This is a genomic window from Bradyrhizobium sp. KZN70725, from assembly GCF_055264925.1.
Genome location: NZ_JBUYWT010000011.1, coordinates 56,865 through 114,535, shown reverse-complemented (window position 1 = coordinate 114,535; position 57,671 = coordinate 56,865). Strand labels below are relative to the sequence as shown.

Genomic DNA, 57,671 nt, shown 5'->3' with positions numbered 1-57,671 from the left:
TGCCTCAGCGCGGCTTCCCGGACGTTTGCGTTCTGAACCGCTCGCAGTCGCGCCGGGTCTGCGTCCAACGCTTCGAGGATCTGGCAAATGTCGGGCGAATCGAAGGGTACATGAATGACGGCGTCGGGCCAGTCGAACTGCCGTGCAAACTCTTCGGTGCGCGGCGCTTCTCCAACCATCACCGCCCCGGCTGCAGCGCCTTCATAGTAGCGAGCGGAAATCTCATCACGGCCGGCCGTGAATTCCGGGTTGTTGACGTGACTGCGATTGGCAATGAAATAGCGGCTGCGCTGCAGGATATTCGCAATCATGATGCGGTGTTCTTCCGGATTGTCGACCCGGAACGTCCTTTCTTTTCGGTTCGAACCGCTCGCCGCCACAGTGTCGTAGTAGTAGAAGAAGCGCTCTCTCTCGGCGCCGGCCAGCAACGCGGCGTGGGTCGTCGCCGAACGACGCCCGATGTTGCACACGGCGATCGATCGCTGCTGCTCGGGCCTCGGCGCGAACCGCTCCACGTCGACCGCCAGCGGCAGATAGCTGCACGGTCGACCTGCTATTCGCGCAATCTGCGGTGCGCAGTGATGCAGGCCGACGAATATATGATCAAATCCGGATAGGAGCTCGACCAGATACTCCGGGATGTCGTCTGCCCAGACTTCAGTGATGAAGCATGCGGCCTTGCGACACCGTTTGCGCCAGTCGGGAATCGCGGCGAGTGAGTGAAGTTGATACGCATTGCTGAAGATCGGGAAGAACAGTTCGTAATCACGTTGCAGCCGCAGTTGCGGCGGGGAGGGTGCCAGCACACCTGCCAGTTTGGTCGATCCTGATGCAAGGCGCGTCCACTTGTAGACCCGTCGCGAGAACTCCAGCGCAGCGCGATTTTGAACATCGAACCGATCGGCGCGCGTCATCGCCGCCAAATTGTCCTCGAACTCATAGCTGAGGCAAAATGCAACAAGATCGGAAATCCGACGCTGCGAGAGGAGTAAAACCTTGCCTTCCACGAGGCGCTGCCTCCGACCTATCAAATGCCGGAAAGTGCCGGCCACACGACTTCCGGAATCTCTCGACCAGGAGCGAGTTGCGCGTTGATCGTCGTCACGATGCGCGCAATGGCGCCAATCAACGCTAGTCCAGATACGCTATTTAATCTTGTTTTGTACAAGTTTTACCGAAATTGGATAATGCGAGCCTGTGGGGTTCATTGCACGCGCATTGGCATTCCCGCCGTGCCGTTCCGAATGCAAGCACGAGGATGCATCGGCGAAGATTTGCGAACGGTACAGCGAATCCGCGTTAACCTGGAGAAGTTAAATCTGGAACTCGCTGGCAGTAGCGAAGAACGTCAGCGGACAATGACTGAGTGCGCGTTAACCCGAAAAGGTTAAATCTGGAACCGCCTGACAACAGCCGGCTTCGATGATGCGCAACGCGCTCTGCGGCAACTCCGAGAATTAGCTATAAATTTCATTTAACATGTGCCGAGCCAACGTTGGCGATGAACGCGTCGGGAAAATCCGGTAGCGTGCCGCATCATTTCGAAACGACAAAAATATTCAACACGGCAAATCATTGAACACAGGCGGCGTCGGGGTTCATGCGTATTCTTAGCGTATTTGGTACTCGTCCAGAGGCGATCAAAATGGCACCGCTTGTGCTTGCGCTGGGCGAAGCAGAAGGAATTGATACGCGCGTCTGCGTGACGGGCCAGCATCGTCAGATGCTCGATGATGTGATGTCGGCCTTCTCGTTGAAGGCTGACTACGACCTGAACATCATGCGACCGAACCAGTCGTTGAGCGAAGTGTTCAGCGCGGTCATGACCGGAATCGATCCGATCATCGCCGACTACAATCCGGACTACGTTCTTGTACAGGGCGACACCGCAACCAGTACGGCGGCTGCACTTGCCGCGTTCTTCCGGTCGGTCAGTGTCGGGCATGTCGAAGCGGGATTGCGAACCGGCAATCTCATGAGTCCGTGGCCGGAGGAGGCCAATCGGCGGGTCACTGCCGTCGTTACGACGAGGCATTATGCACCGACGTCGCGGGCGCGTTCTGCCCTGCTGAAGGAGGGGTATCCGCCAGACGCCGTCATTGTCACCGGCAATACCGTGATCGACGGACTGCTTCGTATGGCTTCAAATATCTCTCAACCGGGCGAGCTTCGTCGGTCGCTTGAAGCGAAATACTCATGGCTCGATACCTCGAAGCGGCTCATCCTCGTGACTGGACATCGGCGCGAGAGCTTTGGATCCGGGTTCCGGCAAATCTGCGAGGCATTGAAGACGATCAGTCGGCGGGACGATATTCAGATCGTCTATCCCGTCCATTTGAATCCGAACGTGCGCGGGCCGGTGTTCGACCATCTGCGCGATGCGTCGAATATCTTCCTGATCGAACCCCTTAACTATCCCGAGTTCGTCTACCTCATGACGCGTTCGTATCTCATCCTCACGGATTCCGGTGGAATTCAGGAGGAGGCGCCGGCGCTTCGGAAGCCCGTGCTTGTCATGCGAGATACCAGCGAGCGCATGGAGGCCGTTGACGCCGGCGTCGCTCGCCTGGTCACCACCGATCCGGTTCGCATTGTTGCAGGCGTCGAGCGCCTGCTCGATGTGCCAGCGGAGCACGAAGCCATGTCTCTCGGTGCCAATCCGTTCGGTGAGGGGCGCGCCAGCAAACTGATCGTGCATGATCTTCTGAATGTCCGTCGGCCGAAACATCCAGCTGATGGCATAGCGAGCGTCAATCTTTTGTCGAATGCCGAGATGCATACGAAACCGCCGTCGCCGGTTCCCCAACCGGCCCACTGATCAAACGAAGCCATGGACACCAGAACCAATCAATTGGTTATTCAGGAATACGGCCAGCCACTTGCGGAAGACTATGGTCCGCCTGCGGCGGGCCGTCCCGCTTTCGGCTTATGGGACATTGTCGACGTTCTGCGCCGCGAATGGCGGTTGCCCGTTATCGGGCTGTTGATTGGGCTGGCGGTTGCCGTGGCTTCCGTTGTGGTCATGAAGGCGCCCTACAAGAGCAGTGCACGCATCCTCATCGATCGAAGTCTCAATCGTTATCTGCAGACGAACAAGATCGTAGATCAGCCGACGATGGATGAAGTGGAGGTCGGCAGTCAGCTCTACGTACTGTCATCAGACAGGGTCCTGCTTCCGGTTATTCGCTCGCTGGGTCTGGCCAGTGATGGCGAGTTTGCCGGGCGATCTGCACTTGGCAGCGCCACAGACGGGAACTCCAGCACGGCGGAAGCCACTGCAGCCGCTGAACGAGCGGCGCTCGAATCTCTGCTGAAGCGGGTGACTGTTGCACGTGAGGATGTCGCGAACGTTATCAACGTAACGGTCGAGTCGCAGAGCGCGGAGAAGGCCGCGAAGATCGCCAACGGAATCGTGGATAGCTATCTCGAGTCCCTGCAGGACGCAAAGCTGAAATCAACGCAGAAGGTGAGTAAGTGGCTGCAGGAGCGGCTGATCGAACTGAAGAAGCAGGTGGCCGATGCTGACAAGGCGCTGCAGGACTTCAAGACGGCTAACAATCTCAGCAGCACTGGCGCTCAGGATACCGAGCTCCTGGCAAGTCTGAATACCCAGCTGATGAATGCCAAGTTCGCGGCAGTTGAAGCAAAGGAGCGTCTCGACCGGATCAAGCGGACAGAGGCAAACGGGATTCCGTCGGCCGTGTCGACGGACGCGCTATTCAACGACAAGCGAGCGGCGGTCATCAACTTCGCACTCAACAACAGCGAACTTGCACGTCTCCGCACGCAAAAGCGCGATCTTGCGTCTCGGCTTGCGGAGATGGAAGCTCGCGTCGGTCGCAAGCACGCGGCTGTCGTCAAGCTTCGTGCGCAGCTCAACGGCGTTGACGCCGCCATTCGGTCCGACGAGGGGCGCATTACCGATTCCTACGCCAGCGAATACGAAGTCGCTAGGGCACGACAGACTGAACTCGAAGACACCGCCGCGAAGCTTTCCGCGGAAACCGGAAGCCAGCTGCGCGAACTCGAGAGCGCTGCCGAGGCGCTGCGCAATCTCTATAGCGGATTCCTGCAAAAGCATAAGGAGATCGAGGCGGCGCAGGCGGAGACGCTTCCGGCCCAAAGTGCGCAGATCATCACGAGAGCGGTTCCGCCGCTGACAAAGAGTTCCAAGAAAACCCTCGTCGTGGCGGCAGGCAGCATTGTTCTCGGTCTGTTTCTCGGCATAGGCTCTGCCTTCGGACGTGAATGGATGGCGGATGTGTTCCGTACGCCCAAGGCCGTCGAACAGGTGACCGAGATGCGGTGCATCGGACTGCCCTTCGTCTATGCTGGTCAATTGCCAATCGAGGAGCATGTCCTTGCTGCCCCCTTCTCGCGCTTCGCGGAAGGTTTTCGCAATGTGAAGGCGATGCTCGACCTTTCGTCCGCCTTGACCGGGGGCAAAGTCATCGGCGTCGTGTCGGCGGTTTCGAAAGAGGGAAAGACTGTCGTTGCCGCCAATCTTGCCGCGCTCATATTGTCGTCCTCTGGATCGCGCACGCTGTTGATCGATGCCGACCTTCATCTCCGGAATCTCACGACTGCACTGTCCCCGGATGCGAAGGTCGGGCTTTTCGAAGCGCTGGAAGATCCCTCCCGTCTTGGCGAGTTTGTTTGCAAGCGACCGCATTCGGGGCTGGATGTCCTGCCGAATGCCTGCGCGCTTCGGATTCCCAACGCTGCTGAACTCCTGGGCTCGCGGGAAATGGAAAACCTGCTCGCCGTCGCACGGAAGTCCTATGACTACATTGTGGTGGAGGTGGCGCCGATCATGTCGGTCGTCGATGCAAGGCTGATCGAGCGCTTCATCGATGAGTTCGTCTTCGTTGTGGAATGCGGTCAGACCAAGCGCACGAGCGTGCTCGAAGCGTTGTCGGTAACGCAGCTCATCCGTGAGCGCGTGTCGACCATTGTGCTCAACCAGATCGATCCCGTCGAGCTTAGAACCATCGAGGCAAGAAATGGCGTCAGGTCCGAAGGATATTACCGGGAGTAGACCTGTGGACGAGCTTGACAGGCGCGCTTCAGGTGTTCCGCACAGCGCCACGCCGCGCAGGTATGTGCTGATTTCGCCCTGCCGCGATGAGGGAGCCTATCTCTGCCGTACGCTGGACAGCGTGGCTGAACAGTCGGTGCCGCCTGCGCTGTGGATCGTCGTTGACGACGGATCCACCGACGAGACGCCACGGATTCTGGAAGAGTATGCGGCGCGGTTGCCTTATCTGCGCGTCGTGCGCCGCCATGACCGAGGCCATCGGCGGGTAGGGCCCGGCGTGATTGAGGCGTTTTATGATGGTCTCGATCAAGTGTCGCTCGGCGACTTCGGCTATTTGTGCAAGCTTGATATGGATCTCGACCTGCCGCCTCGCTACTTCGAGCTGCTGATGCAGCGAATGGAGGATAATCCACGTATCGGGACGACCTCAGGCAAACCTTGGTTCGTTCATCCCCAAACCAGTGATCTCGTGCCCGAGGTCTGCGGCGACGAAATGTCGGTTGGGATGACGAAATTCTATCGGGTTGAGTGCTTCGAGCAGATCGGAGGATTCGTGCGACAAGTCATGTGGGATGGCATCGATTGCCACCGCGCCAGAATGCTGGGCTGGATCGCGGAGAGCGTCGATTCAGAGCCAATCCGGTTCGTCCACCTTCGTCCGCAAGGGGCCAGCCAGAAGAGCATCTGGGCAGGCAGAATTCGTGCTGGCTTCGGTCAGTATTTCATGGGCACTTCGCCGTTTTACTATCTGGCGGTGGCGGCTTCCCGTCTTCGCGCGCACCCAATGTTCATCGGAAGCATCGCGATGCTTTGGGGTTACTTCAGCAGCTGGGCAAAGGGGTTGCCGCGCTATAATGACCTCGAGTTCAGACGTTTTCTTCGTACGTATCAGCACGCGTGCCTGAGACTGGGTAAACGAGCTGCCACGGCTCGCCTGGACGCCGAGCAAGTGGCTCGGTGGCAAGCCAGCCGGCAATCGCCGCAGGGGAGTTGAGCAGATGAAGCAACACGCGAGCCTATTGGGCGTCGAATTTGATGCGGTTACGCTCGATCAGGCGGCGCAGCGCTGTGTCGATATCTGTCTCCGCTCGAACAGTTCTCACGTCGTGATGACGATCAATGCGTCGCATCTCTGCATGATGCGGCGAGACGTGGAGTTGGCGCACGCATGTTCCGCGGCCGATATGACGGTGGCGGACGGTATGCCGGTGGTTTGGGCAATACGAGCGTCAGGTCAACACATGCCGGAACGCGTGGCCGGCATCGATCTGATGGAAGGACTTTTAAGGGGGGCCGCGTCCAACGGACTTTGTGTCTATTTTCTAGGGGCGCACCAGCAAGTCGTCGAAAAGCTCGTGCGGGTCTGCGAGGCGCGCTTTCCGCAGCTGAAGATCGCTGGTTTTCGGAACGGCTACTTCGGTCCGGACGAGCACGAAATTATCGTCGATGAGATACGAGCCAGCGGCGCCCACATTCTCTTTATCGGCTTGCCGTCCCCGTTCAAGGAGGTATGGAGTGAACGCTATCGGGATCGGCTGCAAGTTCCCGTCATTCTGGGGGTCGGCGGCAGCTTCGACGTCTTGGCCGGCTTTATCAGGCGCGCTCCTCGGCTATTCCAATCGCTCGGTCTCGAGTGGTTCTGGCGCCTGATGATGGAGCCGCGCAAGTTATGGCGGCGATATCTTTCCACCAACAGCGAGTTCATCTGGCTGGCGCTCCGCGAAGTGGTGGCGCGCAGGGCTTACGCCGTCCGTCCGGGAAGAGCGATCGCCGGATCGGCAAGCGTGGTGCGGAGAGACGACCGAAAAGTGGGTACGGAACGCAGGGTAGCTGATCGGCGAATTCTTGTCCGGCGAAGGAGCAACGTGCGGGATTCGCAGGTTCCGATACCCGATCGCCGGCGCGGCATAGAGCGACGTATCTCAGAGCGTCGGGCACGGACGGCTAATGCTCTCAAGGGTATCGAGGTGAGCGCCTGATGTATCGGCTGACCGACCAGGATCACTGATCCAAGCAGGCGGCTAAGCGATTCGCTTCATGGCGCAAGCGCGGGAAGCATCAAAGTGATTAAACCGCCAAGCAGTACCGATTCCTTCGGGTACGATAACGCAGACCAACCCATAGTCGTTAAGCTAAAGCCTGATGTGTACGTATTTGGGTATGAGTTCTGCCACGTTCTGCAAACGCTGATCAAACACGGCTGCGTGCCCGCCGAGCTCATCTATGAGGACGGAGGGGCGCTCATCCTTATTTTTGATCCCAATGAGAAGAAAGCGGAACTATGGTCAGGATGGTGGAGGTGCGACAAACCCGACATTTACTCCATCATTGAACCAGAGCATCGCGGGCTCGTGAATCAAATATTCGAAACCTCAGACGCCTTCATGGAGTTTTCCAATGCTCGATCTCCTCAGATTGAGCTGATCCCAGGCCAGATCCAAAAGATTCAAAGATCGGGGGCTGCGGTTTTCCGCGGAGACGCTCCCCTTCGTCCTCGACCTCTATGAAGAGCTGCTTCCGCACAGCGCGCATTGGAGGCGTTTTTCTGAGTGTTGGGAATGGCGGCAACGCTCCCCCGCTACCACGGGCTATGAATCTCGCCACGCCAAGCGTCGATCCTCCACCATTGCACAATCCAGACCGCCTCGGCGCTCAGGAATTTGAGGTTGAAGCAAGCCGAGGCGGAGCACCGCTGTCGGTCATTTCGAACAGCCTGTTGTGACCCTCGTTACGGCTCAGCCGGATAAGCCGGCTTTGCGCAAGCCGTCGAGGAAGTGCTCGCGTTCGGCAGAAATTCTGTACCTTTCTGCCCGTGCTCGAACGAGATCGAGGGTGTTCGCTGGCGGCGTTGCGCCGTTCGCGCTCATTTCTCGACAACGTTCCGTGACGAACGCTTCGGCTTCGGATCGCGCTTCGCTGAGCCGACCCATCTGCGCATAACAGGCGGCAAGCAGACTGTGCGACCAGCGGTCGGGGGATCGCGCCTCCATCAGCGTCTTGACTGCTTCATCGTACTGGCGCCCGGAATAGAGCGCGAGCGCGTGGTACCAGTGGTACAGATTGGGCGGGAAGGGATTCAGTCGTTTGGCCGCACCGATCCATGTGAGGGCCTCTCGCCACCGTCCCCAGTAGACCAGAATGTTCGCGAAAACGGCGGCGACGTCGGCGTCGTTTGGATTGAGCGCGAGAGCCCGGCTGAAATGGATTTCGGCCTTGGCGTCCTCGCGACGCAGGAACAGCAATTGCGCGAAGACGCCATGGGCCCAGGCGTCGCCGCCGTCGATGTCGAGCGCGGTCTCGATCTCGCTCAGCGCGTCGTCGAGCTTCGCCATGCCGGGCGATTCGAGAAACACGTCGCAGACGATAGTCCAGGCAATGTTGACGTGAGCGCGGGCATATTGCGGATCGAGCGCGACGGCGTCCCGGAAAAACTGCCTGGCTTCCGCCATGCCCTTCACCGTCAATTGACGCCACCGCTCGTTGCCCAGCAGAACCAGGTCATAGGCGGTGATGCTCGGGGTCGGCTTGCGTCTGGCGATCTCGCGGCCGGCGTCCTCGAGCCGGCCCGGAAGGGCTGCGACGATTGCGCGGACGATCTCGTCCTGCAGGGCGAAGATGTCCTCGAGTTCGCGGTCGTAGCGCTCGGTCCAGAGATTGTAACCGCTGGCGCCATCGAGAAGCTGGACGGTCACCCGCATCCGGCTGCCGATCTTGCGCACGCTTCCTTCGGCCACGTACCTGACGCCGAGTTCGCGGCCGACTCGCTTGATCTCGGGCGTCTTGCCCTTGTAGGCGAAGCTGGAGTGGCGGGCGACAACGAACAGCGAGCGGAAGCGCGACAGTTCGGCGATGATGTCTGCCGTGATTCCGTCGGAAAAATATTCCTGCGCGGCATCGCCGCTGAGATTCGAGAACGGTAGCACCGCAAGCGACGGCCCATCCGGCACCGTCGGTGCCGGCGAGGTGGGCAGGCCGGCGCCGGATTCGGCAGCGACCAGTGGCCCGACGTAACGGTAGCCGCGGCGCGGCAGGGTCTCGATCCAGGTCGCGCCGCCCTCTACGTCGGCAAATACCCGCCGCAGAGCGGCGATCTGCACAGTCAGGTTGCTCTCCTCGATCGCAAGCCCCGGCCACGCCGCCTGCATCAATGCGTCCTTGGAAACCGGCGTTCCGGCCTGCTCGACAAGCAGGCGAAGCAGCGTCACCGCGCGCCGCCCGAGCGCGACCGGTTCGGACTCTCGAAACAACATCACGGCTTCCGCGTCGAGGCGGTAGGGGCCGAATTCGTGGATCGTCGCCATGGTTCGGGAGACTACATTTTTTGCATCTTTTTCGGAACAGATTCAGGGCCTCCGGGAATTCGGCGCCCCGCTGCCGCTGACGCGCAGCTTTGCGCGGCCGATTTCCGCTTCGCCTTGATCCACCTCGCGCGGCACCTCCGCCAGCCGTTCGCGCCGCCGCGGCGAGGCGACGGCTGCTTGACAATGTAAGTAAGAATATTATTACAATCTGCTGCTTTCGGAGAACGCTTTGATGCTGCAGACCAAGCGAAGCTATAGCGGAATGGTGACCGCGCCGCATCACCTTGCGGCGCAGGCCGGGCTCGCCGTCCTCTCCGAAGGCGGCAATGCGGTCGAGGCGATGATTGCGTCCGCCGCCACGATCGCGGTGGTCTATCCCCATATGAACGGCCTCGGCGGCGACAGCTTCTGGCTGGTCGGCCGGGCGGGCTCCGCACCGGTCGGAATCCAGGCGTGCGGACGGTCGGCGAAGGGCGCCAGCCGCGCCTGGTATCGCGAGCATGGCTGCAGCACCATCCCAAGCCGCGGACCGCTCGCGGCACTCACCGCCGCCGGGACCGTCGATGGCTGGCAGAAGGCCTATGAGCTCAGCCGCGATCGCCATGGGGGGCGCATGCCGCTGTCGCGGCTGCTCGAACCCGCGATCGGCTACGCCGCCGATGGCGTCGCCGTGACCCAGACCCTGCACGACAACACCTCGAAGAAGCGCGCTGAGCTGCAGGATGTGCCGGGCTTTGCCGATGTCTATCTGCCGCAGGGCGTTCCGCTTGCAGTCGGCGCGCGGTTGCGGCAGCCGCGCGTGGCAGACACGTTGCGGCAGCTGGCGCAAGCCGGCCTTTCCGATTTCTATCGCGGCGACCTGGCGCGTTCGATGGCCGCTGATCTCGAACGGCTCGGCAGCCCGCTCCGCCTATTCGATCTGGAGCAGCATCAAGCCGCGCTGGTGACACCGCTGTCGGTCGATGTGGCCGGGCACAAGGTGTTCAACATGCCGCCGCCGACGCAGGGCCTGGCCTCGCTGTTGATTCTTGCGCTCTATGCCCGGCGCATGGCGAAGGAGGCGGACGGGGTCGATCATCTGCACCGGCTGGTCGAGAGCACGAAGGCGTCGTTCCGCATCCGCAATCGCTACGTGACCGATCCCGACTACATGGCGCGGTCGGTGGCCGAGTTTCTCACCGACGAGTCCATTGCGGCGCTCGAAAAGACGGTCGCCGTCGATCATGCAGCGCGCTGGCCTGACCCGCCGGCCCAGGGCGATACGGTCTGGCTCGCTGCGACCGACCGGAACGGCCTTAGCGTCAGCTTCATTCAGAGCATCTATTGGGAGTTCGGCTCGGGCGTCATCCTGCCCCAAAGCGGGGTCACCTGGCAGAACCGTGGGACGAGCTTCGGTCTCGCCGAGACCGATATCAACCGCCTGGAACCTGGGCGGCTGCCGTTCCACACCATTCAGCCCGCAATGGCTGAACTCAGCGACGGCCGGCTGTTGTCCTACGGCACGATGGGCGGCGAAGGGCAGCCGCAAACCCAGGCGGCGATCTTCACCCGCTACGCGTTGCACGGTCAGGACCTTCAGTCGACAGTGACCGCGCCGCGCTGGCTGCTCGGTCGCACATGGGGCGAGGAGAACAACAATCTCAAGATCGAATCGCGTTTCGATCCTGCCGTCGTCGACGCGCTGCGGGCGCTCGGCCACGACATCCAGGTGGTCGGTGCGTTCGAGGAATTCATGGGCCACGCCGGCGCAATCGTCTGGCACCCGGATGGACTGCTCGAGGGCGCCAGCGATCCTCGCAGCGACGGCGTCGTCGCTGCCCGGTGAAGCGAGCACCCTTAGCGCTCACCCGCAGACTGTTCGGAATTTGCCGCGCGCGAGCTAGCGTGCGGCGCCGGCCGGTGTTCTGGCTGCGGACGGTTTCCGTTTTCCCTCGCTTGCGGCCGCCGTCGCCGTCAACCAGGTCATGATCACGTCCAGCGCGTGGTGGCGACGTTTCTCCAGCCAGTCCGGCTCTCCCAGATCCTTGTCGAACATCGCCGACAGCGTGTAGCGGTTGGAGACATGAAAATAGCTCATGGCCGTGATCGTGACGTAGAGCTGAACCGGATCGACGTCGCTGCGGAACGGCCCGACCGCAAGGCCCCGGCGAAGGATATTTTCGATGCTCGCGACCAAGGGTAGCGTGAGGTCGGCGATCTTGCGCGATTTGCGCAGGTTACGCCCACGCTGCAGGTTCTCATTGTTGATCAGGGCGATATAGTTCTGGTGCGCTCCGAAAAAGGTGAACGTGAAGTTGATCAGCTCGCGCATGGCCGCGACCGGATCGAGGTCGTCGAGCTTGAGTTGCTGTTCGGCCGCGCGGATCTCGGTGTAGACGTGCTCGAGCACGGCGAGATAAAGGCCGTTCTTGTCGCCGAAATAGGCGTACAGCAACCGCATGTTGGCTTTGGCGCGTTTCGCGATGGCTTCAACCCGAGCTCCGCCAATGCCGTTGCGGCAGAATTCGAACGTCGCCGCGTGCAGGATCGCTTCCTTGGTCAACGCGGAATCGCGTGCCCGTCTGCCGCGTGTGGCGCTGCGGGCCGGGCTGGTCGATGCTGTCGTTTCAGTCACGGGACAAGCTTTTCTCAGGTTGTACGAGCCCAGCGCGGACAATATGCCCCCGCCCATCATGTTCAACGGGATGCGGGGCCCTGCCGTGCAGGCTCGCGGGATTGAGATCGCTATTGCGGTGGCTCGTCAAGGGGTAACCTTCCCGATGTTCCGGTCTCCACATCCACATCAACGCGCCGACGTCACGACCGTGCCGCCATGCGCGACGAGGCGCCCATTCTTGTAGACGTCGCGCGGCCTGGGCCGGGCCACCACGGCCTCTTGCACGTGCTGCGCGTCGATCACGACGAAGTCCGCCGCCGCGCCCTCGGCCACCCCATAGTCCGGGAGGCCGAGTGCCTGCGCGGCGTTGGTGGTCACCATGTCGAAGGCCGCCGCCAGGTCGGCATCGGTGCTGAAGCCGGAGCGGTAGCCGACGATCATGGCGCGCTCCAGGAGGTCGCCGTCGCCGTAGGGCCACCAGGAATCGCGGATGTTGTCATTGCCGGCGAATATATTGACGCCGGCATCGCGCAGCAGCAACACCGGCGGAAACGCATGCGCTCCGGGCGCGTTGGTCAAAATCGCGACCCCGGCCTCGGCGAGCAGCTGCGCGGTGCGCTGAACCACGTCTCGCGGCACCTCGCCGAGAGCATAGGCATGGCTGATCGTGACCTTGCCGCCGAGCCCGAGGGCCTTGGTCCGACGTGCAATGTTCTCGATCTCGAAAATACCGAGCAAGCCGCCGTCATGCAGGTGAATGTCGATGCCGACCCCGCGCCGATCGGCAATGCCGAAGATGACGTCGAGATGCCCGTCGATGTCGCCATCGTAACCCGCCGGATCGAGGCCGCCGACCAGGTCCGCGCCGGCGCGAACCGCCTCGTCGAGCAATCCGGCCACGCCCGGCGACGTCACGATGCCGCTTTGCGGAAAGGCGACGATCTGGACCGACACCTTGTCGCGGTGCGCGTCACGCGCCGCCATGACCTGCTCGAGATTGCGCAACCCGACCTGAAGGTCGATATCGACGTGGCTGCGCATCCAGGTCGTGCCGTGCGCGACGCAGAGGTCGATCAGCGCGGCCGCCCGCACCGCAATCGGCCTCGCGCCGGCAAGCGCCTCCTTCTCGAACTTGACGCGCTCGCGCACGCTGAAACCGGCGGTGCAGGGGCGGTGGGACTTCCAATCGTCGCCGACGAAGCCCTTGTCGAGGTGGATATGACCATCGACCAGCCCCGGCAACACCAGGCGTCCGGCTAGATCAAGGGTTTCGCCGGCCGCGACCGGCGATTGCGACGCGATCGAGGTGATGCGGCCATCGCGCACGGCGATATCGACGGTGCGCCCATCGACCAATCGGGCGTTTCGAAACAGCGTGTCGGCAGTGCTCACTGGTCGTCTCCGGTTCGTCGCAATGGCGAGGCGATCGGGGCCCGATTCGTTTTCATCATGTTGGGACGATGCCATCGGGCAGCGCGCGCGAGAATGCGGCTATACCTCCGGCGGTGGTGATCCAGATCTCGTCACGCCGCGCCAGGATTGTCTGCAGGGCGCGCCGCAGCGGACGTAGGCGGTGCGGCTGGCCGACCAGATAGGGGTGCAACGCAATTCCCATGACGAGCGATTGCCTTTTCGACTGTGCCAGCATCTCCTCGAACGTCTCGGTGATCATGGCGGCGAACTGCTCGCCGGAGTCCTTGCGACCGACGATCGAAGGGATATCGTTCAACTCCTGCGGATAAGGCACTGAAAGGATGCGGCCGCCGTTCCGCGTCGAGAACCACACCGGCTGATCGTCCATGCACCAGTCGAGCAGGTACTCGTAGCCTGCTTCGGCCAGCAGATCGGGCGTGACCTGTGATTGCGAAATCCAGGGCCCCAGCCAGCCGCGCGGCGGCCGCCCTTCGGCTCGCGCGATGACATCGGTCGCTTCCGCGATCAATTGCCGCTCCTCGTCGGGCGCAAGCACACCCTGGCGCTCGGAATTGGTGCGGCCGTGACCGACAATTTCGTCGCCGCGGGCGCGAAATGCCTCCATGACTTCAGGGCAGTAGTGATAGATGCTGCTGTTTGCGAGCACCGACAGCGGCAGCTTCAGCTCGTCGAACAGCTCGATCAGGCGCCACACGCCGACACGGTTGCCATAGTCGCGCCAGGCATAGTTGAGGACGTCCGGATGCGGACCGCCGGGGCAGAGCTCGGCACCGAGCCCGTCGCCGAATGCGAAATGCTCGAGGTTGAGACCGACGTAGACGGCAAGCCGCCGCCCTTGCGGCCAATTGAAATCCGGGCGTTGCCCGATCGCGCTGTAGCGATAGCGTCCGTGAGCGGCGAGGACCGGTCCGACAGAATCCGAGCGCAGCACGGCTTCCCTGCGCGACAGGCGGTCGCCATCTTCCGCGATCGAGATCAACACGTCGCCGGCCTCGACATTCCTTGGGTCCATCGGAATTTTCCCCGCGCGGTTGATCGCTCGCTTGACATCGGAATATTTTTGAAGAAAGTTTTTACTTCCGTCAAGTCCGCGCATAAGCGGCAGCGGAGGAACTGGCGGCTTCGATGCCGAGGCCGCCATCAGCGGAGGAACACCGAACATGAACTTCAGGAGCATAGTTTCGTCCGGACCTGCGCGTCGTTGGCCGGCTTGGCACGCCGCTGCGACGATCCTGCTGGCCGCGTTGCCGTTCGCGTTCGGCGCGCGCGCGGCCGAACCGATCAAGATCGGCCTGGTGACCGCCCTGTCGGGACAGTCGGCGCGCGCCGGCGAGGCGCTCACCCGCGGAGCGACGATCGCCATCGAGGAAATCAATGCGAAGGGCGGCGTGCTCGGACGTCCGCTCGAGCTCGTCCGCCGCGACGACGAGAGCAATCCGGCCAAAGGGCTGATCGCGGCGCGCGAGTTGATTCAGCGCGAGAAGGTCGCGGTCCTGGTCGGCGGCCTCGACACGCCGGTCGAGCTCGCCATCGTGCCGTTCGTCAACAACGTCAAGGTGCCGTTCGTGGTGCCATGGGCCGCCGGGACCAACATCACGCGGAACGGCGCCCCGTCCAACTACGTGTTCCGCGTCTCGGCCATGGACGATGAGGTCGATAAGGCGATCGTCCAGTTCTCGCGCAAGACGTACAATGCGAAGAAGCCCGGGCTCATCCTGGTCAACAATCCCTGGGGCGAGTCGAACGAGCATGGCCTGAAGGCGGCATTGAAGGCCGCAGGAATCGAGCCTGCCGGCGTCGAGAAGTTTGAAGGCAACGACGTCGATGTCGTTTCCCAGCTGTCGCGGCTGAAGCAGGCGGGCGCCGATACGCTCTACCTGGTCGGCAACGTCGGACCGTCCTCCCAGGTGGTGAAATCGCTCGACCGTATGGGCTGGGCGCCGCCGATCGTCTCGCATTGGGGGCCGGCCGGCGGCCGCTTCACCGAGCTCGCCGGGCCGAGCGCGGAGAACGTGATCTTCGTCCAGACCTACAGCTTCTTCGGGAACTTGTCGCCGGTCGGCAAGCGGGTGATGTCGGCCCTTCAGGCGAAGTATTCGGACATCAAGGGGCCTGCGGACGTGACGCCGGCGGTTGGCGTGGCCAACGCCTACGACTCCATCCTGGTCATTGCGCGAGCGATCGAAAAGGCCGGTGGCACCGAACCGACCGCCGTCCGTGACGGCTTCTACGCCATCGATCGCGTGGATGGCTTGATCAAGACCTACGAGAAGCCGTTCGCGCAGGACAAGCACGATGCGCTGACGGCGGGCGACTACATCTGGGCGCGGTTCGAGGACAACCACATCATGCCGTTCGCACGGAACTGACCGCGCGAGATCGTCCGACAAACAAGCAGGGTGGTCATCGATGTCATTTCTTCCCGCGGTGATAACAGGACTGGCGCTTGGGAGCATGTACGGGCTGCTTGCGCTTGGCTTCCACGTTACCTACGCCGTCTCCGGCACGGTCAATTTCTCCCAGGGCAGCTCGATGACCCTGGGAGCCGTTGCCGGCTACTTCTTCCTCGTGCTGTGGGGCTGGCCGGCGGCGGCCGGCATTCCCTCCGTTCTGCTCGTCTGCGCGGTCTATGGCCTGCTGATTGAGCGCTTTGCGGTTCGGCCATTCGTGCAGCGCGGCTCCGACAACTGGCTGATGGCGACTGTTGCGGTCGGCATCATCGTCGACAATGTGATGATGTTCGTCTTCGGCAAGGAGCCGCGCAGCTTTCCGTCCGTCCTGGCGGCCAAGCCGATCCAGATCGTCGAGGGCGCGGGGGTCTATCCGTTGCAACTCCTGATTCCCGTGGTCGGATTGCTGCTGGCGCTGGCACTTCATCTGCTCAGTCGCAGGACGCGTCACGGCGTCGCCATGCTCGCGGTGGTCCAGAACCCGAACGCCGCGCGGCTGATGGGCATCAACGTCAGCGGCGCCATCGCGGCAAGCTACGCGGTCTCGGCGATGCTGGCCGGGGTTGCGGCGCTGCTGATCGCGCCCCTGTTCAACGTGTCCTCGGAAATGGGCACGCTGTTCGGCATCAAGGCCTTCGCGGCGGCGATCATCGGCGGTCTCGGCAGCGCCTGGGGCGTGATGCTGGCCGGGCTCTGCCTCGGCCTGATCGAGGTGTTCGCGACCAACTATCTGGGGTCGGTCTACACCCAGATCATCACATTCGCCTCGGTGATCGCGATTCTTGTCGTCCTCCCCCACGGGCTGCTCGGCCGAGCCGGAGTGAAAAAGGTATGACCTCTCGCGTCTCCGTTCTCGCCGCCGTCGCGGCACTCGCGGCCGCCATCCTCTATGCCGCCGTTGCCGACAGCTACGGCGTATTCCTGGTCGCGACCATCGCGCTGACGGCGATCGCTTGTATCGGCCTCAACGTGCTGCTCGGTCTCGCCGGGCAGATCTCGCTCGGCCACATCGGCTTCATGGCGATCGGGGCCTATACGACCGTGCTCCTGATGGAGAAGGCAGGGTGGCCCTATCTTGCGGCGACGGCTGCAGCGATTGCTCTTGTCAGCGTCGTCGGTGGTCTGCTCGCGATGCCGGCCTTGCGTGTGCGAGGTCCATATCTCGCGATGGTGACAATCGCCTTCGGCTTCATCGTCGAGCACGGCACGATCGAGTGGCGCGACCTCACGGGCGGCGGCAACGGCCTGATCCTGACCGCGCCGCCGGAGGTGTTCGGCTTTCCGCTGTCGGAGCGGCATTTGGCGATCGTGGGCGTCGTGCTGGTGTTCGCCGGCCTCATCCTGTTCGAGCGCCTGAAGCGGAGCGGCTGGGGCTACGCCATGCGTGCCGCCCGCGACACCGAGGTTGCGACGCGCTCGATCGGCATTGATCTCGTGCGGGTCCGCACCGTGGCGTTCATCATCTCGGCGGCAGCGATGGCGTTGGCGGGGGCGCTATTTGCGCCCCTCCAGGGCTATATCAGTCCAAGTTCGTTCCCCTTTCTGCAATCGATCCTGCTGCTGTTCGGCGTCATGGTCGGCGGCGCCGGCTCGGCGCTGGGGCCGGTGATCGGGGCGGCGCTCGTCGTGCTGCTGCCGGAAATGCTGTCCGATCTCGCGGAGTATCGTCTGCTTGCCTTTGGCGTGTTGCTCTTCGCCGTGCTGCGGGTCGTGCCCTCGGGCATCATGGGGCTGATCGAGCAATTCGCTGCAAGGTTCCTGCCGGCGGGATCGAAGGCCGATACGGGCGCGGGGGCCGTCGAGCCGGTCGCCGACCTCAGCATCGGAACCAGCAGCGCGTCGCGTCTTGACGTCGCAAACCTCTCGATCTCGTTCGGCGGTGTCCGCGCCGTGCAGGACGTCTCGTTTACCGCCGAACCCGGCACGGTAATCAGCGTCATCGGCCCAAATGGTGCGGGGAAAACCAGCGCGCTGAATCTGCTTTGCGGCTTCTACCGCCCGAAATCCGGCACTGTGAAGCTTGGCGACCGCGACGTCACCGGCTTGCCGTCGCACCAGCTTGCGCGTGTCGGAGTGGCGCGAACGTTCCAGACGACGCAGCTCTTCGGCTCGCTCTCGATCATCGAGAATGTCCTGCTGGCGGCGACGGCCGGCAAGCTCGGTAACATCGTGTCGGCGCTGCACAATGACGCGCAGGAGCGCCTTGCACGGTCGCTGTTGCGCTTTGCGGGTGTCGACGGCGATTTGAGCAGACGCGCGGACGCGCTGCCCCATGGTGAGAAGCGACTGGTCGAGATCGCGAGGGCGCTCGCCTTGCGTCCGAAGGTCCTGTTGCTCGACGAGCCGGCCGCGGGTCTTTCGAAGGGCGACAAGCAGCGGCTGACGGTTCTGCTCCGTCGCATCGCGGAGACCGGGATCGCGGTCATCATCGTCGAGCACGACATGCCGATGATCATGTCGCTAAGCGACCTCATCGTCGTTCTCGATGGCGGCAAGCGCATCGCGATCGGCGATGCGGCGGCGATCCGCAACGATCCGCTGGTCCGCAAGGCCTATCTCGGCGATGCGCCGTCGGGTGAGCGGCGCCGCGCGACGCGCCCGGCAAAACAAGGCACGGCGCTCGAAGTCCGCACGCTCGATGCCTTCTATGGCCTGTCGCGGGCGCTCGGTGGGATCGACCTTGCCGTCGCGCCCGGCGAGGCCATCGCCGTACTCGGCGCCAATGGAGCGGGCAAAACCACCCTGATGCGCTCGATTGCCGGTCTCGAACCACCGCGGTCGGTCGGCGAGATCCGGCTGTCCGGCGCCCGCGTCGACAAGATGCCGGCGCATATCCGCGCCAGGGCCGGCATCGTGCTGGTACCCGAAGGACGGCAGGTGTTTCCCGAGCTGACGGTGCGGCAGAACTTGCAGCTCGGCGCTTTCGCACGCAAGGGTCTCGAACTCGACGCGGAGATCGACGCGATGTTTGCCCGCTTTCCGCGCCTGAAGGAGCGTATCAACCATCGCGCGGGCCTTTTGTCGGGCGGCGAGCAGCAGATGCTCGCAGTCGCGCGTGGGCTCCTGACCGCGCCCAAGGTCTTCATGCTTGACGAGCCGTCGCTTGGACTGGCGCCGCTTGTCGTCGACGAGTTGTTCGCCTCGTTCGAGCAGCTTCGCGTCGAGGGGATGACCCTGATCGTGGTCGACCAGATGGCCGGGCAAGCCCTTGCGCTTGCCGACAGGGCCTATCTGCTTGAGACCGGCACCATCCTGAAGAGCGGTGCGGCCGAAATCATCGCGGAGGATCCCTCGCTTGAAGCCGCCTATCTCGGCGGAGAGGCCCACGGGAGTAGCGTGCCGCGAACCGCCGTGCTCACGTCCTGACGCCATGGTTGCGCAGCGGGAGATCGGTGTGATGCGGCTAGGCAATACGTTTCGCGACCTGCCCGGCGCGCCCGTGTCTGAACGATTCGACGGCGGTGCCGTAATCGAGGTCGGCGTGCTTGCGCGCCGCGCGCTGCGCAGCGGACGGCGCGGCCGTATTGCGGCGGTGTTCGAGCGCAGCCTTTATGCGGTGCTCGACGATTGCTGGATCTGCATCGGTGTCAAAGACCTCGGCTCCGGCCCGCTGCATCTTCGGTGCACCGGGATCGAGCCGCGGCTGCTCGTTCCAGGACAAGAGGTTGCGATCGTCGACACGATGCTGCTCGTCGACGGTATGCGGTTTGCCGGTTTCGAGACGGCCTCCGTATGGGCGCCGCCGCCGTCGCCGGAATGGACGCTCGACAGTTTGCGGGTAGGGCTTGCGATGGTCGATCAGGTCTGGCGTCGCTTGCCGGTCGAGCAGGGGCTGGCCGCCTCGGGTGGCGCGGAGCCGCCCACAAGGCCGTCGCGGGTGCTCGCTGCCGCGGCGCCGGCGCTCGCCGCGCTCAAGCAATTGATCGAGGCCGGGCTTCGCGGAGAGCGATGCGTACCGCGTGACTACCCGGAGATCGTCGAATTGATCGGACTTGGTCCCGGGCTCACGCCATCCGGCGACGACTTGATCGGCGGCGCGCTGGTCGCGCTCGCCAGCCTCGGCCGTCTCGCGACGCGCGACGCGCTGTGGAAGACCTGTCGCGCGCATCTCGGCCGGACCAATCAGATCAGTGCCGCCCACCTGCACAGTGCCGTGCTTGGCTTCGCGGCGGCGGCGCTCCATGAAGCCATCGACGCGACGATTGGCGGACGGGTCGATCGTATCAAGTCCGCGGTCGCGGCGCTGTCGCGGATCGGGCAAAGCTCTGGACTGGATGCGTTTGCAGGTGCGCTGATGGTGTTGCGCGCGATCGAGTGCCGGCTGCTCAACGACAGCGCGCTGCATCATGCCGGCCTCACCGGCAACGGCCCGCCGACGCGATCAATCGCACGGGCCTAAACGATCATGCGACACAACGGGAATTCGGACGACAGGTTGCATGTTTGACAAAGTAAAAACCTTCTTACTAAGATCGATGATCGGATCTCGGGAGGCCGCAAGTGGTGACCAAGCAGGAAGGGACGCCGAGCGGGCGTTTGTTGATGAGCAAGCCGAGCGTGGTGAACGTCGGGCTGGCAGGCTTTGTGAAGGACTTGCGGGACTGCGATGTCGAGGTCGTACAGGTCGACTGGACGCCTCCTGCCGACGGCGATCCCAAAATGGCGGCACTGCTCGCCAAGCTCGGTACGTGAGAGCGCGGCCATGAAGCTGATCGAAGACGCCAACAAGCAGGCGCTGGCCCGCATCCTCGAGGGTGAGCCCAGGCTGATCGATATCGTTCCGGCACGCGACGTGCTGGAAGGGTTGAAGGAACGCATGATCCTTCATGCCGGGCCGCCGATCACCTGGGACCGAATGTGCGGTCCGATGCGTGGCGCGGTGGCAGGCGCCATCGTGTTCGAAGGCTGGGCTCCGGATCTTGAAGCCGCCTTCGAACTCGCGGCCGGCGGCGGCGTCGCCTTCCACCCCAATCATCATTTCGGCGCGGTTGGTCCGATGACCGGCATGACCACGGTCTCCATGCCGGTGTTCGTCGTCGAGAACGTCAAATACGGCAACCGCGCCTACTGCGCCATCAACGAGGGCCTTGGCAAGGTCATGCGCTTCGGCGGCAATGACGATAGCGTGCTGGCCCGCCTCGGCTGGCTGCGTGATGTATTCGGCCCGGTGCTGGCCAGGGCGATCCGCGCGCATGGCGGGATCGACCTGAAGGCGATCATCGCGCGCGGGCTCTCGATGGGCGACGAAATGCACCAGCGCAACCTGGCTTGCTCCAGCGTGTTCCTGCGCGAGATCGGGTCGGCGTTGGCGCGCACTTCGAGCGACAACGAGGTTCTCGCAAGCTGCATTGGCTTCATCGCGCAGAACGATCAGTTCTTTCTCAACATCGCGATGGCGATGGGCAAGGCGCTGACCGATCCCGCCAGCGGGATTCGCGGTTCGACGGTGGTGACCGCGATGTGCCGCAACGGAACCGACTTCGGGGTCCGCGTCAGCGGATTGGGCGATCGCTGGTTCACGGCGCCGGTGGAAATGCCGGAAGGGCTCTATTTCCCGGGCTATTCGCGCAAGGATGCCAATCCCGACATGGGCGACTCTGCGATCGTCGAGACGGTCGGGCTTGGTGGCTTCGCGATGGCAGCAGCTCCGGCAGTTGCCGGCTTCATCGGCGCTGGCGCACCGTCGTCGGCGGGCAATTTCACGCGGGCAATGAGTGAAATCACCGTCGGGCAGAATCCGGAATGGACGATCCCCGCGCTCGACTTTGCCGGCGTGCCGACCGGCATCGACGTTCGCCTGGTGGTGGATACCGGCCTTGCACCGGTCATCAACACCGGCATCGCGCATCGCGAGCCCGGCATCGGCCAGGTCGGCGCCGGCGTGGTGCGGGCGCCGATGGCCTGCTTCCGGCAGGCCGTCCTCGCCATTGCGGAAGATCTGGGGGTGTCATGAGCGCGTTTGTCCTGAACGAAATTCGCAAGGGCTTCTATCTCGACTCGGTGGCGTTGATGCGGTTGTCGCGGGAGGTCGCGTCGGCGGCGGGCGTCGTCGAAGCCGCGCTGATGATGGGCACGCCGTCCAACCAGGCGATCCTGCGCAACGCCGGATTGCTCGACGGCGAGGTGATCGCGCAGGGCAATGATCTGATCCTAGCAATCAAAGCCGAAAGCGAAGCGGCGGCACGTGCCGCGCTTGCCGAAGCGCAAAAGGCGCTCGACCGTCCCAAGACGAGCAGCACCGGCGAAGCAGCGTGGCGGCCGCGCAGCATTGCCGCGGCCGTCAAGGCCGCACCCGCCGCCAACCTCGCCCTGATCTCCGTTCCCGGCGAGTTCGCCGCGGCGGAAGCGCGCAAGGCGCTGAACCGCGGACTTCATGTCCTGATGTTCAGCGACAATGTCTCGATTGCGGATGAATTGTCGCTGAAACAGCAGGCACGCGAAGCGGGCCTCTTGATGATGGGGCCGGACTGCGGCACGGCGGTCATCGGCGGCGCGCCGCTCGCCTTCGCCAACCGACTGAAGCGCGGCAGGATTGGGATCATCGGCGCATCCGGGACCGGGACGCAGGAGGTGTCGTGCCTGCTGTCCGAGGCGGGCGAAGGCATTTCCCACGCTATCGGCGTCGGCGGACGGGATTTGAAGAAGGAGATTGGCGGCATCACGACATTGATGGCGATCGACGCCCTCGATGCCGATCCCGAGACCGATCGCGTCGTGCTCATCTCCAAGCCGCCCCATCCGGACGTCGCCAGGGCCGTGCTTGGCCGGATCGGCCGGAGCTCGAAGCCCTACACAGTGTGCTTCATCGGCGCCGCCGCGGCGGACCTGCCGCCAAATGCACGCTTTGCGACTACATTGACGGAAGCGGCCGAAAAAGTCCTGGGCAACGGCCGGAGCATTGGCGGCAAGTTCGACGCTGCCGCCGTGGCTGCGCGTTTGCCGCCGCGACGCAAGGCGGCGCAGCGGATCGAAGGGCTGTTCGCCGGCGGCACGCTCTGCGCCGAGGCGCAGGTGATCCTTGCCGCGGGCGGTCGCAAGGTGGCATCGAATGCCGCCATTCCCGGCGTCCCGCATTTCAGCGACCCGGAAGCGCAGGGGAGGGACCGCATCGTCGACCTCGGGGCCGACGAATATACCCAGGGCCGGCCGCATCCGATGATCGATCCCTCGGTGCGCGACGATGCGTTGCGGGCGGCGCTGGCCGATCCCGCGGTCGCCGTCATCCTGCTCGATCTCGTGATCGGATACGGCGCACATGACAATCCGGCAGCGCATCTTGCGGCTGTCGCGGCGGGCCGCGCGGATGACGCGCCGGTCCTGGTTGCGTCAGTGACGGGGACCGAGCTCGATCGCCAAGTGCGTTCGGCGCAGATCAGGCTGCTCGAGGACGCCGGCATCGTGGTGGCGCCGTCGAATGCCCAGGCCTGCGACCTTGCTCTCGCTTTTTCCGTCAACGACGTCAGGATGCCGCGCTATGCGAACACTCAATGAGGTCCCGCGCCGTCTCGTGATCGCGATCGGCGGCAATGCCGTCCACCCCGAAGACATCAGCGGCACCTCGGACGAGCAGAAGGCGGTCGCCCAGCATACGGCCGAGGCGCTGCTGCCGCTCGCCGAACTCGACAACGAACTGGTGATCACCCACGGCAACGGGCCGGTGGTGGGCAAGATCATGATGCGCCAGATGCTGACGATGAGCCGGATCCCGCCGATGTCGATGGACATCTGCGTCGCGCACAGCCAAGGTGGCATCGGCTATCTTCTGATGCAGGCGATTGAGAACGTCTTGCGCGCGCATGGCAACGGCCGGCACGTCGCCAGCCTGCTGACCCAGGTCGAGGTCGACGCCAACGATCCCGCCTTCGCCAATCCGACCAAGTTCGTCGGACCGTTTTTCACCGAGCAGGAAGCCCAGCTCATCAGCGCCGAGTTGAACTGGAAAATGCGCGAGGACTCCGGGCGTGGCTGGCGCCATGTCGTGCCGTCTCCGAAACCCAAACATGTCTGCGACATTTCGCTGGTCGACGCGCTGGTCAAGCGCGGCACGATCGTCATCGCAGGCGGCGGCGGCGGTATGCCCGTGATCCGCGACGAACGGGGCGTGCGCACCGGCGTGCCGGCAGTGATCGACAAGGATCTGACCTCGGCCCATATCGCCAACGTGCTTGGCATCGAGGAACTGCTGATCCTGACCGCGGTGCCCCGCGTCGCGATCAATTTTGGCAAGCCCGACAAGAGGGAGCTGGATCAGGTCAGCCTGGCGCAGATCAAGGCCTATCATCGCGAGGGCCATTTTCCGCCGGGAAGCATGGGGCCCAAGGTCGATGCCGCCATCCGCTTTCTCGAAGGTGGTGGAAAGCGCGCGATCATCAGCCATCTTAATTGCGCAATGGGCGCGCTGACCGGCGAGACCGGGACCCACATCGTTCCCTAGCGCTCGTCAGATGCGATGGCGGCGCCATTGATGATGGCCGCCGGGATCTGCCCGGCGGCGATGTCGGTCGGCCGCGAGCACAGGTCCGGATCTATGCCGCTCCGCTCGGGCTGCTGCGCGCCTATTTCAGCATCGCCGCGACGTTGTCCTTCGTCACAACGTGGAGACCGGTGTGGATCGGCGGCACCTTCTGGCCCTTCTTGATGGCAAGCAGCGTGTCCATCGCTTTCTCGCCCATTTCGAACGGGCGCTGGCCGATCAGCGCATTGGCGTAACCCTCTTTCAAAAGCTCAAGCTGCATCTTGAGGGTGTCGGCCACGACGAGCGTGAACTTGCCGGCGTCCATGTCCTTCTTGCTCTTGCTGGCGAACGCCTTGAAGCCTTCGGGCGCGAACATCGGCCAGCCACCGACCGGGATGATGGCTGCAAGGTCGGGAACAGCGGTGCGCAGATCGGTCATCTGCTGAACGCTGAGCGCGGGATTGTCGTTGCAGAAGGTCGGCGAGCCCCCGACCTCGGTCCACTTCGAGCCCTTGAGTGCCTCACGCACGCCGTCGACCCGCTCGGCCAGGTTCTCCGCACCCGGCCCGCCGGAGATCATCGCGTATCTGCCGCCATCAGGCCGCAGCTTCAGCAATTGCTTGCCGAGCGCGAGGCCGAACTCCTTGTTGTCGGTGCCGATATAGGCAATCCGCTTCGAGCTCGGCGCGTCCGAGTCGAAGGTGATGACGGGAATGCCGGCTGCACTTGCCGCCTCGATCGACTTGGTCATCGCGGCAACGTCGGCAACCGAGATGGCCAGGCCATCCACCTTTTGAGTGACGAAATCCTGGATGATCTGCGCTTGCGTCGCCGGCTCGTGCTCGACAGGACCCTTGTAGATGCATTCGATGTTGCCGAGCTCCTTGGCGCGTTTCTGGCAGCCGTCGCGCGCGAAATCGAAGAACGGGTTGTTCATGGCCTTGGGCACGATCACGAATCTGTAGCTCTGGGCCAGGCCAGACGTTGCCATCATGGCGAGGACCGCAGCGGCAAGAAGTGCCTTTCTCATTGTTTCCTTCCACATTTCTTATCGTGCCTATCCGTTCAAATCTGCGGCTCCGGGAGGCGGATAGGCGGACATCCATGATCCTCCAGGACGAACTCTTCAGGCCATGTTTGCCGGCGCCGATCCCAGCCAGCCCGAGACGATGATGCCCTGCAGACCCGCCGCGAGCGCACAGATCACGTAGATCTCGATCTTCACCCGGACGACCGAGATGCCGGTCAGCGCGGCCGCCTTCTCGTTGCCGCCGACGGCAAAGACGTGGCGGCCGAAACCAGTGTGATGCAGCACGACCGCCATCGCCAGCGCGAGAACCACAAGATAGATGAACGGCGCCGGCATGCCGAACACAACGCCGGATGTCAGCGTGTAGAAATATTCGGCGTCGGGGCCGCCGGGAAAACTGCCGCGGCCGTTGGAGACGACGTAGCCGAGGCCGCGCACGATCGAGAGCATGCCGAGCGTCGTGACGAACGGCGACAGTCCAAGCACCGCGATGCAGAAGCCATTGACGAGGCCGACAATCAGCGCGACGCCGAGCCCCGCCAGAACCGAGACGAGCAGAATCAAGCCGGGCATATTGGCAATCACGGTCTTGCCGTCAGGGGCTAAATGCACGAACCACTCCGCGCCGGGCATGCCCGGTGTCGAGACGTGCGTCATCACCATTGAGGTGGTCATCGCTGAAAAGCACATCACGGAGCCGACCGAGAGATCGATGCCGCCCGTGATGATGACGAAGGTCATGCCGAGCGTGGCGATGGCGATGAAGGAAAAGTTCTTCGCCACATTCTGTATGTTGCCTGCGGTCAGGAAATAGGGGCTGGCGAAGTTCATCAGCACGAACAGCGCCGCCAGCGCCAGCAGGACGTTGCCGGTCTGCGAGCCAAACAGGCCGCTGCGCCACCATCTGGCCTTGCCGACATTGGTGAAGGTGAGGGGAGATTCCAGGGGCGTGGCCATCACGCAGCCTCTTTCGCTCCCGTGATGAGGGAGGTGACTTCCTCGGGGCTGGTGTCGCCGATCGCCTTGTCGGCGCGCTTCTCGCCGCGCCGTATGACGACGACGCGGTCGCAGACAGCGAACACATCGGGCATGCGGTGCGAGATCAGCATGACCGCGACGCCCTGTTCCTTCAGGCGATGGATCAGGCCGAGCACCTGCTCGACCTGGCGAACCGAAATCGCGGCAGTCGGCTCGTCCATCATCACCAGCCTGGCGTTGGAGAGCCGCGTCCGCGCGATCGCGACCGCCTGGCGCTGGCCGCCGGACATCTGCTTGACGAGATCGTGCGGGCGGGTCTCCGAGCGCAGCTCGCCGAACAGCTCCAGCGCGCGCGCTGCCATCGTCTTGTGGTCGAGCAAGGCGAATGGGACCAAGCTTGCGCTTGAGCTCGCGGCCGAGGAAGACATTGGCCGCCGCAGTGAGATTGTCGGCGAGTGCGAGGCCCTGGTAGACCACTTCTATGCCGACCGCACGGGCATCGATCGGACGGGCGAAATGAACCGCCTTGCCGTCAAAGCGGATCTCGCCGTGACTTGGCGGAAAGTTGCCGGCAATGATCTTGACGAGCGTCGACTTGCCGGCGCCGTTGTCGCCCATCAGGCCGACCACCTCGCCGGGCGACACGCGGAGGTCGACGCCATGCAACGCGCGAATGGCGCCGAACTCCTTGCCGATGCCCTTCAACTCCAGGACCGCTAGCCCGGCGTCGTGAGGGGTTACCATGGCTGGCTTTGCTCAAGCATGCTGGCCACCTCCGCTCAGAAGTGCACCAGCGTGCGCAGACCGAGAATCCAGGCGTTGTCGGTCTTCACGCCGGCGGCATTGTACCCGCGCCCGCCAGGATGCATCACATACTGGGCGTCGAACTTCAGGTTCATCCAGCCCGTCGCCTGCCACCCGTACCAGGCTTCGATCGGAACTTCGTTTCCTCCGGCGTTGGGCGTGAGCGCAGCGGTATTCACATGGGTCGTACCGACCGCAAAGCCGACTTCGTCCTCCGAGCGCGAGGCGAACGTTCCGGTGTGCCTGAAGCCGAATGCAATCTGGTAATCCTGGTACGACGTGCGGTGGTCGGCGACGGTCGTATTGAGGAAGGTGTACCAGCCCTGTGCCTTGGGACCTTCAACCGTCAGCCGCTGCAGGATCGATTCATAGACGCCATAACGACCGCGCGAATCTCCGAGATTCTGGTCCGAGACGCCGCCGGTGCCCGGAGAGATCGCAATGATCCCCGGCAGGCCGCCATCAATTGTCGATGCGCTGTCATACCAGCCGCCAAATCTCCAGGTCCCGTTCAACGGACCGCTCGGCGCCCAGACCACCTCGACCGGCACCAGAACGCCCGAGGCGGGGCTAGAGCCGGGGACACCCGGCAGGAAGTAAGTCACGGAGTCCGACGTCGTCAGGTAGTTCGGGTTGGCGTCGTAGACGCCGACCGAGAGCTGCCATTCCTTGGCGAAGTTGTAGTGCACCACACCGGCCCATTGGCTCACCGGCCAATTGTAGATGTAGCCACCCTGGATGTTGCCGGGCTGGCCGCCGCAGAAGGTCAGGTTGATGAACTCGCAGAGACCAAAGAAGAAGTCGGAGCCGACCGGAAGACGGCCGCCCTTGAGCTCAAGGCGATCATCGAACAGCTTCTGCGAGTAGTAGAGTTCGGTCAGGCGAAGAATGCTGCCGCGGCCGAACACTTCGTTGGTCAGCTGCAGCGCCGGAATTCCCGCCTCGTCATTCAGGTTGCGGCCGAAGCGGTCGACCAGCGTGAGGCCAACCGTGCCGCCATGGATGCCGGCAAGTTTTGCCATGTCGAACTTGGCCTGAAAGAAAAGCTGTCCGGCTTGGGTCGCGGTGTTCCTGTTGCCGCCCGACAAATTGCCGACGGCTTCGTCGCCCAGTGTCAGGGCCAGCGAGATCCCTCGCTCCTTTAGTTGCGTCCTGCCGAGATCGCCGAACAGATATGGTCTTGTCCAGAAGTCATCGGTCTCGGTGTAAGGCACCGGCGGAGCCTTCGACATGAGATCGGCCGCATGCGCGCCGCCGCCGCTGAACAGAGATAACAACGCCAACGCCATCCCCACGCCGCACGCCCGCGCGGTGTTTACAGACCTAAGTGACATTTTCTGCACTCCCAGCGTCCCCGGCTTTGTCTATTTTTGTGCCACGTTCCCGCCCAAAGCCCTTCAGCGGGGAACGCGATAGTTTCAATTCATCGCTCTATCAATCAGAGATAGAATATGCGCACGCAAAGCCCTCCGAGACGGTCGCGAGGGTCTGCCTGCGGCTCACTGGGCCAGGCTTGCTGCGCCAAATTGGATACGAGCGCCGCGAGCTTGATCGATCTTGCGCCTCGAACTCCTTCCCCTCGTTCCTCTACTCAAGCCGCCGCGACCATATTCCCGGTCCGGGTTCTTCCTTTTCGAGTTGTCATGCCTGATCGCCCGTCGTCGTCGGCAACGCAGCCGCGCTATGCGAAGCTGCGCCTTGCAGAATTGTGCTTTCCTTCGATCTTGGTGCAGTGCGGGCGAGGCCTGCGAGCGCGGCCTTGCGCCGTCGACGGGCCTGCAATTGCTGATCCGCCAGCACACCGATCAGGATCACGGTCCCCATCACCGCGAAGTTCAGCGAATTGGGAATGCCGAGGATGTTCACGAGGTTCTGCAGCACCTGCAGCAACGCCGTCCCGAGCACGATGCCCAGAATGGAGCCCTCGCCGCCGCGCAGGCTGCAGCCGCCGAGGACGGCCGCCGCGATCGCATAGAGTTCGTAGAAGTTGCCGAAGGAACTCGGAGAAACCGAGTTGGTGTAGAACACAAACATCACGGTCGAGACGCCGGCGAGCCCGCCGCTGATGACATAGGCGGTGGCGATCACGAGATTGGTGTTGATGCCGGAGAAGCGCGCCGCTTCCTCGTTCTTGCCCACGGCATAAAGCAGGCGCCCGTAGACCGAGCGGTGCAGCAGCACGCCGAGGATCAGCGCAAGGATGATCAGGAAGATGAAGGTGTTCGGGATGCCCGCAATATTACCGGAGGCGATGTTGCTCAGCGTGCTCGCCTCGTCACCGTAGCCGAAGCCGCGTGTCGAATCGCTGGTGTAATAGCGCGCGGCGCCGCGATAGATCAGCAGGCCGCACAGCGTTACGATGAAGGGCTGCATTTTCAGCCGCGTGATCAGGAAGCCCTGGATGCCGCCCAGCGCAAGCCCGCCCATCAGGACCAGCAGCAGCGCAAACGGCCAGGGCACCTGATAGGTCGTCAGCAGGTCGATGAAGATGACGCCGAGCAGCGCGAACATCGAGCCGAGCGAAAGATCGATTCCGCCGGTGATGATGACGAGGCCTTCACCGAGCGCGAACACGCCGAACAGGCCGATCAGATTGGCCATGTTCAGCAGATTCACGAACGACAGGAAGGCCGGATTGATCGCGCCGGTGATGGCGGAGATCACCGCCAGCAGCAAGAACAGGCCGAGTTCCTTCTTCATCATGGCGCAGCGGCCTCCATGGTTTCGAGCGGTTGGCCGACCGCCAGCCTCAACACGTTGTATTCGCTGAACTGGTCGCGCTCGATCACGCCGCTGACACTGCCTTCATGCATCACCGCCACCCGGTCGGAGACGCCGATCACTTCCTCCATGTCCGAGGAGATCATCACGATCGCGACGCCCTGGTCGGCGAGGCTGCGCATCAGCGCGTAGATCTCGCTCTTGGCGCCGACATCGATGCCGCGGGTCGGCTCGTCGAAGAACATCACGCGCGGCTGCATGGAGAGCCACTTGCCCAGCACCACCTTCTGCTGGTTGCCGCCGGAGAGCGTCACGGCTTCGATGTCGATGCTCGGCGCCTTGATGGACAGCCGCCTGGCCTGGTCTTTGGCGATTCTGCACTCGGCCGCGCCGTTGACCAGCCACATCCGCGCATGATCCAGCAGGCTCGCGAGCGTCACGTTCTCCCGGATCGGCAGTTCCAGCACCAGGCCGGATTTCTTGCGATCCTCCGGCACCAGGTAGATCCCTTGCCTGATCGCGTCACGCGGCGAGGCGACGCCGACCGGGGCGTTGTCGATCCGGATCTCGCCGCCCAGCAGCGGATCGACGCCGAACACCGCGCGGGCAAGCGAGGTGCGGCCGGCGCCGACGAGCCCGGCGAGGCCGAGGATCTCGCCGCGCCGCACCGACAGATTGATCTGTCGGTCGGGAAAGGCAGTGGTCACGACGCCGGCGATATCGCAGCCGCCCGGCTGCGGCGTGCAGGACGGCGGTGTATATAGCGCCTTCAGGTCGCGGCCGATCATCAGCCTAATCATGGCGGCGTGGCTGAGTTCGTCGCGCGCCAATTCCCCCACCGTGCGCCCGTCGCGCAGCACCACGACGCGATCGGCGCAGCTCATGATCTCGCCGAGCCGGTGAGAGATGTAGATCACCGAGATGCCGTGCGTCTTCAGGTCGGCAATTACCTCAAGCAGCCGCTCCGTCTCCGAAATCGTCAGGCTGGAGGTCGGTTCGTCCATGATGATGACGCGGGCGTCGATCGAGAGCGCCTTGGCGATCTCCACCATCTGGCGCTCCGCGATCGACAAATTCTCGACCAGCGTGCCCGGCGTGAAATCGGCGCCCAGCCGTTCCAGCAGCGGCATCACGCGGGCGTGCATCTGCACATTGTCCACCAGCTTCAGCGGGCCGCCGGCCAGCTTCTCGCGTCCGATGAAGACATTGGCCGCGACGTCGAGATTCTCGAACAGGTTCAGTTCCTGGTGCACGAAGGCGATGCCACATCGCGTCGCCTCGGTCACCGTCATCCGGGCGTGCTCGGTGCCGCCGATGCGGATCACGCCGGTGCTCGGCGCGATCACGCCGGCCAGCACGCGCATCAGCGTCGATTTGCCGGCGCCGTTCTCGCCGATCAGGCCCAGCACCTCGCCGCGATTGACGCGCAAATTGACGTCGTCGAGCGCCCTGACGCCGGGATAGGTCTTGCTGATTCCGCTGAGTTCCAGCAGCGTTTCCGCCATTCGCATGTCCTCCTGCACAACGCCCGGCGGCCTGTGGCGGCCGGGCGTTGAAGCCGACTGAAGTTACTTCTTGAGCAGTTCCTTCAGATGTGCGGCGAACTCCGCGACGTTGGTCTTGCTGATCACCTTGGTCGGCACGATCAGCTTGCTGTCCTTCGGAATCCAGGACTTGTCGCCGTTCAGCGTCTTGATGATGTTGGTGGCGGAGAGATAGCCGAACTCGTAGGGCTGCTGCACGACCGTGGATTCGATCGTGCCGTCGGAAATGCCGCGCAGCGTCCGCTGGTCCTCGTCGAAGCCGACGATCTTGACCTTGCCGGCCTTGCCTGCGGCCTTCACCGCGTCATAGATCAGCGGCGTCTCGTAGCTCCATAGGCCGGACAGCAGCGCGATGTCGGGATATTTGACGAGCACGTTCTCCATGTTCGCCTTGGCCTTGGCGAAGTCCACCTGGTCGGTGAACACGTCGACCAGTTCGACCTTGGTGCCGGCGATCGCTTCCTTGATGCCCTGCACCCGCTCGCGGGCTTGTCGGCGTCCATCGTTCCGACGAACAGCGCGATCTTGCCGCCGTTCGGCAGCGCCTTCTTGATCTCCTCGCCGGCCTGCCGCCCTGCCGCGACGTTGTCGGTGCCGATATAGGCGAGGCGATTGCTCTGCGGCGCGTCGCTGTCCGTGGTGATCAGCACCGTCTTGGCCGCAACCTTGTTGAGTTCTTCGGTTGCATGCGGTGCATCGTCGACCGAGATCGAGATACCGGCGACGCCGCGCACCAGCAGATCGTCCAGTTCGCGCCGCTGGCCGGCCGCCGTCCCTTCATTGGTGACGATCAATTCGATATTGTAGTCCGGGTGCTCCTTCTGCGCCTTCTCAAGCCCACGGCCCGCGATGGTCCAGAAGTCGGCCGCGACATTGGTCACCAGCGCGATGGTCTTTTTCTGCTGTGCCTGTGCTACCCCCGTCGCCATGGCGCGCGCGGCAGCGCCCGCCATGAGCGGCACGATCAATTTTCTGGTTGAGACATTCATATGCACCTCCCTGTCGACAACCCCGGTGAGGGGATTTCACGCCCGGCGCTTTTCACGCCTTATTTTATTCACGCAACTAATAAATTAGCGCGACAAAATGTCCAGTCAAGGATGTTCATGATCACGCCTTCACCCAATAATAGTATAGGGGTGATGTTTTCCAGTCGCTATCCGCGTTTTTTGACCCGCAAAACGAGTAGCCTGCGTTGAATAATTTCATCAAGAGAATTAAAAAGCGCAATATGAACGAACAGCCCGAGCCGTTGAGACGTGCTTCGAGCCTGGCCCGCGGATCGAACCCCGGCCGTCTCGTCGAGGTCCTGCGACGCCAGGGGCCGTTGCCGCGGGTCGAGCTCGCACGCAGCACGGGCCTGAGCTTCCCCGCCATTTCGGCCATCACGTCGAAGCTGATGGCGGAGGACCTGCTGTGCGAAGCCGAGACAGATGCGGCGACGCTGTGGCCCGACGACGCCGACGAAGAGGACGCGGATGGTGGCCGTCGCCGCGGCCGGCCGGCAGTCCTGCTGACCCTGAATCCCGAATTTGGCCGCATCATCGCGGTCTCGCTGCGCATGAATCTGGTCGAGACACTGATCGCCGATTTCAGCGGCTCCGCCCTGGCGCAATCGCGACTTGAACTCGCGACGCGCGCGCTCGATGCAAGCGCACTATGCGAGCTCGTGATCGCACAGATCGACGCCATGCTTGAGGCGACCGCCACGCCGCGACATCGCTTGCTCGGAATCGGAATAGCGCTGCAGGGCATCGTCGACGGCGATACCGGCCGGCATCTGTGGAGCCCGGCGCTGTCGATCACCGACGTCGATCTTGCCAAGCCGATCCACCAGGCGTTCGCTGTCGAAGTCGTGATGGCGAACGACGCGGTCGCGGTCGCGCTGTCCCTCGCTGCCGCCGAACCGGCACTGGCGCAGGGCCTCACGGCCACGATCATGGTGGGCCACGGCGTCGGCATGGGCATCATTGTCGACGGTGAAGCGCGCTGGGGTGCCGGCGCGGGCAGTGAGATCGGTCATGTCAAATTGGCGCTGAACGGCCCGCAATGCCGCTGCGGTCAGCGCGGCTGCATCGAGGCCCATCTTGCCGACTATGCGCTTTACCGCGATGCCCGCACCTTTCTCGACCTGCCGCCGGCGGCGTCGCAGCAACCGTCCGAGGCGCAGATGGCTCTGTTGCGCGATCGGGCGCGGAGCGGCGATTCCCGTCTCGAGCACTTGTTCCAGCAGGCGGGTCACGCGCTTGCCGAAGCGGTCGCCACGACGATATCGGTGCTGCGCCCGCATCATGTCATCCTCGCAGGTCCCGGCCTGCAGGCATTCGACATGATGCGCAGTGCCTATGAGGAGAGGCTCGACCAGGCGGTGCTGCCGTGGCTGCTCAAGTCCACGGCAATATATGTGCGTCCAAGCGAGTCGGCGACCATCGTCGACGGCATGGTGCGGCGGACGCTGCGGGTCGTGGACCGCAGCCTCATGGAGACAACCGAGTGAACCTCGGAATCTGTGGCCCTTTTGCCTGAGCCGCAGCAACGCAACCGACGCCCTTCAGGCGCCAATATCGAGAGGATGCCAATGCAGGGCGCCATCTATCCAAGTCTCAAGGACCGGACCGTACTGGTCACCGGCGGCGGTTCCGGCATCGGCGAGGCGATCGTCCGCCGGTTCATCGGCCAGGGCGCGCGGGTCGGATTCATCGATATCGATCTGACGTCGTCGGAGCAGCTACTGTCCGATCTCGGGGCACAAGCCCGCGTGCACTTCGAACATGCCGATCTGCGCGACATCGGCGCGCTGCGGCGCGCGGTCGCCGGCATCCGCGAGGCGCTCGGGCCGGTCACCATCCTGGTCAACAATGCGGCCCGCGATGATCGTCACGCGATCGAGGACGTCACACCGGAATTCTGGGACGAGCGGATCGCCGTCAACCTGAAGCACCAGTTCTTCAGCGCTCAGGCGGTCGCGCCGGACATGAAGCAGGCAGGGGGCGGTTCGATCGTCAACATCGGCTCGGTGAGCTGGGTGATCGGCCAGGGCAACATGCCCTGCTACACAACGGCCAAATCAGCCGTTCAGGGCCTCACCCGGGCGCTAGCCCGCGATCTCGGGCCGCACAACATACGGGTCAATTCCATCCTGCCCGGATGGATCATGACCCAGCGGCAGCAGGATCTGTGGTTGACGTCTGAAGGCGTGGCCGAACTGATGCAGCGCCAATGCCTCAAGCGCAAGCTCGTGCCTGATGATATCGCCCGCGTCGTGCTGTTCTTCGCCGCCGATGACAGCGGTGCCTGCACCAACCAGAGCCACATCGTTGATGGTGGCTGGGTCTAGCGCTTCAGGTAATCCGGCAAGGTAAACCCGTCATAGAAGCGGTCGGACAGGATCGTGGTCTTGAACGTCTGTGATTTGTAGCCGGCGACGATGTCCTGCGCCCACGGCGAGCCCGCATTGGCCTGCTTCACCGCGACCACATTGATATAGGGCGTTGTCATCTTCTCCAGGGCGAATGCATTGGTCAGCTTCAAGCCGCTGTAGATCGCGAAGTTGCCCTGGATGGCGGCGAAATCAACGTCATCGAGCGCGCGCGGCGCCTGTGCCGCTTCCAGCGGCACGATCTTGATGCCGCCGGGGTTCTTGATCACGTCGAGTTCGCTGACATCGACCGGCTTGGAGTCGCGAATCTCGACGAGGCCGAGATCGCGCAGGATCCAGAGCGCACGCTGCAGATTGACGGGATCGTTGGGCACGGCCACGGTCGAACCGGGCTTGATCGGCGAGCCGACCGGGTGCTTCTTCGAGTAAAGCCCCATCGGGGGCGTCGGGACGTGGACGATGCCGACGAGGTCGGTTTGCTGCCGCTCGTTGTACGAGTTCAGGAAGATCGTGTGCTGCATGACGTTGGCGTCGATCTCGCCCTTGAACACTGCATTATTGGCTTCCAGCCCGGTCGAAAACTCGACATAGCGGATACGGTAGCCCTTCTTCTCGAGTTCCGGCGCGACGCCAACCTTGAATTCGTCGATGTAGGGGCCCGGCACGAAGCCGACTTTCAGATCGGATTTGGCTGATGTCTCCGCGTGCAGGGCGGCGCCGGTCAGAGCACCGAGAATGAGCAGGGTCGAAACGAGCAGGACGCGCGCAGTGGTCATTGAACTCTCAAATCCTCAGGCTGTGGGCAAATAGCGATCCGGCCGACGCGGGGTCGGCGGTTTCGATCACGTCAGGCGATCGCCTTGATCGATCCGGAAAACACGCTTTGCGGCCGGCTCAGTCCGTAATGGTCACGCAGCGTCGTGCCGCTGTACTCGTCGCGGAACAGGCCGCGCTTGCGCAGGATCGGCACGACCTGCTCGGCGAAGATATCGAACCCGCCGGGTAGCCAGGGCGGCATCACGTTGAAGCCGTCGGCCGCGCCATTGTCGAACCAAGTCTGGATGTTGTCGGCGATCTTCTCCGGCGGGCCCGCGATCACCCAGTGGCCGCGCGCCCCGGCGAGACGCTGCACGAGCTGGCGGATGGTCGGCTGCTCGCGATCGACGATGTCGACCACGAGCTTGAAACGGCTGGCGACCCCGCGGGCGCTGCCGGTGTCGATCAGGTGGCGCGGAAAGGGACCGTCGAGGTCGAAGCCGGAGAGGTCGAGCCCGATCATCTGGCGAAGTTGGGTCAACGAGTATTCCGGCTGGATCAGCTCGTTAAACTCGTCCTGCAACAGGTCGGCTTCGGCCTGCGTGCTAGCGATGAACGGACTGATGCCCGGCAGGATCCTGACCTGATCGGGGCTGCGGTCGAACGCGCGTGCCTGCCGCTTGATGTCCGCATAAAACTCCTGGGCGCTCGCCAGCGTCTGATGCGCGGTGAAGATCGCTTCGGCATAGCGCGCGGCAAAGGCGCGTCCGTCATCAGACGAACCCGCCTGGACATAGACCGGCCGTCCCTGCGGCGTCCGCGAGATGTTGAGCGGGCCGCGTACCCGGAAGTGCTTTCCGACGTGATCGATCGGATGGATCTTTCCCGTATCGGCGAAAATGCCGGATGCGGGGTCGTTCACCACGGCGTCGTCTTCCCAGCTGTCCCACAGCCGCGTGATGACATCGATATATTCCCGCGCCCGCTCGTAGCGTTCGTGGTGAGGTGGATGCTCGGGCAAGCCAAAGTTCTGCGCCGCCTGTGCCGTGCTGGTCGTGACGATGTTCCAGCCGGCCCGGCCGCCGCTGAGGTGATCGAGTGACGCGAACAGGCGGGCCAGATTATAAGGCTCGGTATAGGTCGTCGACGCGGTCGCGATCAGGCCGATCCGTTTCGTGGCGACGGCGATCGCGGCCAGCCAGGTGATCGGCTCGAACCGGAAGCGTTGTGCGTAGCGAACATTGTCGGCGAGCGCGGGGCCGTCGGCGAAGAAGATCGCGTCGAATTTCTGCGCCTCGGCACGCTGCGCCAGCTCCTGGTAATAGCTGACGTCAAGGATGCGATCCGCCGCAGACCCCTGGTAGCGCCACGCCGCCTCGTGATGGCCGCCGGGATAAATAAAGAGGTTAAGGGAAAGCTGTCGTTTGCTCATCTCGGATCTCGTGAGTTTTGCTGATTATTATTGGTGGGACGGCGCCTTGTGCGCAAACGCGAAGCGCAGGTAGCGCTCCAGCTTCAAACCTTCGGGCGTGCGCTGTTCTTCGACAAGGCGCGCGAAGGTGCGGCGCACCAGTTCGCGCTCGTGAGGGGTGAACGCTTCGAGGAAATTTCCGAATGCGCTCGCTTCCGACCACTGCAGCAGCGATGCCGCATCGTCGTGGATATCGATCAGCGCGCGCAGCTCGCTGCGGTAGCCGGCGAAGCCGTGTGCCGCGAACAGCGATTTGAGCTCCTCGTCGGTCGATCCGAGCACCGGGTTCGAGTCCTGGCGATCGCCGGCAAGACCCGCCTCGATGATGGCGCGACGAAGCAGCAGGCGCGACTGGTGCGGCCTGGACGGATCCTGCACATTCAATCCGAGGCGGCCGCCGGGCTTGAGCACGCGCCGGACCTCCCGCAGCGCGCGATCCTTGTCGGAGATCCAATGGAAGACGCTATTGAGATAGACCGCGTCGAACTGCGCGTCGTCGAAGCGCGACAGTTCTTCGGCGCGCCCGGTGGCGAACTGGAGGTTATCCCCCTGCCGAAGGCGCGCAATTTCGATGCGGCCGGCAAGTGGATCGATACCGATCACGCGGCCGTCCGGACCGACCAGTCCGGCGACGAATTCCGCAAGCCGGCCGGTTCCCGTCCCGATGTCGAGCACGTGCTCGCCGGTCTTGATGGCGAGCGGCCCGATCAGGAACTTGCCGTGGCGAAATTGAACGAGTCCCGCTTCATCATAGGAGCGGGCGAGCTCCGGGGTATCGTGTTCAAGGCTGATGTTGCCGGCAGTTCGCGGCATTTCGAGAGATCCATCGTTGCTCGCCGCGCGTCGACGTCAGGTGCGTGCGCTGCGTCAGACTCTATGTCGGCGGCGGTGAAATGAATTTGCGTTGTTGCACGGCAAGCGAGCATGAACGTGACGAGTTCGTCGTTCACCGGAGATGACTGCGATCGCGCCGATCCCGGCGACGTATGATTTGGGAAGTTCTCCCGATCGATCGCGCCGATCCCGCACGTCGCAATGCACATGAGACGATCGGTCAGGCGGCGATCATCGCAAATATTTCAATGCCCGCGTTGTCCACGACGCGAACATTGCCTGCTATCAAAAACAAAGCTGGTTTCGTTTCATTGACTGAATGTCGATCGCTTTTACGATTTGTAACGTCAAAGCGAGGTGGTCATTCATGCCGCAATCCGATCCCGACAGCGTCGCCCGCGAGGCCCTCCGGCTGATCGGGGTCGACCCACAGAACTGGGTGCCTGATCGCGACGGAATCGATCACAACGTCGTCGTGGTCGGCGGTGGCCAGTCCGGCGCGGCCTTCGCGTTTGCGTTTCGGCGCGCCGGGATCGGCAAGGTCTCGGTGATCGACGCCGCCGCCGACGCCAGCAAGGCCGGCGTGTGGCTGACGAGCGCGCGAATGCACAAGCTTCGCACTCCGAAGACGCTTCCAGGTCCGGAGCTCGGTCTGCCCGGTCTCGGTTTCCAAGCATGGTATGAAACGCGCCATGGCGCGGCGGCCTTCGACGCGCTCGATCGGATTCCGCGGCTCGACTGGGCGGCCTATCTCGACTGGTATCGCCGCGTGACAGGCGCCGGCATTCGTTACGGTACGCGGCTGCTCCGCATCGAGCCCGCAGCCGATCATTTGCGGTTACATCTGGAGCGGAGCGGGGTCACGACCATCGAGACCACGCGCAAGCTGGTGCTCGCAACCGGCTTTGCGGGTAGCGGGGGCGCTTATGTCCCCGACGCGCTGCGTGTCCTGCCGAAACGATTCCGTGCGCATACATCGGAGAAGATCGATTTCAGGACGCTGCGAGGTCTTTCCGTTGCGGTGATCGGGAGTGCTGCGTCGGCCTTCGATGCGGCGGCCGCAGCCCTTGAGGCCGGAGCGCGTGATGTTCATCTGTTTGCACGCCGGGAAACCTTGGCCGCGTTGCCGGTCATTCGGATCCGCGGCTACCCGGGAGCCTATGACAACTATGGCAGCTTGCCCGACGCGGTGCGCTGGCATCAAGCGATTCGGTTCAGGCAGGCTGGGTCGACCCCGCCGCCGGATGCGATCTCGCGCGCGGTAGCCTTCCCCAATTTTCATCTGCACCTGGGCGCACCCTGGACCTCGGCGCAATTGAAGGGGGTGCGGCCGGTCGCCATCACTCCGCAGGGCGAGTTCGCGTTCGATTTCGCGATTGCGGGAACTGGCTATTCCGTCGATCTGGGCGCGCAGTCAGAGCTCGGCGATTTCGCCGACGAAATCCTGCTGTGGCGAGATCGCTTCGTGCCGCCTGACGACGAAAAGGACGATCGCCTGGCGGCCTATCCTTATCTCGGGTCCGGGCACGAGTATCTGGAGAAAGTTCCGGGCCGCGCGCCGTATCTGAAGGACATTCACGTCTTCAATCCGGCAGCATTTGTCAGCTTCGGCCTGCCGATCGGCGACGTTCCAAGCTTCAAGCGCGACATTCCGGGGATCACGGCCAGGGTCAGCCGCGATCTGTTCCTGGCCGACCTTGCATCTCACGAGGCGCGCATCAACGGAGAGATCGCGGAGGATTTCACCGCCGAGCTCTATGCACCGGCTGTCTGGCGACCGCCGCAGCCCGTCGCGGCGGAATAGCGAGGATCACGACCACATCATTGATCTCCGCCGTCGTTTCCGCGACCGGCGCATGGCGGAGCCTTGTCCAGGGGATCGCGGCGACGAGACCAACATCATGAGCAAGACGACCACCATCGACAACGTCATTCCGCGCGCCGACATCGTCAAGCGTGCCGCCCGGCTTGGTGCCGAGATCAAGAATGTGAAGCTGTCGGGTGACCTTCCCGACGCGGTCATCCGTGCTGTCAACCAGGTGCTGCTCGAGCACAAGGTGATCTTCTTCCGCGACCAGGAGCACCTCGACGACGCCGAGCAGGAGCGCTTCGCGGTTAAGCTCGGCAAACTGGTGCCGCATCCGACCATCGGCCCGAGCAAGGGTACGTCGTCGATCCTCGAGCTGGATTCGGGGCGTGGTGGCGGCCGCGCGGACCAATGGCATACCGACGTCACGTTCGTCGATTCCTATCCGAAGATCTCGGTGCTGCGCGGCGTGGTAATCCCGCCCTATGGCGGTGACACCGTCTGGTCGAACACGGCGGCCGCCTATCTCGATCTGCCGGCACCGTTGCGCAAGCTCGCCGACGAGCTCTGGACGGTTCATAGCAATGCCTATGATTACGCGGTGAAGTCTCGCGCCACCGACGCCGACAGAAAGCATTTTGACGAGGTATTCACCGGGACGATCTATGAGACCGAGCATCCGGTCGTGCGCGTCCATCCCGAAACGGGCGAGCACACGCTGGTGCTCGGCAATTTCGTCCAGCGCTTTGTCGGCCTGCCGAAATATGACGGCCAGAAGCTGTTCGATCTGTTCCAGTCCCACATCACGGCTCCGGAGAATACCGTGCGCTGGAGCTGGCGGGCCGGAGACGTCGCGATCTGGGACAATCGCGCGACCCAGCACTACGCCGTCAATGACTACGGCGATCAGCATCGTGTGGTGCGCCGCGCCACCATCGACGGCGAGGTTCCGGTCAGCGTCGACGGCCGCCACAGCGTGACGCGGATCAAATCGCCGAAGCCGCAAGCGGCGAAGGCAGCCTGAGCATGTCGCCTATTGGAGCAACACAATGAATGCCATCATTCGAATTCTGTGCGCGCGGCGAGCCGCTGCGCGCCGGGCGGCGCGATTGCTGCTGGCCGGCGTCTTTGCGTTGGGCCTGATCGCTTCGGCCTTCGCCGAGCCACCGCTCGATAAGACCGAGATCCGTTATCAAGGCTGGGCCGGGCAGGTGACGTTCACCGAGCTCGCCGAGGACCTCGGCTACCTCGCGCCGCTCAAGCTCAAATGGGTCGGCAACACCATCAGCGGGCCGCAGGACATTCAGACCGTCGTCACCGGCGACATCGACGTCGGCGGCGCTTTCTATGGTGCGATCATCAAGCTGATCGCGGCCAAGGCGCCGATCAAGGCGGTGGTCGGCTACTACGGTTCCGACTCCAATACCTACTACGGCTACTTTGTGAAGGACGACAGTCCGATCAAGACGGCCCGCGACCTGATCGGCAAGAAGGTCGCGGTCAATACGCTTGGCGCTCATCTGGAGTTCGTGCTGCGTGAGTATCTGGCGCGCAACGGCCTTAGCGCCGGCGAGGCCAAGCAGGTGACATTGGTGGCGGTCCCACCCGTCACCGGCGAGCAGGCGCTGCGGCAAGGGCAGGTCGAGGTGAGCGCGCTCAGCGGCGTGTTGCGCGACAAGGCGCTGGAGCGTGGCGGGATCCGCTCGCTCTTCAACGATACCGATCTGTTCGGACAGTTCACCGGCGGTGCCTATGTGCTGCGGGAGAAGTTCATCAAGGACAATCCGAACACCGCCCGCAAGCTGGTTGAGGGGATCTCGCGCGCCATCCAGTGGGCGCAGACGACGCCGCCCGATGAAGTGCGGGCCCGCTTCGACCGGATCATTGCGGAGCGCAAGCGCAACGAGGATGCCTCCTCGATCAAGTACTGGAAGAGCACCGGCGTCGCGTCCAAGGGCGGCGTGATCTCGGATGCCGAGCTGCAGGTCTGGGTCGACTGGCTGGTCAAGGATGGCCTGCTCAAACCGGGCCAGATCAAGGCCTCGGACACCTACACCAACGAGTTCAACTATTTCCGTCCCGGAAAGACGGCGGAGGCGCGATGACGTCGGTCAAGATCAGCTTTGACAAGGTCCGCAAGGAGTTCGTCACGCGAGGCGAAGGGGGCCGGCCGGCGGGCTATTTCACCGCGCTCGAGGACATCACGTTCGACGTCCGCGCCGGCGAATTCCTCGCCCTGGTCGGTCCAAGCGGTTGCGGCAAGTCGACATTGCTCGATCTGCTCGGCGGGCTCGCGACGCCGACCAACGGCCGCATTCTGCTCGACGGCCGGCCGATCGTCGGACCCGGACGCGACCGCGGCGTCGTGTTCCAGCAGTACGCGCTGTTTCCGTGGCGCACGGCCGCGCAGAATGTGGAGTTCGGGCTCGATATCGCCGGCCTCAAGCCGAAACAACGCGGTGAGATCGCGCGGCACTTCCTCGACTTGGTCGGGTTATCGGGTTTTGCTGACCGTTATCCGCATGAACTCTCCGGCGGCATGAAGCAGCGCGTCGCGATCGCGCGCAGCCTTGCCTATGATCCGGAGGTGCTGCTGATGGACGAGCCGTTCGCTGCGCTCGATGCCCAGACGCGCGAAACGTTGCAGGGCGAGCTGCTGCGGATCTGGCGGGCCACCGGCAAGACCATCATCTTCATCACCCACGGCATCGACGAGGCGGTCGTGCTCGGTCAGCGCGTGGCGGTCATGACGTCCCGTCCGGGGCGGATCAAGGAGATTGTCGACATCCCCGCGGCCTTGCGCAGCGAAGCCGAGGATGTGCGCTCGCTGCCGGAATTCGGCCGCGTGCGCCATGAGATCTGGAGCCTGCTCCGCGAGGAAGTGCAGAAAGCGCAGCTGGGGCAATCAGCGGGCAGGGTCAGCGCAGGCCGTGTCGAGCGTGAAGTAAAGGAAGTCGCTCATGTCTAGCCTGGAGATGCTGACATTGCTGGAGCTCGCGCATGGGCGGCGAGACGAGCACCCGGTGGCCGCGCGGTCACCGCTGGTGAGCGCGGCCCGCGCCGCGACCTGCGGTCTGGCAGCTTTCGGGCGCCGCTCCCTGCTGCTGATCGCCCTTCTGGCGATCTGGGAGGCCGTGCCCAGGCTCGGCTTTATCGACGCGGTGTTTCTGCCGCCCTTCTCAGATGTCATCGCCGCAGGCTGGCAGCTCGCACAAACCGGCGAGCTCTATGACGACGCCTCCGCGAGCCTGCTCCGCGCCCTGAGCGGGTTTCTGGTGTCGGTCGTGTTGTTCGTCCCGCTCGGGCTGGCCGTCGGCTGGTACACAAGGCTCGGCGATCTGCTCAACCAGTTCATCGAGATTTGCCGCAATACCGCGCCGCTCGCGCTCCTGCCGGTGTTCATCCTGCTGCTTGGCATCGGCGAGCTCTCGAAGGTCACGATGGTAGTCTATAGCTGCGCTTGGCCGCTCCTGCTCAACACCATCGCCGCAGTGAAGCAGGTCGATCCGCTCTTGATCAAGTCGGCGCGGACCATGGGCGCGACCCCGCAGCAACTGTTCCGCAAGGTGATCCTTCCGGCGGCGCTTCCGACGATCTTTGTCGGCATTCGCCTCGCCAGTGCGTCAGCCATGCTGGTGCTGGTCGCATCCGAGATGGTCGGCGCCAAGGCCGGTCTCGGCTATCTCATCATCAACAGCCAGTACAGCTTCCTGATCCCGCAGATGTATTTCGGCATAATCGGGATCACCGTGATCGGGTTGGCATTCAATGCGGTCCTGGAGGCGTTGGAACGGCGCTTGATGCGATGGAAGGCACAGGTTGCGGCGTGATGAGATCGTGGTTCAGGCGCCGCTCGGGCTGTTTCGTGCGGTGGCCTGCGTCACAATGCTGTTCGGCGGCACGTCCTTGGTCAGCCAGACGTTGCCGCCGATGGTCGACCCGCGGCCGATCGTGATCCGGCCGAGTATGGTTGCGCCGGCGTAGATCACGACGTCATCCTCGACGATCGGATGGCGGGCGTCGCCCTTGATCACATGGCCCTCGTCGTCGGTCGGGAAATGCCGCGCGCCGAGCGTGACCGCCTGATAGATCCGGACGTTGTTGCCGATGATGGCGGTTTCGCCGATCACGACGCCGGTTCCGTGATCGATGAAGAATCCGGAGCCGATCCGGGCGCCGGGATGGATATCGATGCCGGTCCTTGTGTGGGCGATCTCCGACATCAGGCGAGCCACCAGCCGCGCGCCGATCTGGTAGAGCAGATGCGCAAGGCGATGGTGGATGATGGCGGTCATCCCCGGATAGCCGATCAGGATCTCGGGAAAATTCTGCGCCGCCGGATCTCCAACGAATGCCGCCCGCAGATCGTTGATCAGAAGTCCGCGGACCGACGGCAGTTGGGTCGCGAATGCGCGTGTCAGCTCGATCGCCTCTTCGTGCCCAAAGCCCGGCTCCAGCTCGTCGCCAACGAACAGCGCGCTGCGATGGATCTGCGCGCTGAGCGAATCCAATGCTGTGCTCAGCGTATTGCCGACGAAATAGTCGATGTTCTCGCCGTCGAGGTCCGATTGGCCGTAGTGGCGCGGAAACAGCGCCTCGGTGAGGCCGTCGAGGATCGCCTCCAGCGCGTCCCGCGAGGGCGCGCGGCGTGCCTCGCCGTCGCGCCGGATGCTATGGGTCTCCTCGCGGGAGGTGCGCAGCTCGGCCACGATCCGGTCGAGCTGCCAGCGGCCCGGTGGTCTGCTGACCGCGCCGGCCGTTGACGGAGGCGATGCTGGCGGCAATTCGCGTTTCATGCTGCACCCTTTCTCTGTTCTAACGGACATGCGCCAGAGGAATGCTGACTTCGGCCAATAGGTCGAGATCGGCCTCGTGATCGATCTGGACATACTGTCCATTCCAGTAAGTGAGGCCGGACAGCCGATGCGACAATTCCATGCTGGCGAGGCGGCCCACGATGATGCCATGGGAATGCCGCTCGATGATCTCCTCGACCTGGCATTCGATCATCGCAAGCGACCGCTGCAGCAACGGCACGCCCGAGGCTCCATGGGTCCAATCGGTGCCCTCGAAGCGTTCCCTGCCTTTCAGCCGGCCATTGCTGAAGCGCTCGGCCAGGGCCTGCTGGTCGGAGCCGAGGATGTTGACGCCGAACAGCCGATGGCGGGCGATCGGTGCGAAGGACGATGCCTGCCGGTTGATGCTGACCAGCAGCCGGGGTGGGCTGGCGCTGAGCGACGTCAGCGAGGTCACCGTCATGCCGGTGATGTCCTCACCCTGTCCTGCGGTGATGATGCAAACGCCGCCCGGGAGGCGGCGCATGACAAGGCGAAATTGACGCTCGATCTCGTGGTCGGCATCCACAAGATGAATATCCGGCTTGCTCATCGGGATTCTCCCTTGCATTGCCTCGCCGGATTGGACCTCGCCAGAGCGTTTTCGAGCGAAGTGGATACCGGTTCGCGTGAAGAAAACGCATCAAAACAACAATCCAGAGCTCCGTTCCGATTCGATCGGAGTGGGGCTCTAGAAGAAGCCCTTGGCGGGTAGCGGCGTGCCGCTGATCTCGTATTGTCCGATCGAGCGCGCCTTGAAGGTGTTTGGATTGTGCGACGCCAGCGTGCGCGCGTTGCGCCAGTGGCGGTCGAAATTGGTCGCCTTCTTGGTGGCCGATGCACCGCCGACGTCGAACAGCAGGCTACCGCTCCGGATCGCGAATTCGTCCGCAACGATCTTGGCCTTGGCCGACAGCAGCGCGGCCTTGTGCGCGGCCTCGACGGCGTTTTCGTCGCCTGCATCGAAAGCGTCGGTGGCGGCATGGAGCGCCTCCGCGGCCGCAAGCACCACGGTCTCGGCGGCGAATGCGCCGCTGGCGATCTGGCCGACGGTCTGTTGCAGCAGCGGGTCGTCCACTGGCACCTCACTCGGCGCGTAATAGAACGTCCGCTTGCGGGTCCGCACCAGGGCGCTGGCGTCGCGCAGCACGGCGCGCGCGATGCCGGCATTGATCGCAGTCAGGAACAGCTGGGCAAATGTGTTGGAGTAGGGAATGCCGTAGCCGGTATCCGGTGCATCGAACACGACCTCCTGGCGCTTGACGCGCACGTTGCGGAAGTGGGTGGTGCCGGTCGCCGTCAGCCGCTGCCCGAGACCGTCCCAGTCGTCGATCAGCTCAATGCCCTCGCGGTTCACCGGAATCAGCACGGCAGCATTGGTGGCGGATGTGTCGGCGGTGCGAACGAGGACGTAGTCCGAATACAGTGTGCCGGTGCTATAGTATTTCGTGCCGTTGAGCAGGTAGTCGTCGCCGTCGGCAGTGAGTGTCGTGTTCGGCGTGACATTGCCGACCTTCGGCGTGTCGAGCTCGGTCGCCGCGAGCCCGATGATCGCGCCGTCGGCAACTGCCTTCTGCCACTGCCTGTGCTGATCGTCCTTCGGCCGGCGCACCAGGCGTTCGACGACGCTGAAATGGTTGCGCAGGATATGCGCGACATTGGCGTCGGCCTCACCGAGACCGATGACGATCTCGAACAATGCGCGAATCGACAGGCCGGCGCCGCCGGCTTCGATCGGAAGCCGCAACGCGCCGAGGCGGGCCTTGCGAATGAGATCGACTTGCGCGAACGGCAGGACGCGCTCGCGTTCGCGCTCGGCGGCGCCTTCCGCGATGCGGCCGAGCAGCGCGTCGATATCGGGTGCGCGGCTGTGAAGGCGGTCGGAAGGCTCCAGCGAGGTGGCGGACAGAGGCTTGTTCATTGGTATCACCCAAATGGCGTTGATTGATATGACTGCTACTGATCAGAGCTGGGCCAGGTGGTCGGTGACTTTGATCGGCTCCGGGAGCACCTTGCGCGCGACCAGCCAGTCGGCGGCCCTTTGCAGCTCGGCGAGGAAGTTTTCGTCGTTGGCGGCGAAGTAGCGATACTGCCGGTTCAGCGCGATGAACTGGTCGCGGACCTGGTCGCTGTACTTGCCGGCCTTCTGCGCGATGTATTCGGCATCCTTGCTGTTCGCGGAGATCCACTTGCCTTCGGCGCGGAAGGCGTCGTTGACGGCCCGGACCAGCGCAGGATTGTCGGTCGCAAATTTTCGGGTGGTCAGGTAGGACGTGTAGTCGATCTGGAACTCGAGATCGCGACCTTCCAGGAAGATGTCGTGCGCCTTGTATTCGAGCCGCGCGATATCGACGCCCGGGCTCCACATCGACCAGGCGTCGACCTTCCCGGAGGCCAGCGCCGGCGCTGCGTCCGGCGGGTTGAGATAGACGAACGTCACCTTGGAGCGGTCGACCTTGTGCTTCTCGAGCGCGGCAACCAGCAGGAATTCGCCGAGACCCGAACGGTTCACCGCCACCGACTTGCCGACGAGATCCTCGACCTTGTTTATGCCAGAGTCATCCCGCGCGATGATCGCCGTGGTGCGCGGCTCGTAGACCACGAATTGGGTGAATACCAGCGGCGAGCCGGCGATGATCGCGGCGAGTGCCGGCGTCGTGCTGCCGCCGAAGCTGAAATCGGCGCTACCGCCGGTCACAGCCTGCAGCGTCGGCGCATGATTGGGGAACGGCCCGAGCCACTCGACCTTGATGCCGTCCCTGGCCAGCAGCTTCTCGAACTCGCCGCGCTCCTTGGCGATCAGATTGAGGCCGCTCAAACCCCAGGTCAGACGCACCGTGTCGGTGACGCGGCCGGTCGCCGCATGCGCCGGCTCGGACAGGTCAAAGCCGGCAAGCGCGCCGATGCCGAAGGCGGCGCCGCCAAGGAAGCTGCGACGGGTGGGGTTGGTGAACCGGGGGATAGACATTGAGTGGTCCTCAGGCAGGAATGGAGTGAGAGGTGTCGACGCCGAGCTCCGCCAGCAGGTCGGTGCGGGCGATCGGCGCTGCGCCGTTACGTTTCATGGGATGCTCGAACGCGATCCGGCCCTCGCGCATCACCAGGATGCGGTCGGCGAGCGCGATCGCCTCGTCGACGTCGTGGGTGACCAGGAGCACGCCGGGGCGATGGACGGCGACCAGCTCGCGCACCAGATCGTGCATGCGAATGCGAGTCAGCGCATCGAGCGCTGCGAACGGCTCGTCGAGCAAGAGCAACTCGGGTTCCTGCACCAGCGCGCGCGCCAGCGCCACGCGCTGCGCCTGTCCGCCCGAGAGGTTGCGCGGCCAGTCATCGAGACGGCCGCCGAGTCCGACCTCGGTGAGCGCGGTGGCGGCGCGCTGACGGGCGTCGCTCGCATTGAGGCCGAGCGAGACGTTGCGCCACAGACTGTCCCACGGCAGCAGTCGGTGCTCCTGGAAAACGACGGCCGGCCGCCGCGGTGCCGTGATGCGCCCGCCGTCGATCGCATCGAGGCCGGCCAGCGCCCGCAGCAGCGTGGTCTTGCCGCAGCCGCTTTCGCCGAGCAGGACGACGAACTCGCCGCGCTCGATGCGCAGGTTGAGGTTCTCGATCACCACGCGGCTGCCATAGGCGCGATGCAGTCCGGTCACCACGACGGCCGGCGCAATCGCGGCCGGTGAGGGCACGGCGTGCAGCGTCATCGCGCGCTTCCATAGTTCGGATGCCAGGCCAATAGCCGCCGCTCCAGGGCGCGCGCGATGCCGTCGGCGGCGACGCCGATCAGCGCATAGATCACGATCGTCAGCACGATCACGTCGGTGCGCAGGAACTCGCGCGCATCCATGGCGAGAAAGCCGATGCCGGACTGGGCGCCGATGGTCTCCGCGACCACCAGCGCCAGCCACGCGGTCGCCAGCGCATAGCGCACACCGGTCAGGATCGATGGCAGGGCGCCGGGCAGGATGACGCGCCGGATCAGCTCGAGTGTCCCGAGGCCCTGGACGCGGCCGAGCTCGAGCAACTTCGGGTCGACCTGCCGGATGCCCAGCGTGGTGTTGATGTAGATCGGGAAGGCGACGCCGAGCGCGACCAGGAAGATCTTCTGGGCTTCGCCGACGCCGAGCCAGACGATCACCAGCGGTAGCGCGGCGAGAAACGGGATCGCGCGGATCATCTGGATGCTGCGGTCGATGGCAGCCTCCGCGATCCGCGAGAAGCCCACGAGGATGCCGAGCGCGAATCCGACGCTGCCGCCGATCGCAAAACCGGCCGTTGCGCGCAGCAGGCTGACGCCGAGATCGTTCAGCAGGCTTCCGGACGTCGCCAGCTTGAATGCCGTCCGGACGACCTTGCTCGGTGCCGGCAGCACCTGCGGCGAGAGCCAGCCGGCCTGCGCCAGCAATTCCCAGACGATCAGAAGCATGACCGGGAGCGAGCCACGACAGCAGCAGCATGCCGCGCCGGCCGATCTCTACTCGTGGCTTCCGGGACGGCGATGCCGTTTGAACGCTGCGCGGCGTTGAATCAAACGCGATCGATGACGCAGCCTGTTCGAGGTTGCTCAAGTCTGTTCTGTCCTCGTCTAACCTTGCGCGCGAGCATCATTGATCGCGCGCGGCATGGTTCGCCGTTCTCTCGATGAACGGCGCGTCGCCGCACGAAAGAAGGCGTTGTTCATGTCGCGCAAACTGTCCCACGAATTTTCTCGAACAGAAATAGAGCCGTATTCCAATTGTCGCTGCGTCCGGAGTTTTCTGGTTTATCGGCGCGCGCGGCGCGGCAAGGAAAATCTTTTGATGCGCAGCTGCTTGATCTGTCGCCGTGCTTCTTTGAAAACACGCCGACGTAACGTCAGGGAAATCGGAGAGACGGCATGTCGACACGACCGCTTCGCTTTGGCATCTGGGCGCTGGTCCATGGTTCGCGCGCGGCCTATCAAGATCCGGAGGAGCCGTATGACGCATCGTGGGAGCGCAATCGCGACCTCGTGCTTGCCGCCGAGACACTGGGCTACGATTCCACGCTGATCGCGCAGCACACCATCAATCCGCATCGGGAGGATTTCGATCAGCTCGAGGCCTGGAGCGCGGCGGCGGCCGTTGCGGCATTGACCAGCCGGATCGAGATCATCGCGGCCATCAAGCCCTATCTCTATCATCCGGTGGTTCTCGCCAAGCTCGCGCTCGGGATCGAGAACATCAGCCGCGGACGCTTCGCGATCAACCTGGTCAATGCCTGGAACCGGCCCGAACTCGACAAGGCCGGCATCGGCTTTGCCGAGCACGATGCCCGTTACGCCTATGGCCGCGAGTGGATCACGATTGTCTCGCGCCTGATGCAGGGCGAGCGGTTGACCTACAAGGGCGAGCATTTCGACGTCCGCGATTATCTGTTGCGGCCGACGAGCCTCTACCGACCGCGACCATTGATCTATGTCGGCGGCGAATCCGAGCCGGCGCGCGCTTTGGTCGCCGACCACGGCGACGTCTGGTTCATCAATGGTCAGCCGCTCGAGGATGTCGCGGGCCTCATTGCCGACGTGGCGGCGCGGCCGCGGACGTCGGTGCCGCTTCGCTTCGGGCTGTCCGCCTTCGTCATCGCGCGCCAGACGCAGGCCGAGGCCCAGGCCGCCTATGAGCGGCTGCTTGAGCTGTCGCGGAAGGACGCCTCGATAAAGGTGATCCAGCGACAGAACACCGACCCGAAGGTCGTGATGATGCAGACCATGCAGAAGTCGGAGCGGATCGGCAGCAACGGCGGCACCGCTGCCGGGCTGGTCGGCAGCTATGATGACGTGGCCGCCCGAGTCGGGGCGTTCCATGCCGCAGGCATCGAGTTGTTCATGCTGCAGTTCCAGCCTTTCGAGGCCGAGATGGAGCGCTTTGCGAAGGAGATCATCCCGCGCGTCCGCGCAGCGTCATCTGCTGCGAATGACACCCCACCACTGCTGGCGAGCTCGCGGTAACTGCGTCACGCGGTTGCGGCGGCTTCCGTCTGACGCGCAAAGCGGCTGATCGACCGAGGCAGGCCAAAATGCTCACGCAAGGTGGTGCCGGCGTAATCGGTTCGGAACAGACCGCGGCGCTGCAGGATCGGCACCACGTTGTCGACGAAGACCTCGAGCCCGGTCGGCAGCACGTCCGGCATCAGATTGAATCCGTCGGCCGCGCCGGCCTTGAACCAGGCCTCGATGTCGTTGGCGATCTGCTCGGGCGTGCCGACGATGATGCGGTGTCCGACCCCGCCGCCGAGCGCGCGCAACAACTGCCGGACGGTGAGGTCACCGCGGCGCGCAAGGTTCACCGTGCCCTGGAACATGGTGTGGTTGGCGTTGGCCGGCAGCGGCAGCGGATCGGGTAGTGGCTTGTCGAGCTCAAGGATCGCAGGATCGACCTGCAATGTGCCCGCGAGACGCGCCAGGCTGTACTCGATCGGAACCAGCTCCCACAGCTCATCCTGCCGCCGTCTCGCCTCGGTTTCGGTGCTGCCGATCACTGTGGCAAGGCCCGGCAGGATGACGATGGAGTCGCCGGCGCGGCCGTAGGTCGCGGCGCGGGCGCGCAGATCGCGCGCATAGGCGACGCCTTCCTCGATCGTCTGCGCCAGCGTGAACACAGCTTCGGCCTGCGCGGCAGCGAGATCACGGCCGTCGTGCGAGCCACCGGCCTGCACGGTGACCGGGCGGCCCTGCGGCGAACGCGGCACGTTAAGCGGACCGGCCACGGCGTAATGGGCGCCGCGATGCGCGATCGGATGAACCTTCGACGTATCGACAAATCGCGCCGAGGACTTGTCGCCGACAAAGGCGTCGTCCTCCCAACTGTCCCACAGCGCATGGACGACCTCGGCGAACTCCTTGGCGCGCTCGTAGCGGGCCTTGTGCTCCAGCACGTTGCTGAGGCCAAAATTGCGGCTGGCCGACGCGTCGGCAGTGGTCACCGCATTCCAGCCGGCGCGGCCGCCGCTCGCGAGATCCAGGGTCGCGAAGCGGCGCGCGATGTTGTACGGCTCGTTGTAGGTGGTCGAGGCGGTCGCGATCAGCCCGATATGGCTGGTCGCCGCGGCCACCGATGCCAGCACGATCGTCGGTTCCATCGACATGAAGGAGCGGTAGTCGATGCGGTCGGTGATCGCCGGTGTGTCGGCAAGGAAGATCGCATCGAGCTTGCCGCGCTCGGCGATCTCAGCCACGCGCACATAATGGCCGACGTCGAAGCAGGCGCGAGGATCGCTTTCGGGCAGCCGCCACGCCGACGCATAGACGCCGGAGTGCAGCAGATTGACATTGAGATGAAGCTGACGATCGGACATGGCTGCCCCGCATTGAGGTGAGACGACTCACGAGGTATCGCCTGTCAGGCCACATGAAAACGAACGGCCGGCGCGTGCATGCAAAAAGAAATTTCCGTCTCCGCTGCGCGATCTGCGAACAAATCCGGTGTCGATCTTCTGCGATGAGCGGAACATCCCCTCCGCCGCCGCATGAATATTCTGCCACGTGCCGCGGCAGGGGAAGCTTCGTCCAAGTCTGCGCAAATATCTGAAATTGCCAGGGCAGCCTGCGCGCGTAACGATGCTGTTGCGGCGCGTTGCAAGCAATCGGTGCCTCCCGGAGAACTGAACCATGACAGTCCACGAGCGACGCGCCGAACAGCGAACCGCGCCAGGCGGTTCGGTCGAATTCGACGCCGACGTGCTGGTGATCGGCGGCGGACCGGCAGGCACGTGGGCTGCGGTGAGCGCAGCCGAGTGCGGCGCACGCGTCGTGCTCGCCGACAAGGGATTTTGCGGCACGTCGGGTGCCACCGCGGCTGCCGGCACCGGCGTCTGGTATGTCGATCCCAATCCGGCGCTGCGCAAGGCCGCAATGGCCAATCGCGAAAAGATGGGCGGGCACCTGCAGGATCGCCGCTGGATGGCGCGCGTGCTCGACCAGACCTACGAGGACAGCAATCGTCTGGCCGCCTGGGGTTACCCTTACCCGGTCGACGACAGCGGCACATCGCAGCGCAACTCGCTGCAGGGGCCGGAATACATGCGCCTGATGCGCAAGCGCACCAAGCAGGCCGGCGTCACCATTCTCGATCACAGTCCGGCGCTCGAACTGCTGGTGGATGACGACGGCTCGGTTGCGGGAGCCAGCGGCGTGCGCCGCCAGAAGCACGATCGCTGGATCGTGCGCGCCAAGGCTGTCGTCATGGCGACCGGCGGCTGCGCGTTCCTGAGCAAGACGCTGGGATCGAATGTGCTGACCGGAGACGGCTATCTGATGGCCGCGGAGGTCGGGGCCGAATTCAGCAGCATGGAATTCTCGAATCCCTATGCGATCTCGCCGGCGTTCGGCTCCGTGACCAAGACGCTGTTTTATGGCTGGGCGACCTTCAGCTACGAGGACGGCAGCGTCGTTCCCGGTGCGGCATCCAAGGGCGGGCGATCGGCGATTGCGCGCGCGCTGCTTCAGGGACCGGTCTATGCCCGCCTCGACAAGGCCGACGACGACGTGCAGCGTCACATGCGCGCATCGCAGCCGAATTTCTTCCTGCCGTTCGATCGCACCGGCATCGATCCCTTCAGGGAGCGTTTCCCCGTCACCTTGCGGCTCGAAGGCACCGTGCGCGGCACCGGCGGCCTTCGCATTGTCGACGGTAGCTGCGCCACCAGCGTGCCGGGACTCTATGCCGCCGGTGATGCAGCGACGCGCGAATTGATCTGCGGCGGCTTCACCGGCGGCGGCAGCCACAATGCCGCCTGGGCGATGTCATCGGGGACCTGGGCCGGATGGGGCGCTGCCGGCTATGCAAGGCAGCTGGGCCCGGCACGTCAACGACGACTGGCGTCCGCCGGTACCGTCGCGTTCCGAAGCAAGGCGGGTCGCGCGTTTGAGCCCGCCACGCTGACAAAGGCGGTCCAGGACGAGGTCTATCCGTTTGAGCTGAACTACTTCCGGCATGCCTCGCGTCTCGAAGGCGCCCTCGAGCGGCTGGATGCGGCGTGGGTCAATGCATCATCGGCCGATGCGGCGAGCAAGGACGATCTGCTGCGCGCCCGCGAGAGCGCGGCCATGCTGGCGACGTCGCGCTGGATGTACCGCAGCGCGCTGGCGCGGAACGAAAGCCGCGGCATGCATCGCCGCGACGACTATCCCGATCAAGACGACCGCCAACGCCATTACGTGACGAGCGGCGGTTTGGACGAGGTCTGGACCACGGTGCGGCCGCATGCCGAGGCCAGCTATGCAGAGGCCGCGGAATGATCGAGGTGATCGACGCCGAGCGCTGCACGTCCTGCGACATCTGCGTGAATGTCTGCCCCACCAATGTCTTCGACAAGACGGAGGGGATTCCGGTGATCGCCCGTCAGGGCGATTGCCAGACCTGTTTCCTCTGCGAACTGTATTGTCCCGAGGACGCGCTTTACGTGTCGCCTTATGCGGAGGAGCCTCGCCCGACCGACGTGGTCGCGTTGCGGCAGACTGCCGCGTTGGGCAGCTACCGCCGCGCGGTCGGCTGGACCGACGAGACGCGCGATCTCCGCGGCATCGACCGCAGCTATCTGCTCTTTGGTCATTGAGCCCGGGCTGCGCCCGGCGACCGAAGCCATTTCCCAATTGGACCGACTGAATGAATGTACATCAATCCCTGACGACGGCGCAGCCTGTTGCACCGCTGCCGCCCATTCCGCTCGCATCAGGCGCGAGCGATGCCATGATCCGCTTCGAGGCCGTCTCGAAGGTCTATCCGGCCTATCGCGACAAGCCGAGCGTCCATGCCTTGCAGGCGATCGACTTCGCGATCCCGCGCGGCTCGATCACCGGCGTGATCGGCCGCTCCGGCGCCGGCAAATCGAGCCTCGTCCGCCTCATCAACGGGCTTGAGAAGCCGTCGAGCGGCCGCGTCGTCGTCGATAACAGCGAGATCTCGGCGCTTGCCGGTCGCGAGCTGCGCCTGGCGCAGCGCTCGATCGGCATGATCTTCCAGCATTTCAACTTGCTGTCGTCGCGGACGGCGGCGGACAATATCGCCTTGCCGCTCGAGATCGCCGGCTGGTCCACGGCCGACATCGCCGTCCGTGTAGCCGAGCTGCTCGAGCTCGTCGGCATTGCCGACAAATACGATCGTTATCCCTCGGAATTGTCCGGCGGCCAGAAGCAGCGCATCGGCATCGCCCGCGCGCTGGCGACTCGGCCGAATGTGCTGCTGTCCGACGAGGCGACGTCGGCGCTCGATCCGCAGACCACGCGCGCGATTCTGGAGCTGCTGGCCAACATCAATCGTGAACTCGGGGTGACGATCGTGTTGATCACCCACGAGATGTCGGTGGTCCGCCAACTCGCCAAGGAAGTCGCGGTGATCGACGGCGGCCAGGTCGTCGAACGCGGCCATGTCGCGGAAATCTTCACGCATCCCCAGCATCCGGTCACGCAGGCGTTCCTTTCCGAGGTGATCGGGGACAGTGTTCCGGTCTCGCTGGCGAGCCGCCTTTCGCCACAGCCGGTTGCCGGCGGGCAGACGGTCCTTCGCGTGCAGGTGCGCGGTACTGAAGCCGGCGACACCGTCGTGGCGCGGCTTTCGCGCGAACTGTCCCATGACGTGGCGCTGCTATCGGCCCGCATCGATGAGATCGGCGGCCAGCACGTGGGCTCGCTAATCCTTGGCATTCCCGGCGGTGAAGCCACGGCCAGGCAGGCCCTGGCTTATCTTTCTCAGCATGACATTCTGGTGGAGCGTCTCGGCTATGTCGCGTGAACTCATCAACCTGATCGTTCAGGCCACGGGCGAGAGCCTTTTCATGGTCTCGGTGGCTGCGCTGGTTGCGACCGCGCTGGGCCTTCCGCTCGGCGTCTTCCTGGCGACCAGCCGGAAAGGGGAGCTGTTCGCCGCGCCGCCAGCCAATGGCGTGCTCGGCGTCATCGTCAATGCGGCCCGCTCGACGCCGTTCATCATCCTGGTGGTTGCGATCATTCCTTTCACGCGGCTGATTGCCGGCACCTCGATCGGATCGGGCGCGGCAATCGTGCCGCTCACCATCGCGGCAACGCCGTTCATTGCCCGTCTGGTCGAGGCGGCGATCCGCGAGGTCGATGCCGGTCTGATCGAGACGGCGTCCTCGTTCGGTGCAAGCCCGTTGCAGATCGTGTTCAAGGTCTTGATCCCGGAGGCGTTGCCGGGCCTGGTGCTGGCCTTGACACTCGCGGTGGTCAGCCTGCTCGGCTACTCCGCAATGGTCGGGGCCGTCGGAGGCGGCGGCCTCGGCGACCTCGGCATTCGCTATGGCTATCAGCGCTTCATGCCCGAAATGATGCTGGCGGTCGTCGTCGTTTTGATCGCGCTGGTTCAGACCGTGCAGACCGCCGGCGACTATCTGGCGCGCCGCGTCAACCGCCGCCTACGTCATCGCTAAAGGCGCGGTGGCGTCACGATCCCTTCGGTGCCCAGATCTTGACGTCGCCGGTATCGACCTTGCGTGGCAGCAGACCTTCCGCCGTGAAGGTATCGGCGATCTTCTGCTGCTCGGAAAGGCCGGCCGCGGTGACCACGCCGACCTTGTAGGAGCGATGGCTGTTGGCCTCCTCCACCGTGGCGGCGTCGATGCCCCACAGGCCGGCGAGCAGCGCCGCGGCCTCGTTCGGATTGGCTTTGATCCAGATGCCGGTTTCCACCAACCTGGCAAAGATGACATTCAGTGCATCGGCCCGCTTTTCGGCGATCGCGGCAGAGGCAAGATAGTAACGCTTGTAGTTGGCGAGCCCGCCGCTGCCGTCGGTCAGGATGCGCGCGCTGGACTGGCGTTGCGCGCTGCTGAGGAACGGATCCCAGGCGACCCAGGCGTCGACATTGCCGCTGACGAATGCCGCGCGGCCATCGGCCGGCGTCAGATAGGCCGGCGTGATGTCCTTGAAGGACAGTCCGGCCTTGGCAAGTACCGCTAGCAGCAGGAAGTGGCTGCCCGCGCCCTTGGTGACCGCGACCTTCTTGCCCTTGAGATCGGCCGGCGCTTTGATTGCGGAATCCTTGGGCACCAGGATCGCCTGCGCCGATGGAGAAGCGGCTTCCTCGGCGACGTAAGCGAGCTTGGCGCCGGCGGCCTGGGCGAAGATCGGCACGGTGTCGGCGACGTCGGCTCCGAAATCGATGCTGCCGACATTGATGGCCTCGAGCAGCGGCAGGCCGCTGGTGAACTCGTGCCACGACACGGTGATGCCGAGCGGCGCCAACGCCTTCTCCAGCGCGCCGTTGGTCTTCAGGATAGCGGTCAGCGTCGACGATTTCTGGTAGCCGATCCGGATTTCCTCGGCGGCCGCAGGCCGAACGAGCGAGGTCATCGCAAGCAGCCCGATGGCGGCGACAGCAAGACGGCGCGACATCGCAGCCGCCGATGATGCGGCCTGCGCTTGCGGGATGGGGCGGGCAAAGATGGGCATGGCAAGTTGTCCTTAGCCGGTTCGATCTGTTGCCATTTGTGTGCAATCGGTGCGCCGGAGGCAATCGCGGAGAAGCCGTCCGAACGAGTGCAATTTTCTCTGCAAGCGAAGTCAGCGAGAAAAGTATTTTTGGCCTACGCGTTGCCGCCGGCATCGGCAGATAAGTCGCTCGCTGCGCCAAGATGCCCGGCCGGCTCCATTCTCTTTTCATCGCGGCCACAGCAGCGGCGACTCGTCATCGGGAAAAATTTGGATTCTCATTTCATTGATTTCGTCCCCGGCGCGAGCGATGAGCTTGATAGCGAGTTCAGTTCCATGGAGACCAAGATGTTGCTTCGATCCATTTTCGCTCTTGCAGGCGCTGTTGCGATCTGGTCGACCGCCGCCGCGGCAGAAACGATCAAGATCGGCGTGACGCCCGGGCCGCATGCACAAATCCTTGAGGCCGTGAAACCGATCGCGGCGAAGAGCGGGCTCGAGCTTCAGCTTATCGAGTTCTCCGACTATGTCGTTCCGAACGCGGCGCTCGACGCCGGCGACATCCAGGCCAACTCGTTTCAGAACCAGCCTTATCTGGACAACCAGAAAGCCGATCGCGGCTACAAGATCGAGCAGGTGGGGCTGACGGTCAATTTTCCGATCGGCGTCTATTCGCGCAAGCACAAGAACTGGGCCGACGTTCCTGACGGAGCCAAGGTCTCAATTCCCAATGATCCGACCAATGGCGGCCGGGCGCTGCTTCTGCTGCGCGACAAGGGCGCAATCAAGCTGAAGAGCGACGTCGGCTTCAAGCCGACCGTTATCGACATCGCCG

Annotated in this window: 45 protein-coding genes and 4 pseudogenes (2 of these 49 cut by a window edge); 26 read left to right on the top strand and 23 right to left on the bottom strand. The window is 63.8% G+C overall.

Features of this window, described 5'->3' with window-relative positions:
* A protein-coding gene (locus ACZBJS_RS13345) for a glycosyltransferase family protein (RefSeq protein ID WP_253606972.1) crosses the window boundary here: on the bottom strand, positions 1 to 1,007 show its 5' portion. Its footprint begins 127 nt before the window's first position; the window shows 1,007 of its 1,134 coding nt (coding positions 1–1,007); its start codon is at positions 1,005 to 1,007; its stop codon lies off the left edge, out of view.
* Between the two features lie 593 nt (positions 1,008 to 1,600).
* Here ACZBJS_RS13345 and wecB point away from each other — a divergent pair.
* From wecB to ACZBJS_RS13325, 4 genes are read left to right on the top strand one after another with little or no spacing between them, the layout of a single operon-like run.
* Positions 1,601 to 2,818: a non-hydrolyzing UDP-N-acetylglucosamine 2-epimerase gene (gene wecB / locus ACZBJS_RS13340; protein ID WP_082653799.1), complete on the top strand. Its 1,218-nt coding sequence runs from the start codon at positions 1,601 to 1,603 to the stop codon at positions 2,816 to 2,818.
* Between the two features lie 12 nt (positions 2,819 to 2,830).
* Positions 2,831 to 5,038, top strand: coding sequence for a GumC family protein (locus tag ACZBJS_RS13335; RefSeq protein ID WP_316393918.1), 2,208 nt, complete (start codon positions 2,831 to 2,833; stop codon positions 5,036 to 5,038).
* Positions 5,039 to 5,042: 4 nt separating this feature from the next.
* Entirely contained in the window at positions 5,043 to 6,032 is a 990-nt protein-coding gene (locus ACZBJS_RS13330) for a glycosyltransferase family 2 protein (RefSeq protein WP_463438787.1), read from the top strand.
* A 4-nt stretch (positions 6,033 to 6,036) separates the two neighbouring features.
* Complete coding sequence (locus tag ACZBJS_RS13325) at positions 6,037 to 7,017, top strand: WecB/TagA/CpsF family glycosyltransferase (protein ID WP_057017407.1); 981 nt, start codon at positions 6,037 to 6,039, stop codon at positions 7,015 to 7,017.
* Between the two features lie 756 nt (positions 7,018 to 7,773).
* On the opposite strand, the gene ACZBJS_RS13320 is transcribed toward ACZBJS_RS13325, so the two are convergent.
* The gene (locus tag ACZBJS_RS13320; protein ID WP_456828468.1) at positions 7,774 to 9,288 is read right to left on the bottom strand and encodes a winged helix-turn-helix domain-containing tetratricopeptide repeat protein; all 1,515 of its coding nucleotides are present in this window, start codon (positions 9,286 to 9,288) and stop codon (positions 7,774 to 7,776) included.
* A gap of 283 nt (positions 9,289 to 9,571) precedes the next feature.
* On the opposite strand from ACZBJS_RS13320, the gene ACZBJS_RS13315 reads away from it, so the two are divergent.
* A complete protein-coding gene (locus ACZBJS_RS13315) occupies positions 9,572 to 11,164 on the top strand; it encodes a gamma-glutamyltransferase family protein (RefSeq protein WP_316393924.1) in 1,593 nt (530 codons plus the stop codon).
* 54 nt (positions 11,165 to 11,218) lie between these two features.
* Here ACZBJS_RS13315 and ACZBJS_RS13310 read toward each other — a convergent pair whose 3' ends face one another.
* The 3 genes from ACZBJS_RS13310 to ACZBJS_RS13300 all read right to left on the bottom strand — a co-directional run bounded on the left by ACZBJS_RS13310 (position 11,219) and on the right by ACZBJS_RS13300 (position 14,510).
* On the bottom strand, positions 11,219 to 11,995 hold the full coding sequence (locus ACZBJS_RS13310; protein WP_233475250.1) for a TetR/AcrR family transcriptional regulator: 777 nt from the start codon (positions 11,993 to 11,995) through the stop codon (positions 11,219 to 11,221).
* A gap of 126 nt (positions 11,996 to 12,121) precedes the next feature.
* The gene (locus ACZBJS_RS13305; RefSeq protein ID WP_168855334.1) at positions 12,122 to 13,327 is read right to left on the bottom strand and encodes an amidohydrolase family protein; all 1,206 of its coding nucleotides are present in this window, start codon (positions 13,325 to 13,327) and stop codon (positions 12,122 to 12,124) included.
* A 55-nt stretch (positions 13,328 to 13,382) separates the two neighbouring features.
* A complete protein-coding gene (locus ACZBJS_RS13300) occupies positions 13,383 to 14,510 on the bottom strand; it encodes a polysaccharide deacetylase family protein (RefSeq protein WP_168855413.1) in 1,128 nt (375 codons plus the stop codon).
* Positions 14,511 to 14,529: 19 nt separating this feature from the next.
* On the opposite strand from ACZBJS_RS13300, the gene ACZBJS_RS13295 reads away from it, so the two are divergent.
* The 8 genes from ACZBJS_RS13295 (at position 14,530) to ACZBJS_RS13260 (ending at position 24,253) form a co-directional block, all read left to right on the top strand.
* Entirely contained in the window at positions 14,530 to 15,738 is a 1,209-nt protein-coding gene (locus ACZBJS_RS13295; RefSeq protein ID WP_371852122.1) for an ABC transporter substrate-binding protein, read from the top strand.
* A 40-nt stretch (positions 15,739 to 15,778) separates the two neighbouring features.
* Complete coding sequence (locus ACZBJS_RS13290) at positions 15,779 to 16,654, top strand: branched-chain amino acid ABC transporter permease (RefSeq protein ID WP_168855335.1); 876 nt, start codon at positions 15,779 to 15,781, stop codon at positions 16,652 to 16,654.
* Complete coding sequence (locus ACZBJS_RS13285; RefSeq protein ID WP_316393928.1) at positions 16,651 to 19,185, top strand: branched-chain amino acid ABC transporter ATP-binding protein/permease; 2,535 nt, start codon at positions 16,651 to 16,653, stop codon at positions 19,183 to 19,185. Before ACZBJS_RS13290 ends, ACZBJS_RS13285 begins: the two co-directional genes overlap by 4 nt.
* Positions 19,186 to 19,216: 31 nt before the next feature.
* The gene (locus tag ACZBJS_RS13280) at positions 19,217 to 20,218 is read left to right on the top strand and encodes an oxamate carbamoyltransferase subunit AllH family protein (RefSeq protein ID WP_168855337.1); all 1,002 of its coding nucleotides are present in this window, start codon (positions 19,217 to 19,219) and stop codon (positions 20,216 to 20,218) included.
* Between the two features lie 101 nt (positions 20,219 to 20,319).
* Positions 20,320 to 20,511, top strand: coding sequence for a hypothetical protein (locus ACZBJS_RS13275; protein ID WP_168855260.1), 192 nt, complete (start codon positions 20,320 to 20,322; stop codon positions 20,509 to 20,511).
* Between the two features lie 10 nt (positions 20,512 to 20,521).
* Positions 20,522 to 21,772 carry a YlbE family protein gene (locus ACZBJS_RS13270; protein ID WP_316393931.1) on the top strand — a complete coding sequence of 417 codons (1,251 nt, stop codon included), beginning with the start codon at positions 20,522 to 20,524 and terminating at the stop codon, positions 21,770 to 21,772.
* Entirely contained in the window at positions 21,769 to 23,310 is a 1,542-nt protein-coding gene (fdrA, locus tag ACZBJS_RS13265; RefSeq protein WP_316393933.1) for an acyl-CoA synthetase FdrA, read from the top strand. The genes ACZBJS_RS13270 and fdrA overlap by 4 nt, the downstream gene beginning before the upstream one ends.
* Positions 23,294 to 24,253: a carbamate kinase gene (locus tag ACZBJS_RS13260; protein WP_316393935.1), complete on the top strand. Its 960-nt coding sequence runs from the start codon at positions 23,294 to 23,296 to the stop codon at positions 24,251 to 24,253. The genes fdrA and ACZBJS_RS13260 overlap by 17 nt, the downstream gene beginning before the upstream one ends.
* Positions 24,254 to 24,374: 121 nt before the next feature.
* On the opposite strand, the gene ACZBJS_RS13255 is transcribed toward ACZBJS_RS13260, so the two are convergent.
* The 7 genes and pseudogenes from ACZBJS_RS13255 to ACZBJS_RS13225 all read right to left on the bottom strand — a co-directional run bounded on the left by ACZBJS_RS13255 (position 24,375) and on the right by ACZBJS_RS13225 (position 32,280).
* Entirely contained in the window at positions 24,375 to 25,304 is a 930-nt protein-coding gene (locus ACZBJS_RS13255) for a sugar-binding protein (protein WP_316393936.1), read from the bottom strand.
* A gap of 99 nt (positions 25,305 to 25,403) precedes the next feature.
* Positions 25,404 to 26,261: pseudogene (locus tag ACZBJS_RS13250) on the bottom strand (ABC transporter permease); the annotation flags it as partial.
* A pseudogene (locus tag ACZBJS_RS13245) lies at positions 26,261 to 27,026 on the bottom strand (ATP-binding cassette domain-containing protein). The pseudogenes ACZBJS_RS13250 and ACZBJS_RS13245, both read right to left, overlap by 1 nt.
* Before the next feature lie 35 nt (positions 27,027 to 27,061).
* Positions 27,062 to 28,420, bottom strand: coding sequence for a carbohydrate porin (locus ACZBJS_RS13240; protein WP_316393938.1), 1,359 nt, complete (start codon positions 28,418 to 28,420; stop codon positions 27,062 to 27,064).
* A 307-nt stretch (positions 28,421 to 28,727) separates the two neighbouring features.
* On the bottom strand, positions 28,728 to 29,789 hold the full coding sequence (locus tag ACZBJS_RS13235) for an ABC transporter permease (protein ID WP_316393939.1): 1,062 nt from the start codon (positions 29,787 to 29,789) through the stop codon (positions 28,728 to 28,730).
* A complete protein-coding gene (locus ACZBJS_RS13230; protein ID WP_253589199.1) occupies positions 29,786 to 31,312 on the bottom strand; it encodes a sugar ABC transporter ATP-binding protein in 1,527 nt (508 codons plus the stop codon). The genes ACZBJS_RS13235 and ACZBJS_RS13230 overlap by 4 nt, the downstream gene beginning before the upstream one ends.
* Positions 31,313 to 31,375: 63 nt before the next feature.
* Positions 31,376 to 32,280 (bottom strand): annotated as a pseudogene (locus tag ACZBJS_RS13225) (sugar-binding protein).
* Positions 32,281 to 32,582: 302 nt separating this feature from the next.
* On the opposite strand from ACZBJS_RS13225, the gene ACZBJS_RS13220 reads away from it, so the two are divergent.
* Together ACZBJS_RS13220 and ACZBJS_RS13215 are read left to right on the top strand one after the other, a co-directional pair.
* Positions 32,583 to 33,848: an ROK family protein gene (locus tag ACZBJS_RS13220; RefSeq protein WP_168855345.1), complete on the top strand. Its 1,266-nt coding sequence runs from the start codon at positions 32,583 to 32,585 to the stop codon at positions 33,846 to 33,848.
* A gap of 81 nt (positions 33,849 to 33,929) precedes the next feature.
* Positions 33,930 to 34,688, top strand: coding sequence for an SDR family NAD(P)-dependent oxidoreductase (locus ACZBJS_RS13215; protein WP_057017428.1), 759 nt, complete (start codon positions 33,930 to 33,932; stop codon positions 34,686 to 34,688).
* Here the strand turns inward: ACZBJS_RS13215 and ACZBJS_RS13210 are convergent.
* The 3 genes from ACZBJS_RS13210 to ACZBJS_RS13200 form a co-directional block, all read right to left on the bottom strand.
* On the bottom strand, positions 34,685 to 35,506 hold the full coding sequence (locus ACZBJS_RS13210; protein WP_141340368.1) for a MetQ/NlpA family ABC transporter substrate-binding protein: 822 nt from the start codon (positions 35,504 to 35,506) through the stop codon (positions 34,685 to 34,687). The two genes, ACZBJS_RS13215 and ACZBJS_RS13210, sit on opposite strands and share 4 nt — an antisense overlap.
* Before the next feature lie 71 nt (positions 35,507 to 35,577).
* Positions 35,578 to 36,918 (bottom strand): LLM class flavin-dependent oxidoreductase, encoded by a 1,341-nt coding sequence (locus ACZBJS_RS13205; protein WP_253638781.1) that lies wholly within the window; start codon positions 36,916 to 36,918, stop codon positions 35,578 to 35,580.
* A 27-nt stretch (positions 36,919 to 36,945) separates the two neighbouring features.
* A complete protein-coding gene (locus ACZBJS_RS13200; RefSeq protein WP_057017431.1) occupies positions 36,946 to 37,770 on the bottom strand; it encodes a class I SAM-dependent methyltransferase in 825 nt (274 codons plus the stop codon).
* A 388-nt stretch (positions 37,771 to 38,158) separates the two neighbouring features.
* Between ACZBJS_RS13200 and ACZBJS_RS13195 the strand changes: the two genes are divergently transcribed.
* From ACZBJS_RS13195 to ACZBJS_RS13175, 5 genes are all read left to right on the top strand, one after another.
* A complete protein-coding gene (locus ACZBJS_RS13195) occupies positions 38,159 to 39,595 on the top strand; it encodes an FAD-dependent oxidoreductase (protein WP_316393943.1) in 1,437 nt (478 codons plus the stop codon).
* 97 nt (positions 39,596 to 39,692) lie between these two features.
* Positions 39,693 to 40,622 (top strand): TauD/TfdA dioxygenase family protein, encoded by a 930-nt coding sequence (locus ACZBJS_RS13190; protein WP_316393945.1) that lies wholly within the window; start codon positions 39,693 to 39,695, stop codon positions 40,620 to 40,622.
* A 25-nt stretch (positions 40,623 to 40,647) separates the two neighbouring features.
* Positions 40,648 to 41,703, top strand: a complete 1,056-nt coding sequence (locus tag ACZBJS_RS13185; RefSeq protein WP_316393947.1) for an ABC transporter substrate-binding protein — start codon at positions 40,648 to 40,650, stop codon at positions 41,701 to 41,703.
* Complete coding sequence (locus tag ACZBJS_RS13180; protein WP_316393949.1) at positions 41,700 to 42,566, top strand: ABC transporter ATP-binding protein; 867 nt, start codon at positions 41,700 to 41,702, stop codon at positions 42,564 to 42,566. Before ACZBJS_RS13185 ends, ACZBJS_RS13180 begins: the two co-directional genes overlap by 4 nt.
* Entirely contained in the window at positions 42,559 to 43,428 is an 870-nt protein-coding gene (locus ACZBJS_RS13175) for an ABC transporter permease (protein ID WP_316393951.1), read from the top strand. Before ACZBJS_RS13180 ends, ACZBJS_RS13175 begins: the two co-directional genes overlap by 8 nt.
* A gap of 12 nt (positions 43,429 to 43,440) precedes the next feature.
* Here ACZBJS_RS13175 and epsC read toward each other — a convergent pair whose 3' ends face one another.
* From epsC to ACZBJS_RS13145, 6 genes and pseudogenes are all read right to left on the bottom strand, one after another.
* Positions 43,441 to 44,394, bottom strand: a complete 954-nt coding sequence (gene epsC, locus ACZBJS_RS13170; protein WP_057017436.1) for a serine O-acetyltransferase EpsC — start codon at positions 44,392 to 44,394, stop codon at positions 43,441 to 43,443.
* A gap of 19 nt (positions 44,395 to 44,413) precedes the next feature.
* On the bottom strand, positions 44,414 to 44,986 hold the full coding sequence (locus tag ACZBJS_RS13165) for a flavin reductase family protein (RefSeq protein ID WP_057017437.1): 573 nt from the start codon (positions 44,984 to 44,986) through the stop codon (positions 44,414 to 44,416).
* Between the two features lie 138 nt (positions 44,987 to 45,124).
* Complete coding sequence (locus ACZBJS_RS13160; protein WP_316393955.1) at positions 45,125 to 46,354, bottom strand: acyl-CoA dehydrogenase family protein; 1,230 nt, start codon at positions 46,352 to 46,354, stop codon at positions 45,125 to 45,127.
* A 42-nt stretch (positions 46,355 to 46,396) separates the two neighbouring features.
* Positions 46,397 to 47,401: an NrtA/SsuA/CpmA family ABC transporter substrate-binding protein gene (locus ACZBJS_RS13155; RefSeq protein WP_050387474.1), complete on the bottom strand. Its 1,005-nt coding sequence runs from the start codon at positions 47,399 to 47,401 to the stop codon at positions 46,397 to 46,399.
* A 10-nt stretch (positions 47,402 to 47,411) separates the two neighbouring features.
* Complete coding sequence (locus ACZBJS_RS13150) at positions 47,412 to 48,137, bottom strand: ABC transporter ATP-binding protein (RefSeq protein WP_316393958.1); 726 nt, start codon at positions 48,135 to 48,137, stop codon at positions 47,412 to 47,414.
* Positions 48,134 to 48,890, bottom strand: a pseudogene (locus tag ACZBJS_RS13145) (ABC transporter permease subunit). The gene ACZBJS_RS13150 and the pseudogene ACZBJS_RS13145 overlap by 4 nt, the downstream one beginning before the upstream one ends.
* Positions 48,891 to 49,309: 419 nt before the next feature.
* Between ACZBJS_RS13145 and ACZBJS_RS13140 the strand changes: the two are divergent.
* Complete coding sequence (locus ACZBJS_RS13140) at positions 49,310 to 50,401, top strand: LLM class flavin-dependent oxidoreductase (protein ID WP_076826953.1); 1,092 nt, start codon at positions 49,310 to 49,312, stop codon at positions 50,399 to 50,401.
* Between the two features lie 5 nt (positions 50,402 to 50,406).
* On the opposite strand, the gene ACZBJS_RS13135 is transcribed toward ACZBJS_RS13140, so the two are convergent.
* Entirely contained in the window at positions 50,407 to 51,747 is a 1,341-nt protein-coding gene (locus ACZBJS_RS13135) for an LLM class flavin-dependent oxidoreductase (protein ID WP_316393960.1), read from the bottom strand.
* Between the two features lie 313 nt (positions 51,748 to 52,060).
* Here ACZBJS_RS13135 and ACZBJS_RS13130 point away from each other — a divergent pair, with 313 nt between their 5' ends.
* From ACZBJS_RS13130 to ACZBJS_RS13115, 4 genes are read left to right on the top strand one after another with little or no spacing between them, the layout of a single operon-like run.
* On the top strand, positions 52,061 to 53,689 hold the full coding sequence (locus ACZBJS_RS13130; RefSeq protein ID WP_316393962.1) for an FAD-dependent oxidoreductase: 1,629 nt from the start codon (positions 52,061 to 52,063) through the stop codon (positions 53,687 to 53,689).
* Positions 53,686 to 54,006: a 4Fe-4S dicluster domain-containing protein gene (locus ACZBJS_RS13125; RefSeq protein ID WP_016840109.1), complete on the top strand. Its 321-nt coding sequence runs from the start codon at positions 53,686 to 53,688 to the stop codon at positions 54,004 to 54,006. The genes ACZBJS_RS13130 and ACZBJS_RS13125 overlap by 4 nt, the downstream gene beginning before the upstream one ends.
* 50 nt (positions 54,007 to 54,056) lie before the next feature.
* Positions 54,057 to 55,181 carry a methionine ABC transporter ATP-binding protein gene (locus ACZBJS_RS13120; RefSeq protein ID WP_316393966.1) on the top strand — a complete coding sequence of 375 codons (1,125 nt, stop codon included), beginning with the start codon at positions 54,057 to 54,059 and terminating at the stop codon, positions 55,179 to 55,181.
* On the top strand, positions 55,171 to 55,836 hold the full coding sequence (locus tag ACZBJS_RS13115; protein WP_141340380.1) for a methionine ABC transporter permease: 666 nt from the start codon (positions 55,171 to 55,173) through the stop codon (positions 55,834 to 55,836). Before ACZBJS_RS13120 ends, ACZBJS_RS13115 begins: the two co-directional genes overlap by 11 nt.
* Before the next feature lie 13 nt (positions 55,837 to 55,849).
* Here ACZBJS_RS13115 and ACZBJS_RS13110 read toward each other — a convergent pair whose 3' ends face one another.
* On the bottom strand, positions 55,850 to 56,857 hold the full coding sequence (locus ACZBJS_RS13110) for an aliphatic sulfonate ABC transporter substrate-binding protein (protein ID WP_463438786.1): 1,008 nt from the start codon (positions 56,855 to 56,857) through the stop codon (positions 55,850 to 55,852).
* 315 nt (positions 56,858 to 57,172) lie between these two features.
* Between ACZBJS_RS13110 and ACZBJS_RS13105 the strand changes: the two genes are divergently transcribed.
* Positions 57,173 to 57,671, top strand: partial view of a MetQ/NlpA family ABC transporter substrate-binding protein gene (locus ACZBJS_RS13105; RefSeq protein WP_057017483.1) — the 5' portion only. The gene runs 296 nt beyond the window's last position; 499 of the gene's 795 nt are visible here — the first part of the coding sequence; its start codon is at positions 57,173 to 57,175; its stop codon lies off the right edge, out of view.

Coding starts and splice junctions, on each gene's coding strand:
- wecB (WP_082653799.1), top strand. CDS start 1,601: ATGCGTATTCTTAGCGTATTTGGTACTCGTCCAGAGGCGATCAAAATG.
- ACZBJS_RS13335 (WP_316393918.1), top strand. CDS start 2,831: ATGGACACCAGAACCAATCAATTGGTTATTCAGGAATACGGCCAGCCA.
- ACZBJS_RS13325 (WP_057017407.1), top strand. CDS start 6,037: ATGAAGCAACACGCGAGCCTATTGGGCGTCGAATTTGATGCGGTTACG.
- ACZBJS_RS13320 (WP_456828468.1), bottom strand. CDS start 9,288: ATGTTGTTTCGAGAGTCCGAACCGGTCGCGCTCGGGCGGCGCGCGGTG.
- ACZBJS_RS13315 (WP_316393924.1), top strand. CDS start 9,572: ATGCTGCAGACCAAGCGAAGCTATAGCGGAATGGTGACCGCGCCGCAT.
- ACZBJS_RS13300 (WP_168855413.1), bottom strand. CDS start 14,510: ATGGCGGCCTCGGCATCGAAGCCGCCAGTTCCTCCGCTGCCGCTTATG.
- ACZBJS_RS13295 (WP_371852122.1), top strand. CDS start 14,530: ATGAACTTCAGGAGCATAGTTTCGTCCGGACCTGCGCGTCGTTGGCCG.
- ACZBJS_RS13290 (WP_168855335.1), top strand. CDS start 15,779: ATGTCATTTCTTCCCGCGGTGATAACAGGACTGGCGCTTGGGAGCATG.
- ACZBJS_RS13285 (WP_316393928.1), top strand. CDS start 16,651: ATGACCTCTCGCGTCTCCGTTCTCGCCGCCGTCGCGGCACTCGCGGCC.
- ACZBJS_RS13280 (WP_168855337.1), top strand. CDS start 19,217: ATGCGGCTAGGCAATACGTTTCGCGACCTGCCCGGCGCGCCCGTGTCT.
- ACZBJS_RS13270 (WP_316393931.1), top strand. CDS start 20,522: ATGAAGCTGATCGAAGACGCCAACAAGCAGGCGCTGGCCCGCATCCTC.
- fdrA (WP_316393933.1), top strand. CDS start 21,769: ATGAGCGCGTTTGTCCTGAACGAAATTCGCAAGGGCTTCTATCTCGAC.
- ACZBJS_RS13260 (WP_316393935.1), top strand. CDS start 23,294: ATGCGAACACTCAATGAGGTCCCGCGCCGTCTCGTGATCGCGATCGGC.
- ACZBJS_RS13255 (WP_316393936.1), bottom strand. CDS start 25,304: ATGAGAAAGGCACTTCTTGCCGCTGCGGTCCTCGCCATGATGGCAACG.
- ACZBJS_RS13240 (WP_316393938.1), bottom strand. CDS start 28,420: ATGTCACTTAGGTCTGTAAACACCGCGCGGGCGTGCGGCGTGGGGATG.
- ACZBJS_RS13235 (WP_316393939.1), bottom strand. CDS start 29,789: ATGATGAAGAAGGAACTCGGCCTGTTCTTGCTGCTGGCGGTGATCTCC.
- ACZBJS_RS13230 (WP_253589199.1), bottom strand. CDS start 31,312: ATGGCGGAAACGCTGCTGGAACTCAGCGGAATCAGCAAGACCTATCCC.
- ACZBJS_RS13220 (WP_168855345.1), top strand. CDS start 32,583: ATGAACGAACAGCCCGAGCCGTTGAGACGTGCTTCGAGCCTGGCCCGC.
- ACZBJS_RS13215 (WP_057017428.1), top strand. CDS start 33,930: ATGCAGGGCGCCATCTATCCAAGTCTCAAGGACCGGACCGTACTGGTC.
- ACZBJS_RS13210 (WP_141340368.1), bottom strand. CDS start 35,506: ATGACCACTGCGCGCGTCCTGCTCGTTTCGACCCTGCTCATTCTCGGT.
- ACZBJS_RS13205 (WP_253638781.1), bottom strand. CDS start 36,918: ATGAGCAAACGACAGCTTTCCCTTAACCTCTTTATTTATCCCGGCGGC.
- ACZBJS_RS13200 (WP_057017431.1), bottom strand. CDS start 37,770: ATGCCGCGAACTGCCGGCAACATCAGCCTTGAACACGATACCCCGGAG.
- ACZBJS_RS13195 (WP_316393943.1), top strand. CDS start 38,159: ATGCCGCAATCCGATCCCGACAGCGTCGCCCGCGAGGCCCTCCGGCTG.
- ACZBJS_RS13190 (WP_316393945.1), top strand. CDS start 39,693: ATGAGCAAGACGACCACCATCGACAACGTCATTCCGCGCGCCGACATC.
- ACZBJS_RS13185 (WP_316393947.1), top strand. CDS start 40,648: ATGAATGCCATCATTCGAATTCTGTGCGCGCGGCGAGCCGCTGCGCGC.
- ACZBJS_RS13180 (WP_316393949.1), top strand. CDS start 41,700: ATGACGTCGGTCAAGATCAGCTTTGACAAGGTCCGCAAGGAGTTCGTC.
- ACZBJS_RS13175 (WP_316393951.1), top strand. CDS start 42,559: ATGTCTAGCCTGGAGATGCTGACATTGCTGGAGCTCGCGCATGGGCGG.
- epsC (WP_057017436.1), bottom strand. CDS start 44,394: ATGAAACGCGAATTGCCGCCAGCATCGCCTCCGTCAACGGCCGGCGCG.
- ACZBJS_RS13165 (WP_057017437.1), bottom strand. CDS start 44,986: ATGAGCAAGCCGGATATTCATCTTGTGGATGCCGACCACGAGATCGAG.
- ACZBJS_RS13160 (WP_316393955.1), bottom strand. CDS start 46,354: ATGAACAAGCCTCTGTCCGCCACCTCGCTGGAGCCTTCCGACCGCCTT.
- ACZBJS_RS13155 (WP_050387474.1), bottom strand. CDS start 47,401: ATGTCTATCCCCCGGTTCACCAACCCCACCCGTCGCAGCTTCCTTGGC.
- ACZBJS_RS13150 (WP_316393958.1), bottom strand. CDS start 48,137: ATGACGCTGCACGCCGTGCCCTCACCGGCCGCGATTGCGCCGGCCGTC.
- ACZBJS_RS13140 (WP_076826953.1), top strand. CDS start 49,310: ATGTCGACACGACCGCTTCGCTTTGGCATCTGGGCGCTGGTCCATGGT.
- ACZBJS_RS13135 (WP_316393960.1), bottom strand. CDS start 51,747: ATGTCCGATCGTCAGCTTCATCTCAATGTCAATCTGCTGCACTCCGGC.
- ACZBJS_RS13130 (WP_316393962.1), top strand. CDS start 52,061: ATGACAGTCCACGAGCGACGCGCCGAACAGCGAACCGCGCCAGGCGGT.
- ACZBJS_RS13125 (WP_016840109.1), top strand. CDS start 53,686: ATGATCGAGGTGATCGACGCCGAGCGCTGCACGTCCTGCGACATCTGC.
- ACZBJS_RS13120 (WP_316393966.1), top strand. CDS start 54,057: ATGAATGTACATCAATCCCTGACGACGGCGCAGCCTGTTGCACCGCTG.
- ACZBJS_RS13115 (WP_141340380.1), top strand. CDS start 55,171: ATGTCGCGTGAACTCATCAACCTGATCGTTCAGGCCACGGGCGAGAGC.
- ACZBJS_RS13110 (WP_463438786.1), bottom strand. CDS start 56,857: ATGCCCATCTTTGCCCGCCCCATCCCGCAAGCGCAGGCCGCATCATCG.